This is a genomic window from Neotabrizicola sp. VNH66 (assembly GCF_049445895.1).
Classification (GTDB): Bacteria; Pseudomonadota; Alphaproteobacteria; order Rhodobacterales; family Rhodobacteraceae; genus Pseudogemmobacter.
The window spans coordinates 1-55,140 of record NZ_JBMSDW010000013.1 but is presented as its reverse complement, the minus strand read 5'-3'; the positions used below and the strand labels follow the sequence as shown (position 1 = coordinate 55,140).

Below are 55,140 nucleotides of genomic sequence, written 5' to 3'. Positions count from 1 at the left end.
CGTGACCGGAACCTTGGCCTTGCGGACGTGGTTAAGAAACGCGTCCTGCAGGTTTTGCTTTTCGCCAGCCATTGTTGTTTTGCCTTGCACTTTCCAGCCGCGTTGGCCGCGGCCTTGTGAATATCGTGGTCAATGCGTCTTCAGTTCCCTCGCCCCCGGCCAAAGACCGCAGGGCCATCGGAATATTATTCGGGACGGAGGGAGTTACCAGACCCTAATTCACCGCCGCGACAACAAGTTGCGCGAATGGCGGCATCCGGGCATCATCTTTTCCACTGCCGCCAGCTTTCCGGAACGATCAGGGCCACCAGCGCCAGCACCTCCAACCGCCCCACCACCATGGCCACGCCCAGAATCAGTTTCACCGCTGTGGACTGCGCACCGTAGGAGACCGGCTCTGCCACGGCCACCTGCGCCAGATTGCCGGTGGTGGTCAGCGCGGCCACGCCAAGGACCAGCGCCGGCTCGAACGCAAGGCCCGCAAGGTTCAGCGCCACGGTCACAAGGGCCAGCGACATGGCGAAAAGCATGAAGAACACCCAGGCCATATAGGCCCCCTCACGCGCTAGGCGGCGGCGGAACGCGCCCTTGCCGCCCACGGAATTGGGGTGGACGATCCGCTCCAGCTCTCGCTGCCCCTGCAGGAACAGGGCATAGACCCGGAGGAGTTTCACGCCCCCCGCCGTGGTGGCGACGCCGCCGCCCAGAATGGCCAGCCCCAGAAGCACCATTCCCGGCGCCCCGAGCCCGGCCCAGGCCCGGGCGGAGGACCACCACGCGCTTTCGTATCCCGTCGTCGTCAGGAACGAGACGGTGGTGAAGGTGGCCCCCCAGAAGGCACGGATCAGCCCGCCAAGCGTCTCGTTCTCCTGCGCCTGCGCCTCGCTCATCAGATGGCGCAGCAGCAGGGCCGCAACCACCAGCGCCACCACGACAAAGGCCAGCCGCAGTTCGGGGTCGCGCCACAGCGGTTCTTCCATGTGGGCGCGGCCCGGCATCGGCATCAGGGGGCGGCTCAGGGCCAGGCAAAGGAACAGGAAGACCAGCACCTCTCCCGGCAGGCCGCTGCCGGTGACCGACATGCCGATCCCGGCCGAGATGCCGCTGGTGGACAGGGTTCCCATGGCATGGGTCAGCGCCAGAAGCCCGTCTTCCCCCGCGATGAGAAGAAGAAGCCACAAGGCCAGCGTCAGCGCGGCATAGACCGGCAGCAGATCAAGCGCCTGCCGTTGCAGCCGCAGCCCCGCCTCGGCCGGGCGCTGGCTTTGGCCCGGCATGCCCGGACCGCGCCCCGGCACATGGCCGGACCAGACCTCGGCCCCGCCAAGGTTCAGCGGCGCAAGGATCGACCATGCCACCAGCAGGATGAAGAAGCCGCCGAACCAGCCTGTCAGCGCCCGCCACAGATGCACCGAGGGCGGCAGCCGTCCCGGCTCATAGACCGAGGCGCCGGTGGTCGAGAAGGTCGACAGCATCTCGAACCAGGCATTCACCCAGGTGGTGTCCGGCACCGCCACCCGCAAGGGCAGCGCCATGGCCAAAGGCAGGATCAGATAGGCGCCCGCCACGCTGGCCAGCTGCGCCTGCGCGGGATGGCGCAGGATGCGGTGATGGGTGGCAAGGCCCAGCATCACCGTCAGGACCAACAGGATCAGCCCGCCGTAAAAGAACGCCTGCGCCGTGGGGGCATCGCGCAGAATGGTGGCATGGGCCGCGGGCAGCCATGCCGACAGCGCCACCGCGCCCAAAAGCACGACCAGCAGCGGAAGTTCGGCCAGCTGGCGGCCCACGCCCCCGGCCATGTCAGAAGAAGTCGATCGAGACCTGCAGAAGGCGCTCGACCTCCGGCACGTCTTTGGCCATGGCGAAAAGTGCGATCACATCGCTCGCCTCGACCCGCATCTCGGCCGTGGGCTTCATCACCTTGTCGCCGCGCATGACGGCGCCGACCAAGACGCCTTCGGGAAAGTCGATGTCGCGGATCAGCTTGCCCGAGATGGGCGAGGTGGACAGGACCTGCGCCTCGATCAGCTCGGCCTCGGCATCGCCGATGGAATAGACCCCGCGCACCCGGCCATGGCGGATGTGCCGCAGGATCGACGACACCGTGGTCGCCCGGGGGTTGATATAGGCGTCGATGTCCAGGGGCGCCATCAGCGGCGCCAGCGTGGGGTCGTTCACCAGCGCGATGGCCAGGGGACAGCCCGCCTGCTTCGCCCGGACCGAGACAAGGATGTTTGTCTTGTCATCATCGGTCACGGCCAGCACGGCATCGGCCCGGTCCACCGCCGCCTCGGCCAGAAGGTCCATGTCCATGCCGTCGCCGTTCAGCACGATGGTGCGCTGCAGGCTGTCAGCGGCGCGTTCGGCGATGCTGCGGCTTTTCTCGATGATCTTGGCGCGCATCCGGCCCGACCGCGCCTCCAGCGCCTGTGCCACCGTCAGGCCCACATTGCCGCCGCCGATGATGACAATGCGTTCCTGCTTCTGGTTCTTCTTGCCGAAAACCTCCAGACAGCGGTTCACATCCTCGGAATGGGTGAAGACATAAATCTGATCCTCGGCCAGAAGCTGGTCGTCGGGATCGGGGGCAAATAGCCGGTCACCGCGCCGCAGCCCCACGACAATGGCGCGCAGCGTGGGGAACAGGTCGTTCAGCTGCCGCAGGGGCGTGTTCAGCACCGGGCAATCCTCGGTCAGCTGGATACCCAGAAGCTGTGCCCGCCCGCCCATGAACACCTCGGTGTCAAAGGTCGCGGGCGCCGCCAGCCGCTGCAGCGCGGCCTCGGCCACCTCACGCTCGGGCGAGATGATCACGTCGATGGCCAGCCGGTCCAGCGTGTAAAGGTCGGAATAGCCGGTCTCCAGATAGCTCTGGTCGCGGATGCGGGCGATCTTGCGGGTGACGTTGAAGGCGGCCTGCGCGATCTGGCAGCAGACCATGTTCACCTCGTCCGAATGGGTGGCGGCGATGATCATATCGGCATCGCGGGCGCCCGCGCTGGCCAGAACGTCCGGATGGCTGGCAAACCCCACCACGCCCTGCACGTCCAGCGTCTCGGTCGCGCGGCGCACCAGCTCGGCATTGGTGTCAACCACGGTGACATCGTTCTTCTCGCCCGCCAGATGGCGCGCGATCTGCCAGCCGACCTGCCCCGCACCGCAGATGATGACTTTCATGGCAACCCTCTCGCCGCGTGCCCGGCCTGTTTGTCAGATCGGACCCAGAGGGTCAATTCAGAGGGTCCATTCCGGCGTCCATTCCGCCCCGGATGCGCCAGAGATCACGCGCCGCCTTCCTCATCATCATCTTCGTCATCCAGATGGGCGGCGCGCCCGCCCGCCTTGGCCGTCGTCACCACGCCCAGGGATTTCAGCTTGCGGTGCAGCGCGCTGCGCTCCATCCCGACAAAGTTCGCGGTGCGGCTGATGTTGCCGCCGAACCGGTTGATCTGGGTCAGCAGATATTCCCGCTCGAACAACTCGCGCGCCTCGCGCAGCGGCAGGGTCGCCACCGCACTGCCCAGAACCATGCCCTCGCTGCCATCGCCCACCGGACCGGCAGAGCCGGGAAGCTCGCGCGATTCAATCGCACCGCTGGCTTCGCCCAGGATCAGCACCCGTTCGATGATGTTGCGCAGCTGGCGGATGTTGCCGGGCCATTGCATGGTCTGCAGCATCGCCTCGGCCTCGGGGGCAAGGTTGCGCAGCGGCAGGCCCTGGGTCCGGTGGAACCATGCCACGAAATGCCGGGCAAGCTCTGGGATATCGTCGCGCCGTTCCGCCAGCGAAGGCACCGGGATCGGCACCACGTTCAGCCGGTCGAACAATTCCTGCCGGAACCGGCCCGCGCGGATTTCCGCAGGCAGGTCGCGTGCGGTCGAGGAGATGACACGCAGGTCCACCCGCACCTTGTCGGTCCCGCCCGCGCGGGTGAACTGCTGTTCGGTCAGGACGCGCAGGATCTTCGACTGGGTGCCAAGCGGCATGTCACCCACCTCGTCGAAATAGACCACGCCGCCATGTGCCTGCTCCAGCAGACCCGGCTCCACCCCGCGACCGGGGGTTTCGCGGCCGAAGAGCACCTCTTCCATCCGTTCCGGCTCCACCGAGGCGGAAGAGACGGAGACGAAGGGCGCCGCCGCCCGGTTGGAATTCTGGTGGATGTAGCGTGCGGCCAGTTCCTTGCCCGAGCCTGACAGGCCCGTCAGCATCACCCGGCCGTTCGATTTCGTCACCTTGTCCAGCTGCGATTTCAGCGCCCGGAACGCGGCCGAAGATCCCACCATCTCGGACGAGGTCACGTCGCGGCGGCGCAGTTCCTGATTCTCGCGGCGCAGGCGGCTGGTTTCCATCGCGCGCGCCACAACGACCGTCAGCTGGTCGATGTTGAACGGCTTTTCGATGAAGTCATAAGCACCCTGCTTGATCGCGGCCACAGCGATTTCGACATTGCCATGACCCGAGATGATGATGACCGGAATATCCGGATTGTCGCGTTTCACCGTCTTCAGAATGTCGATCCCGTCCATCCGGCTGTCCTTCAGCCAGATGTCCAGAATCATCAGCGCCGGCGGCTCGGCGTTGATCTCGGCCATGCAGTCGTCGGAATTTCCGGCCAGACGGACCGAATAGCCCTCATCCTTGAGGATGTCGCCGATCAGTTCGCGAATGTCCTTTTCGTCGTCGACGATCAGAATGCTCATGCCTCAGCCTCCCTGCCCCTGCGGGCTATTGTTCGTCTGGCCCTGCGGGCCGATGTTGCGTCCCATGCGGCGCCGGGCCAGCCGCGGCAGGCGGATCTCGGCCATGGCGCCCGAATGGGCGTTTCCGTCAAAGACCGGCGCATCCAGCAGGGCCAGACTGCCGCCGTGTTCCTCGATGATCTTCTTCACGATGGGCAGGCCAAGGCCGGTGCCCTTCTCGCGCGTGGTCACATAGGGTTCGAACAGCCGCGCGCGGTCTTCGGGCAGGCCGATGCCATTGTCCATGATGCGCAGCAGGTTTTCGCTGTCACCCGCGGTCAGCTCCACCCGGATCTCGGGGACATAGCCTGCGGGCGCCCCTTTTTCCACAAGGCTTTCCGTGGCTTCACCCGCGTTCTTGATCAGGTTCGTCAGCGCCTGCATGATCATGGTGGCATCCAGATCCATCATCACCGGCCCTTCGGGCAGCGTCGCGGCAAAGCGCACCCCGGGCTGGCCCGCCTTCTGCAGGGTCAGCGCATCCTTCACCAGCTGCAGCAGATCATTCTCGCGCCGGTCGGGTTCGGGCATCCGCGCGAATTTGGAAAACTCATCCACGATCCGCCGCAGATCATTGGTCTGCCGCACGATGACATCCGTCAGCCCCTCCAGATCCTCGACATCGCGGACCTGCGTGCGGAACTTGCGCTTCAGCCGCTCGGCCGAGAGCGCAATCGGCGTCAGCGGGTTCTTGATCTCATGCGCGATGCGGCGGGCCACATCGCCCCAGGCCGCCATCCGCTGGGCCGAGACCAGATCGGTCACATCGTCGAAGGCCACCACATAGCCCTCCAGCGCGCCCTCGGCGCCGCGCCGCTCGCTCATCCGCACCAGCAGGGATTCCAGCTTGCCGCGGCGGGTCAGGCGCAGCTCTTCCTGCGCGACGCTGCGGCTGTCTTCACGCAGGCTGTCGTAAAGCGGCAGGAACTCGGGCACGGTTTCGGCGATCGGCAGGTCGTGGAAGGCGCCGCTCAGATCCAGCAGCCGGGTCGCCGCGCGGTTGACGAATTCCACCCGTCCGCCCGCATCCAGCCCCATGACCCCGGCCGTGACGTTGGACAGAACGGAATCGAACAGCCGCCGTTGCTCCTCGGTGCGGGCATGGCTTTCCATCAGCGCCACCCGCTGGCCTTTCAGCTGCCGGGTCATCTGGTTGAACAGCCGCCCCAGCATGGCGATTTCATCGTCGCCCTCTTCCTCGGTCACGCGCACGTCCAGATCGCCCGCGCCCACCCGCTGCGCCGCCCCCGCCAGCCGCCCCACCGGACGCGACAGACGTTCGGCGAACCACAGGCCCAGCCAGATCGCGGCCAGGATCAGGATCAGCGCAATACCCAGATAGATCAACGCAAAGTTGAGGAGAAGCCGCCCGCGATCACCTTCCAGCTGATTGTAGATCTTCACCGTCTCCTGCGTGTCATCCAGCAGGGACAGCAGGCGGCCGTCCACCTCGCGGCTGACATAAAGGTAACGGTCCGGAAAGGCGGCCAGATGGACCAGCGCACGATATTCGTTGCTGGGCCAGTCCGCGATCAGCACCACCTGTCCGGACCGGGCCTTGGCAAGGTCGTCCTCGCTCACCGTCTCGAACCCGAAAAGATAGGACCGGTCGCCCCGCGATTTCAGCGCCCCGGTGCCGTCGATCAGATAGGCCTCTTTCAGTCCGCGCTGCACCAGATCCTGCCCCTGGCTCAGAAGCGGACGCAGCTGATCGTCGCGCAGAACCACCGCCTGCTGGCGGGCGCGGTTCAGGTAATTGGCCAGCGCCACCGCATCCTGCGCCAGATCGCCGCCCTGTTCGGCTTCATAGGCCTGTGCCGCAGTCAACGAGGCGCCGACCACCGAACGGACCCGGTCCGAAAACCAGCCCTCAAGCCCCAGATTGACCGAGACGACGGCGAAGACCGCGACCAGCACGGTCGGCACCAGCGCCACCCCGGCAAAGACACCGGACAGCCGTAGGTGCAGGCGCGATCCCGCCGATCTGCTGCGCCGGTCGGCAATCATCCGCGCAACACGCGCCATGACCAGCGCGGCAATCAGCAGGACATAGACGAAATCGGCCAGCAGGATCAGCCGCAGCACAGGCGACAGGCCGCCCTGATTCATCGGCCCGAGCAGCAGGACCGAGGCCACCACAAGGACCGGCCCAAGGAACACCAGCCCCAGCGTCACGGCCGTCTGCACCCGGCGCTGCCGCCGCAGCGACGCCATTCTGGTCCAGACATCTCTGCGAATGACGCGCTGCAATTCCGACATAACCCGGCAACATCTTGTGGCGGCCCGGGGCTGAAACCCCGGCGACACGCTTGATGTTGCGGTTTTACATCAGCTTGCGGCGCCGTGTCACGCGGATATCGAGGTCGGTGATCTTCTTGCGCAGGGTATTACGGTTGATGCCAAGAAGGTCGGCGCATTTCGCCTGATTGCCGCCGGTCGCATCCAGCGCAATCTCGATCAGTGGCATTTCCACTTCCTTCAGGATCCGCTGATAGACCCCCGCCGGAGGCAGCTGGCCGCCGTGCAGATCGAAGTAGCGCTTCAGGTGCCGCGCCACGCTGGCCGACAGCTTTTCGCTTTCAACCGCGCCCTTCAGCGGCTCGGCCGCAGGCTGCTGGCCCAGAATGGCCGAGACCTCGGCCTTGGAAATCTCGGCATCGGCCGAGGTGACCAGCAAGCGGCGGATGCTGTTTTCCAGCTGCCGCACATTGCCCGGCCAGCCATGGGCGCGGATCAGATCGCGCGCATCGGCCGACAGGCGGCGGACCGCGCCGAAATCCCGCTCTCCCTTGGCCAGAAAATGCTCGGCCAGAAGGGGGATGTCCTCCACCCTTTCCCGCAGCGACGGGACGTGCAGCGTCACGCCGCCCAGCCGGAAATACAGGTCCTGCCGGAAGGCGCCCGCTTCCATCCGCGCGCCAAGGTCCACCTGGCTGGTGGCCATGACCCGCGGCGCCTTGTCGCCCAGCATGTCCAGAAGCCGCACCACGCGGGCCTGGGTATCCTCATCAAAATCGGCCACCTCGTCAAAGACGACAGAGCCGCCCTTGGCCCGCGCGATCAGGCTGGCCGGACCTTCCACGCCCTGCAGATCCGACGCCTGCGCCACCACGAAGGGCAGCGTGCGGCGGTCCGAGAAATCGTGGATCGCACGGGCCAGAAGGCTTTTGCCGGTACCCGACTCGCCGGTGATCAGCACCGGAATGTCGGTGTTCATCACCTTGGCCACCAGACGATACAGCGCCTGCATCGCGGGGGTGCGGCCCACCAGCGGCAGATCCTCCACCGCTTCGCGCACGGGCTGCGTCACCTTGGGCGCGCGGCGCTTCTGTTCCAGCGCGCGGGCGCTGCGCTTCATCAGATCGGGCAGGTCAAAGGGTTTCGGCAGATAGTCGAAGGCTTCGGCCTCGGCCGCCTGAATGGCGGTCATGATGGTGTTCTGCGCCGAAATCACGATGACCGGCAGACCGGGCCGCATCTTGGCGATCCGCGGCAGCGCATCCAGCCCGTTTCCGTCCGGCATGATCACATCCGAGATGACCAGATCGCCCTTGCCCTCTTCGACCCACCGCATCAGCGTCATCAGGCTGGAGGTCGCATGCACCTTGCAACCCGCGCGTGTCAGCGCCTGCGTCAGCACCGTGCGGATCGTGCGGTCGTCATCGGCGACCAGAATCGTGCCATCCATGTCAGATGTCCTTCTGCTTGTCCTTGGGCGCCAGCGGCAGCGAGATCCGGAACGAGGTGCGCCCCGGCACCGAATCGACCGAAATCCACCCCTCGTGGTCCGCCACGATCTTTGACACCAGTGCCAGCCCCAGCCCGGTGCCGTTCTCGCGCCCCGAAACGAAGGGTTCAAAGATTTCCCCGGCAATCTCGGGCGGCAGGCCCGGGCCGTCATCGGTGATCTCGATGTTCAGCGGCAGCGTGCTGTGGATGCCGTCCCGCCGCCGCACCCGAAGCGAGCGGTCATAGAAGGTGCGCAACCGGATGGTGCCGCCCGCCGCGCCCGCCGCCTCGGCCGCGTTCTTGATCAGGTTCAGGAACACCTGCATCAGCTGATCCGGATCGGCCCATGTCGGGGGCAGCGAAGGGTCGTAATCCTCAAGGATCGTCATATGCGCGGCAAAGCCCACAAGGGCGGACCGCCGCGCGCGGTCCAGCGCATCGTGGATGTTCACCGGACGGCGGTCGGGCGGACGGACATTGCCGAACTGCTCGACCTGTTCCAGCAGCTTCACGATCCGCCGGGTTTCCTCGACGATCAGATCGGTCAGTTCGCGGTCTTCCTGCGTCAGGCTCATCGACAGCAGCTGCGCGGCCCCCGCAATCCCGGCGAGCGGGTTCTTGATCTCATGCGCCAGCATCTCGGCCATGCCGATGGCCGATTTTGCCGCCGTCTTGGCCCCCATCGACCGCCCGAGCCTGTCCGCAATCTCGCGCGGGGACAGGATCAGCAGGATCATCTCGGGGTTGTCATGCATCGGCGCCAGATGCAGCGTGCATTGCACCGGCGCCCGCTCGCCCGAGGTCACGTCCACATCGTTGACATTCAGGCCGGACTGGTTGCGCCGGGCCCGGGCAAAGGCCTCTTCCATCGGGGCGTCGATGGCCAGCCGGTCCAGCACGGGTTGCCCCGACAGCGCCTTGGCCGAAGCGTTCAGGAACACTTCCGCCGCCGGATTGGCCTCGGCGATCAGGCCCTTTGAATCGACCAGCAGCGAGGGCAAGGGCAGCGAGGCCCAGATCACCCCGGGCACGGGATAGGGAGAGCGATAAGGTGTCACGCGGCCTCCTCCATCTCGGAAAATGTATCTTCGATGCGGCGGCAGACCTCTGCGGGGTCTACCGAAGTCAGGATGCCGTCGCGGGCATGGTCCAGCCCGGCCGCCTCCAGATACCAGCCCAGATGCTTGCGCGCGCAGCGCAGGCCCAGATCGCGGCCGTAGAAGGACAGCATGTCCTGATAGTGGCCCAGGATCAGCGCGCCCAGATCGCGGCCTTCGGGAATTTTCGGCGCGGGCGTGCCGTAAAGGTCATGCGCGATCTCTGCCAGCCGCCACGGCTTGCCCTGCGCGCCACGGCCCACCATGACGCCATCGGCGCCGCTCTGGTCCAGCGCGGCTCGGGCGGTGTCGCCATCGACGATATCGCCGTTCGCCACCACCGGGATCGTGACCGCCTCCTTGACGCGGCGGATCGCGGCCCAGTCGGCATGGCCCTTGTAGAACTGGCAGCGCGTGCGGCCATGGATCACCACCATCCGCACGCCAGCCCCTTCGGCCCGGCGTGCCAGATCGGGCGCATTCAGCAGATTGTCATCCCAGCCCAGCCGGGTTTTCAGCGTGACCGGCACCTTGACCGCCGCCACCACCGCCTCCACCAGCTCCAGCGCCAGATCCAGATCGCGCAGCAGGGCCGAGCCGCAGAGGCCCGTGGTCACCCGCTTCGACGGGCAGCCCATGTTGATGTCGATGACGCGGGCACCCTGCCCTTCGCACCATTTCGCGGCCTCAGCCATCAGCGCGGGGTCACGGCCCGCCAGCTGCACCGAGGTCGCCACCTCTTCGAACCCCAGCTCCGCCCGCGCCCGCGCTTCGGGCCGGTTGCGCAGCACTTCGTCGCTGGCGACCATCTCGCTGACCACCAGCCCCGCACCGAATTGCCCCACCAGCCGGCGGAACGGCAGGTCGGTGATCCCCGCCAGCGGAGCCAGCAGGACGGGCGGGTCGGCGGTCACGGGACCGAGTGTCAAAGGCTGGACGTTCAGGGGCAAAGGCCTTTTCCTTGTGCGGTTGGTCAACAGCTAGCGCATAGCGGCGCGGGGGCAACGGGCGACGGGATCAATTCTGCCACCAAATAAGGCAATGCGCAAATTTTGTGCAAAAATGCCTGTTCCTGCGCCAGATTGTCAGGCCTGCCCGCTTCCCCTAGAGAGGCAGCACAGCCGACAGGACCCCAACCATGCCCCTGCCCCCCGCCTCACCCGACTCCCGCAGCGATACGCTTGTCATCATCGTGGCCGCGGGCCGTGGCGCCCGCGCCGGGGGTGGGCTGCCCAAACAATGGCGCAACCTCAGCGGGAAACCCGTGATCGCCCATACGGTTGCCGCCTTCGGCCTGCTGCCGGTTCTGGTGGTGATCCACCCCGATGACCATGCACGGGCCAAGGCCGCCCTGCCCGGCGTGACGCTGATCGAGGGCGGCGACAGCCGCGCCGCTTCGGTGCGCAACGCGCTGGAGGCTGTGGCGGACAAGGGCTATGCCCGCGTCCTGATCCATGATGGTGCCCGTCCTCTCGTCTCGGCCGCGCTGATCGGCCGCATGCGGGCGGCGCTGGACCGCTCTCCCGCCGCGGCGCCCGCGCTGGCAGTCACCGATGCGCTTTGGCGGGGCGACGGAGATCGCGTGACCGGCACGCAATCGCGCGACGGGCTTTACCGCGCCCAGACCCCGCAGGCCTTTCACTTCACCGCCATCCTGGCCGCGCACCGCAGCCATGGCGCGGAGGCCGCCGATGATGTCGAGGTCGCCCGCGCCGCTGGTCTTGACGTGACCATCGTCGAGGGCGAGGAGGACAATCTGAAGCTGACCTTCCCGGGTGATTTCGCCCGGGCCGAGGCGATCCTGAAAGGGCGCGACATGAATATCCGCATGGGCAACGGCTATGACGTGCATGCCTTCACCGAAGGCGACCATGTCTGGCTTTGCGGGGTGAAAGTGCCGCATGGCCGCGCGCTTCTGGGCCATTCCGATGCCGATGTCGGCATGCATGCCCTGACCGATGCGATCTATGGCGCGCTGGCGCAGGGCGACATCGGCCGCCATTTTCCGCCGTCCGACCCGCAATGGAAGGGCGCGGCCAGCCATATCTTCCTGACCCATGCCATCGGCCTGGCGCGCTCTCAGGGGTATGAGTTGATGAACTGCGACATCACGCTCGTCTGCGAACGGCCGAAGATCGGTCCCTATGCCCTTGACATGCAGGCGGAACTTGCCCGCATCATGGGGGTGGATGCCACCCGCGTCAGCGTGAAGGCCACCACCTCCGAACGTCTGGGCTTCACCGGGCGCGAAGAGGGGATCGCCGCGTTGGCCACCGCCGTTCTGGGAAGATCATGAGCACTGCCATCGCCACCGTCCTCGGCCTCGGCCATCTGCGCCCGGCCTCCGGCACATGGGCCTCTGCCGCGGCGGTGGTGCTGGCCGTGGCCGCCTATCAGGCGGGCGGCGCGCTTCTGGTGCCCGTGGCCTTCGTGCTGGCCACCATGCTCGGATTCTGGGCGGTGCCGCGCTATCTGGCAGGCCGCAGCGACACCGACCCGTCCGAGGTGGTGATCGACGAGGTCGCGGGCCAGCTTCTCGCCCTGTGTTTCACCGTGATCCCGCTCTGGCGCCACGGGGTGCCGGACCTTCTCCTTGCCGCATGGCCGGGCTGGGTCGTGCCCTTCCTCCTGTTCCGCCTCTTCGACATCTGGAAGCCCTGGCTCGTCGGCCGGGCCGACCGCCGCCACGATGCCGCGGGCGTCATGCTGGATGACCTCTGGGCCGGGCTTTTCGCGGGCCTTGGCTCCACCGCGCTGGCGGGCCTCTATCATGGTCTGGTGCAGCCATGGCTGGGCTGAGCCTGCCGGAACAGGTGCTGCAGGCCGCGCGCTTCTGGGGCCTTCGTCTCGCCACGGCAGAAAGCTGCACCGGCGGGATGGTCGCGGCCGCGCTGACCGACATTCCCGGCTCTTCGGATGTGTTCGACCGCGGTTTCGTCACCTATTCCAACGCCGCCAAGACCGACATGCTGGGCGTCGCGCCCCGTACCCTTGCCGACCATGGCGCCGTCAGCGAAGAGGTGGCGGTGCAGATGGCGCAGGGCGCGCTGGACCATTCGCTGGCCGATGTGGCGGTCTCGATCACCGGCATCGCCGGCCCCGGCGGCAGCGAGCACAAGCCCGAAGGCCGCGTCTGCTTCGCCATCGCCCGCCACGGACAGCCCACCCGGTCCGAGACGGTGGAATTCGGCGCCCTTGGCCGGGCGCAGGTCCGCATCGCCGCCCGCGACCATGCGCTGCGCCTGATCCTCACCGCGCTGGACTGACCGGCCGTACAGCAAACTTCCGGTATTCTGGCAGCTCCCGGCCCTCAGGCCCCGCACGGACCGAACCACCTGCGGAAAGCCATCACCGCCCCCGCGCCAGACCTGATCGCCGCAAGCCTCCTTCCCCCTTCATCTTGGTAAAAATATCCTGCGGGGAGGCCCGGAGGGGTGCAAACCCCCTCCTGGCGCGCGGCGGGGCGGCTCAGCCCTTGGCCTCGCGCGCCGCAACCGGATGGCCGGCGGCCTTCCAGCCCGAAAACCCGCCCCGCAGCGAGGCGCAGGTCAGGCCCATCTGCTGCGCCACCTCGGCCGCCAGAAGCGATCTCCAACCTGAGGCACAGTAGAACACATAGCGCTTGCCTTCGGCGAACCACAGCTTGTGATAGGGGCTTTCGGGGTCGATCCAGAATTCCAGCATACCGCGGGGGGCGTGGCGGGCGCCGGGGATCATGCCCTCCCGCTCCAGCTCGCGCGGGTCGCGGATATCGACGAAAACGGTATCCGGGTCGGCATGCGCCAAAGTTGCCGCATCGGCCTCGACCGAGGCAACGGTTGCATCCGCCCGTGCGAGCAGGTCCTTGTATCCCAGTGCCATCTTCGCCCCTCCTTGCGAGTCGCACGCCATTCTGCGACGCCCTCGCCGCCGCCGCCAGCCGGGACTGCCGATGACCCACGCCCCCGTTCCCCGCCTTGCCGTTCTGGCCGTCTGTCTGCAGGGCGACCGGGTGCTTCTGGTCCGCCGCCGCAATCCGCCGGACGCGGGCCTCTGGGGCTATCCCGGCGGCCATGTCGAATGGGGGGAAACGCTGGCGCAGGCCGCTGCCCGTGAACTGGCCGAAGAAACCGGCGTCACCGCCACGCCCCTTTGCCCCATCGACGCGCTGGAGCTGATCCTGCGCGACGACACTGGCCGGATCAGCCATCATTTCCATCTGGTGGCCATCCTTTGCCGCTATATCGACGGCACGCCGGTGGCGCAGGATGATGCGCTGGAGGCCGGGTTCCTGCCCGTAGCCGAGGTTCTGGCCGCCTCCCGGCCGCAAAGCGCCGATGTCGACCGGGTGCTGCGCCGCGCGCTGGACCTTGCGGCGGCAACCGGCGGTGATGCAGACTTGCCCCCGCTGCCGCCGGACCCCGGTCCGGCAGGGAAAGGACCGACACCATGACCGCACCGGAACCGAGAACCGTCTATCTGGCCGATTACCGCCCGTTCAGCCACCTGATCGACCGGGTGGAGCTGACCTTCCGGCTGGCGCCGCAGGCCACCCGCGTGGCGGCCCGGCTGCATCTGCGCCCGAACCCCGATTGCCGCGGCCATCATGTGCTGCGGCTGGATGGCGAGGATCTGCGGCTGATCTCGGCCCGGATCGACGGCCATGCCGTGGATGTGACGCCGGACGACACCGGGCTGACGATACCCGCGGCGCTTCTGCCCGATGCGCCTTTCGTGCTGGAAACCGAGGTCGAGATCGCGCCCGAGGGCAATACCGCGCTGGAAGGCCTGTATATGTCCCGCGGCATGTATTGCACCCAATGCGAGGCCGAGGGCTTCCGCAAGATCACCTTCTACCCCGACCGCCCCGATGTCATGGCGCGCTTTCACGTCCGCATCGAAAGCGATCTGCCGGTTCTCCTGTCCAACGGCAACCCCGTGGCCCATGGCCCCGGCTGGGCCGAATGGGACGATCCCTGGCCGAAGCCCGCCTATCTTTTCGCACTGGTCGCGGGCGATCTGGTGGCGCACCGCGACAGCTTCACCACCGCCTCGGGGCGCAAGGTCGATCTGGCGATCTGGGTGCGCCCCGGCGATCTGGACCGCTGCGCCTATGCGATGGACAGCCTGATCCGGTCGATGCGGTGGGACGAACAGGTCTATGGCCGCGAATACGATCTGGACGTGTTCAACATCGTTGCCGTCGATGATTTCAACATGGGCGCGATGGAGAACAAGGGGCTGAACATCTTCAACTCCAAACTGGTGCTGGCCAGCCCGGAGACCGCGACAGATGACGATTACGCCCGGATCGAGGCGGTGATCGCGCATGAATATTTTCACAACTGGACCGGCAACCGCATCACCTGCCGCGACTGGTTCCAGCTGTGCCTGAAGGAAGGGCTGACCGTCTACCGCGACCAGCAGTTTTCCGGCGACATGCGGTCCCATGCGGTGAAGCGGATCGAGGATGTGCTGGCGCTGCGCGCGCGCCAGTTCCGCGAGGATCAGGGGCCGCTGGCCCACCCCGTCCGCCCCGAAAGCTTTATCGAGATCAACAACTTCTACACGGCCACCGTCTATGAAAAGGGCGCCGAGATCATCGGCATGCTGAAGACGCTGGTGGGCGATGACGGCTACCGCAAATCACTGGACCTGTATTTCGACCGCCACGATGGCGAGGCGGCCACGATCGAGGACTGGCTGAAGGTGTTCGAAGACGCCACCGGCCGCGATCTGGCGCAGTTCAAACGCTGGTATTCCGAGGCAGGCACCCCGCGGCTCTCGGTTTCGGACGACTGGCAGGACGGCACCTATACGCTGACCTTCACCCAGACAAACCCGCCCACCCCCGGCCAACCGGAGAAGGCGCCGAAGGTGCTGCCGATTGCCGTGGGTCTTCTGAACCCCAATGGCGATGAGGTGGTGCCCACGACCGTTCTGGAGATGACCGAAACGACGCAGAGCTTCCGGTTTGAGGGGCTTGCGGCAAAGCCGGTGCCGTCGATCCTGCGCGGCTTCTCGACCCCGGTGGTGCTGGACCGCGCCTCCTCTCCCGCCGAACGGGCGTTCCTGCTCGCCCATGACACCGACCCGTTCAACCGCTGGGAAGCGGGGCGCGCGCTGGCCAAGGACATGCTGTCGGCCATGGTGACCGATGGCGCGCCGCCCGCCGCCGACTGGCTGGAGGCACTGGCCCGGCTGGCCTTTGATGACACTCTGGACCCCGCCTTCCGCGCGCTGGCGCTGCGGCTGCCATCCGAAGATGACATGGCGCAGACGCTGCATGCGGCGGGCCACGTGCCGGACCCCGATGCCATCCATGCCGCACGGCGCGCCGCGGGCGATGCGCTGGCCGCGCGACTGGCGCCGCGCCTGCCCGGGCTGATTGCCGCGCTGACCGATGCGGGCCCTTTCCACGCCGATGCCGCCGCGGCGGGCCGCCGGGCGTTGCGCGGCGCGGCGCTGCATCTGATCACCCGCACCGATGGCGGCGCGGCGGCGCGCGCGGCCTTTGCCGCGGCGGGCAACATGACGGAGACGACCGCCGCCCTGTCCGCCCTTCTGGACATCGGGCAGGGAGAGGCGGAACTAGCCGCCTTCGAGACGAAGTGGCGCCATGACCGGCTGGTCATGGACAAGTGGTTCATGCTGCAGACCCTGCTGGCCGCGCCCGACCGCACCGCCGCCACGGTGGAGCGGCTGACCCGCCACCCCGATTTCGACTGGAAGAACCCCAACCGCTTTCGCGCGGTGATCGGCGCGCTGTCGGCCAATCACGCCGGGTTCCACCACGCCTCGGGCGCGGGCTACCGGCTTCTTGCGGACTGGCTTCTGACGCTGGACCCCAAGAACCCGCAGACCGCGGCGCGCATGTCCACCGCGTTCGAGACCTGGCCCCGCTATGACGGCATCCGGCAGGCGCTGGTCCGGGTGGAGCTGGACCGCATCCTTTCCACCCCGGGCCTCAGCCGCGATCTGACGGAAATGGCCGGGCGTATGCTGGCGGCAGGTGGCTGAATGCAAAAGGGCGGGACCCAAGGTCCCGCCCTGTCATTCGATGCCACGAAGAGATCAGGCCTTCTGGCAATAGGGCTGGGACGAGGTCCATTCCGCCATCTGCGCCCGCGCCTTCGACTTGCGGAACGGGCCCCAGTCGCGGCCAAGGCCTTTCTTGCCATTGCCCGCGACCATGCCGTCGGCGGCCACCTTTTCGGCGAAAATCTCCACCGCGCAGGACAGGTTCTCGCCCCCGTCCTTCAGCGCCGAGACCGAGGTGGCATCGCAGCCATGACCCTTTGCCGTGATGGGCGAGATCTGCATCAGCCCGATATAGCGCCCGCCGCCGCCAGTCACTTCCGGCGTGAAACGGCTTTCGTGATAGGAGACCGCGCTCATCAGCCCGACCCAGAAGGCCCGGCGTTCCGAGATGGAGGCATCGGCATAGCCGGGGCACCAGGTGGCAATGTCGGACGGCACAACATCGGCCAGGACATCATCCTTGGCGGCCACCGCCTCCATCGCCTCGACCGTCCATTCGGCCCCTTCCGCACGTTCGGCCCAGCCCATCGGAGCACCGGCCAGCAGGCTTTCCATATCCGTCTTCCCCCCTTCCGAGGCCACGCAGGCCGAAAGCGACAAAGCGGCCACAAGCGCCGCAGCGGCGGGGCGAAGGGCGGTGTGAATGGTCATGCCAAAGTTCCAGCGTTGTTTCCCGCACCCGCTCTGCCAGTGGCCAGAGGCTTGGGCGCAAAGCGGCCCCTACACGCAGATTCGCCGGTCTGACTACTGCGGCACGGCGCGGCGGGCGGGAATCCGCCCATTGCAACACCAGAAAAACACCGGTTTTCCGCCGATTCAGACCGGTTTTCCGACCGGAGGCTGTAAAATGCAGACGCCATCCCGGCGGAGCGCCCGGACCTGCGGCACCGGGATTGGCCCCTTGCCCCGTGGCCGCGGGCGGCCTAAACGAAACCAGACCTCTCTTTATACAGGCCCGCCATGCTTGACCTGACCTTCACGCCACCCGTCCCCAAAACCATTGCCGGGGCCAAGCATGACTGGGAACTGGTCATCGGGATGGAGATCCACGCGCAGGTTTCGTCCAACGCGAAACTGTTCTCGGGCGCCTCCACCGCCGTGGGGGCAGAGCCGAACACCAATGTCTCCTTCGTGGATTGCGCGATGCCCGGCATGCTGCCCGTCATCAACGAATTCTGCGTGGAACAGGCGGTCCGCACCGGGCTTGGCCTGAAGGCGGGGATCAACCTCCGCTCGGCCTTCGACCGCAAGAACTATTTCTACCCGGACCTGCCGCAGGGCTATCAGATCAGCCAGCTGTATCACCCGATCGTGGGTGAGGGCGAGGTGATCGTGGAACTGTCGCCCGGCGTCGCGCGCCGGGTGCGGATCGAACGCATCCATCTGGAACAGGATGCGGGCAAGTCGATCCATGACATTGACCCGAACCTCAGCTTCGTGGATTTCAACCGCACCGGCGTGGCGCTGATGGAGATTGTCAGCCGCCCCGACATCCGCGGCCCGGAAGAGGCCGCCGCCTATGTGGTGAAGCTGCGCCAGATCCTGCGCTATCTGGGCACCTGCGACGGCAATATGCAGAACGGCAACCTGCGCGCCGATGTGAACGTGTCGATCTGCCGCCCCGGCCAATATGAGAAATTCATCGAGACCGGCGATTTCAGCCACCTCGGCACCCGTTGCGAGATCAAGAACATGAACTCGATGCGGTTCATTCAGGCCGCCATCGACTATGAGGCGCGCCGCCAGATCGCCATTGTCGAAGACGGCGGTTCGGTGGTGCAGGAAACCCGCCTCTACGATCCCGACAAGAACGAGACGCGCTCCATGCGGTCCAAGGAAGAGGCGCATGATTACCGCTACTTCCCCGATCCCGACCTTCTGCCGCTGGAGATTGAGCAGGCCTGGGTCGATGACATCGCCGCCGGAATGCCGGAACTGCCCGATGCCAAGAAGGCCCGGTTCATGGGTGATTACGGGTTGTCGGACTACGATGCCTCGGTCCTGACGGCGGAACTGGAGAATGCCAGCTATTTCGACGCCGTGGCCAAGGGCCGCGACGGCAAGCTGGCCGCGAACTGGGTGATCAATGAACTCTTCGGCCGGCTGAAAAAGGAAGGCACTGAGATTGCCGACAGCCCGGTTTCCGCCGCGCAGCTGGGCGGAATCGTGGATCTGATCTCGGCCCAGACCATCTCGGGCAAGATCGCCAAGGACCTGTTCGAAATCCTCTGGACCGAAGGCGGCGACCCGGCCGAAATCGTCGAATCCCGCGGCATGAAGCAGGTGACCGACACAGGCGCGATCGAGGCGGCGGTGGATCAGATCATCGCGGACAACCCCGCGCAGGTGGAAAAGGCCAAGGCCAATCCGAAACTGGCGGGCTGGTTCGTGGGCCAAGTGATGAAGGCCACCGGCGGCAAGGCCAATCCGGCGGCCGTCAACGATCTGGTGGCCAAGAAGCTGGGCCTGTAGCCGCCCCCTCCGCGCGTCGCAGTCGCAGACCGCGGGCCTGTCCTCGGCCCGCGGCTTTCGGCCCTTTGTGCTAAAGCGTGGCGGCCAGCGTACCAAGCTGGTCGGCCACGGTGCCCCATCCGTCCTGGAACCCCATTTCCTGATGCCGGGCCGCGCCTTCGGCCGTGCGGTGGATTGCGCGGGCGCGGTAGCGTGTCCCCTCGCCCTCGGCCGCAATGCTGGTGAAGGCGGTGAAGCCAAAGATCGCAGCCACCGGGCGGAATCCTTCGGACATCAGATCGGTCCAGATGATCTGCCGCCCCGGATCAACATCAAGGATGCAGAAATCCATCACCTGCGGCGGCTGGTCGGGGATGACAAAGACCATGCGGAAGGCCCCGCCCGGGTGCAGGCCGATCTCGGCCCGCGTCGTTGTCACCGGCGCGGGCGTCCACCAGCGGCAGACAAGATCAGGCTCGGTCAGGCAACGCCAGACCTTGGCGGGCGGCGCCGCAAACAGCCGGCTGACCTCCAATGCGGCCGTCACAGCGTGAGCGCCAGCGCGTCAAGCTGGGCCGCGGCGGTGCCCCAACCGTCATGGAACCCCATCTGTTCATGTGCCACGCGCTTTTCGGCATTGGGATGCAGCGCCACCGCCCGGTAAAGCGTACCCGTCCCCTCCGGCTCCATGAAGACATAAGAGGTGAAGCCGAAGCTTTCCCCCGCCGGGCGCCAGTCGCCCTGCAACAGATCCGTGGTCACAAGGCGGCGTTCATGTTCCAGATCCAGAATGCAGCCATGGCCCGACATGCTGCCGTGGTCGGGAACGTCCATCGTATAGATGAAACTGCCGCCGCGGCGCAGGTCGATGCTGACATCGCGCGTCACCACCGGCTTCGGCGCGAACCATTGCTCCAGCAGCGCCGGTTCCGTCCAGCAGCGCCAGACCTTGGCGGGCGGCGCCTTCGGATGGCGGATCAGCTCCAGATCGGTATCAGGGTTCAGTTGCATCGCCGTCCTCCATGGTTTCCAGAAAAGCCTCCAGCCGGTCCAGCCGCGCCTCCCACTCGGTGCGGCGCTCGGCCAGCCAGGCCTCGGCTATGGTCATGACGCGCGGGACCGCCCGGCAGATCCGGGTGCGCCCGGTCTTTTCGCTCTCGATCAGCCCGGCCTCTTCCAGCACGGAAAGGTGGCGCATCACCGTGGGCAGGCGCAACCCGGTGGGACGGGCCAGTTCGCTGACCGGCGCAGGCCCTGCCGACAGACGCTGCACCATGCCGCGCCGCGTCGGATCGGCCAAAGCCGCGAAGACCAGCGAAAGATCGGGATCATGCTTAGCCATATGGCTATCTATCATGCGGGCGGCTTGGGCGGCAATATGGAACTTTGCCAACCGGCTAAGTTTTCCGCCCCCGAACGCCCAAAGCCAGTTTCCCGCCCGCCGCGGGTTGATTGCCGCCCGCTGCCGCCCCTATCCTGCCCCCGACCAGAGAGCAGAAAGCCGGAGTGATCCCATGACCGACCGCATTGAAAAGGCAGGGCTGTCCGTTGCCGCGGAACTTGCCGTCTTTGTCGAGACGCAGGCCCTGCCCGGCACCGGCGTCCCGGCCGAGACGTTCTGGGCGGGGCTGGCGGCCGCGGCAGATACCCTTGGCCCGAAGAACCGGGCGCTTCTGGCCCGCCGGGACGAGATCCAGACCCAGATCGACGACTGGCATAGGGCCCGCGGTGGCCAGCCCTTCGATGCCGAAGCCTATGAGGCTTTCCTGCGCGAGATCGGCTATATCGTGCCGGAAGGGCCGGATTTCCGCATCGACACCGCTAATGTGGACCCCGAAATCGCCAATGTTCCCGGCCCGCAGCTGGTGGTGCCGGTGATGAACGCCCGCTATGCGCTGAACGCCGCCAATGCCCGCTGGGGCAGCCTTTATGATGCGCTCTATGGCACCGATGCGCTTGGCAGCGCGCCCTCGGGCAAGGGCTATGACCCGGCGCGCGGCGCCAAGGTCATCGACTGGGCGCGCGGCTTTCTGGACAGCGCGGTGCCGCTGGTGGGCGCATCGTGGCGCGATGCACTGTCGGTCACGGTGCGCGACGGGCAGCTTTCGGTGCGGCTTGCCGCAGGGCCTTCGGGGCTGGCGCAGCCGGAAAAGCTGATCGGATGGCGGGGTGAACCCGGCGCACCACAGGCGGTACTTCTGTGCAACAACGGGCTTCATATCGAAATCGTGATCGACCGGGCGTCACAGATCGGCGCATTGGACGAGGCCAGGATCGCCGATGTGCGGCTGGAATCCGCCATGTCCGCCATCATGGATTGCGAGGATTCGGTGGCGGCCGTCGATGCCCCCGACAAGGTGCTGGCCTATGGCAACTGGCTGGGCCTGATGCAGGGCACGCTGAGCGAGGATGTCGCCAAGGGCGGCACCACCTTTACCCGCCGCCTGAACCCCGACCTGACCTTCACCGGCCCGAAGGGCGAGGTGACGGTGAAGGGCCGCGCGCTGATGCTGGTGCGCAACGTGGGCCATCTGATGACCAACCCCGCCATTCTTGATGCCGAAGGGCGTGAGGTGCCCGAGGGAATCATGGACGCCTTCGTCACCACGCTCTGCGCGATGCATGACCTGCAAAAGACCGGTGGCGCGCGGAATTCGGCCACAGGCTCGGTCTATGTGGTGAAACCCAAGATGCACGGGCCAGAAGAGGTGGCCTTCGCGGGTGAGATTTTCGACGCGGTTGAAGCCACGCTGGGCCTGCCCGCCAACACCGTGAAGCTGGGCATCATGGATGAGGAGCGCCGCACCTCGGTGAACCTCAAGGAATGCATCCGCGCGGCGAAATCGCGGGTGGCCTTCATCAACACGGGCTTTCTTGACCGCACGGGGGATGAGATCCACACCTCGATGGAAGCCGGGCCGATGGTCCGCAAGGGCGAGATGAAAAACGCCGCCTGGATCGCCGCTTATGAGGACCGCAACGTCGATATCGGTCTTGCCTGCGGCTTGCAGGGACGCGCCCAGATCGGCAAGGGCATGTGGGCCGCGCCCGATCTGATGGCCGCCATGCTGGAGCAGAAGATCGCCCATCCCAAGGCCGGCGCGAATTGCGCCTGGGTCCCCTCACCCACGGCGGCAACGTTGCATGCAACGCATTACCACCGGGTGGACGTGCTGGCCCGGCAGGAAGAGATCAAGGCAGGCGGCGCCCGCGGCACGTTGCGCGATCTGATCACCCTGCCCCTGGCCGAAGGTGCCAACTGGTCGCCCGACGAGGTTCAGGCCGAGGTGGAAAACCATGCACAGGGCATTCTGGGCTATGTGGTCCGCTGGGTGGATCAGGGCATCGGCTGTTCCAAAGTGCCGGACATTCACGATGTCGGCCTGATGGAAGACCGCGCCACCTGCCGGATTTCCTCGCAAGCTTTGGCCAACTGGCTGCACCATGGGGTGATTTCCGAAGATCAGGTGATGGCCGCGCTGAAGAAGATGGCCGCGGTGGTGGACCGCCAGAACGCGGGCGATCCGCTTTATCACCCGATGGCGCCGGGGTTCGACGGCTATGCCTTTGCCGCCGCGCGCGATCTGGTGCTGAAGGGGCGCGAACAGCCCTCGGGCTATACCGAACCCTTGCTGCATGCCTATCGCCTGAAGCTGAAGGCGGCAGGCTGACGTTCTCAAACGGTATGCGGCCCTGCAAAAGCGCAGGGCCGCCGCCCTCTGAAGGCGAGATCAGCGGGCGCGGGCCATAGGCGCCGCCCGCGGCGGCTCCTGTCCCAGAACGCCGGTGCGCTGCGCCTTGTCGGGCCGCAGCCACGCCCAGTTGGCCAGCCCGGCGGGGATGCCCACAAGAAGGCCGATGATCCCGGCCAGGAAGAAGGTCGTCCAGCTGTATTGCCCCAGCACGAGGCCGGCTATCACGACGGCTCCGGCAAGGCAGGCCACCCAGAGCGACACCAGAAGGGTGCGAAGCGGAGGAAGCATGTCCTTATCCTTTCGGTTGGGTCACGCAGAACCAACCGCCCCCGCCCGCCCCGGTTCCCCCGGCCCCTAGCCCAGATCCAGCGCAAGCGCGTGAACCCGCCGGGTGATATCCCCCAAGGCCCGGTTCACCGCCCGGTGCCGCTCCAGCCGCGACAGGGGCGCCAGAGCGGCGGAGCGCAGGCGGATGGCAAAGTGGCTTTCCCCGGTGCCGTCATCGCCCGCATGGCCCGCGTGACGGTTGCTTTCGTTTACCACCTCCAGCAGCTCGGGCGTAAAAGCGGCGGTCAGCCGGGCCTCGATTTCGTCTTTCACGGGCATCTGCGCCGCCTTCCCTTATTCTGCAGCCGTCGTATCCAATTCCCGGATCACGCGAAATCCCAGAAAGGCACGCCGCAAATCCTCTGTCGGGCGGTAGCGCGATGCGAGACGGAGGCCATCCATGGCTGTATGGAATGCCCGCCCTTTGCGACCCGGCGGCAGGACGGACGCGAGAGCGCATCCGACAGATACGCGCTTTCATGGGAAAGCCCTAGATGTTCGTCAGATCAGCAGGACAGGGTCAGTTCGGACACGTTCCCCGACATGTGGCGCAGGCCCCAGCCATTGGCCGCGTCCAGGTCATCGACAGGAACCGGGGCATATCTGTCCGCAAGCTCCGGTAAATTCACCCCCGCGCACGGCTGAGAACATTCTCTGTCGCCCTGCGCGAGCAATTCGCCTGATCCTTCGTCAGCACGTCGCCCTGTGCAAAGGGCGTCTCTGTCCCGGCCCGGGCCGCATACTCCCATTCCGCCTCGGTTGGCAGGCGATAGACGTTTTCGCCGACACGGCGATTCAGCCAGTCCACAAAGCCCAGTGCATCGTTGCAAGAGACATTGACCACCGGATGGTGCGGCCCAAGCTCACGGTAGCCATTGGGAGTCATGACGCGATGATTGGGCACATGGTTGCATCCGCCCTCAGCCACGCAGACCATCCAATCGGCATGGGTCACCTCGTTCCGGGCCATCGCAAAGGAAATGTCCATCTCCACCGGGTGCCGCGGATGCTCGCTTGGGATGATGTTGATCTCACCCGGCTCACGGGTGCGAGGTTTGAAATCCTTGGCATCAACCGGGCCATAAATGTCGAACGGATTGCGGGATTCCCCCGCGATCGCGCCCATCATGAAGCGGCCGGGCGGAATGACGATCATCTCGGGGCAGTCCGCGCAGTCGTGGAAGACCGTCAGCGGCGCGAGCGCAGGCGGACCCTCGGCCCCCTGCGGCTGATCGGCAGAAGCGACACCTGTCCACAGAAGCACCGTACAGACGGACAACAACGCCGGAGACGTGTTCAAAGATCACCCTCACCTGACCCGATGCCGACCGGCAGCATTGTCTTGCAGCAAAGGCGGATGGCAAATTCATGACGCCTCGCGCCCCTCCTGTGGTGCAAAAGCCGGGCGGCACGCGCCTCTATCACGGGCATTTTCACCGCCCGCCCCTTCACCTTGCCGCCAGAATCCCTAAACTGGGCCGCCCGAGTCGGAAAGCCAGCGGAAAGGCCCCCTTCTACATGGTCAGCAAGAACCCGTTCGATTTCGACATCCGCGTTAGCTCGGATAAGAAACGCAAAACCGCCGGCCGCCGTGGCCCCGCCGCGCCCGAGACCACGGGCCGCGGCTGCGATTACCCTGGCTGCACCCTGCCCGGCCAGTTCCGCGCACCGAAGTCGCGCGACCAGCTGGATGACTGGTTCTGGTTCTGCAAGGACCACATCCGGGAATACAATCTGAAGTGGAACTTCTTCGACGGCACCTCGGATGAGGAATTCAAGAAGATCCTCGACAAGGACCGGCTGTGGGAGCGGGAGACGAAGCCGTTTTCCCGCAAGGATGACGGCAACGCCTGGGCCCGGATGGGCGTGAACGACCCGATGGAGATTCTGGGCGAAAAGGCCACGCTGAACCGCGGCCCGGCGCCCGCAGGCGGCGCGACCCGCAAGCTGCCGCCGACCGAACGCAAGGCGCTGGAAATCCTGGACGCCCGCGACACGATGACCAAGCCCGAGATCCGCAAGCAATACAAGGCGCTGATCAAGGTGCTGCACCCCGACATGAACGGCGGCGACCGCAGCCAGGAACAGATGCTGCAAGAGGTGGTCTGGGCCTGGGACCAGATCAAGGACAGCCGGTATTTCAGGGATTAGGTCCAATGCTGCGGGCGTGGGATGATCTGCTGACCCTGCGCCCCGATGTGGTGCTGTGCTGGCTGGCGACGGCAGATGCCGAATGGGGGGCCAGCACCTCGCCCAAGGAAATCTGGGCGCTGCCAAGGCCCGGGCAGATCGTGATCGCCGATATCGCCTCGGGCCATTCGGTCGCGAATATCCGGCGCGATCCCCGGGTCTGTGTCAGCCTGCTCGACATCCTGCGTCAACGCGGCTTCAAGCTTTATGGCACGACCACGCTCATCGCGCCGGAGGATCCCGCATTCGCGGAAACGGCTTCCCCGCTGCTCGCCATGACCGGCAGCCTCTATCCGCTGCGCCATGCCATCGTGGTCGATGTGGTCAGGCTGGCACCGATCCTTGCTCCCAGCTATTCCCTTTTCCCCGACAGGACCGTCGAGGAACGGATTGCCGAGGCCCGCGCGGCCTATGGGTTGAACATCGCGCCCCCGCAGGGTTGAGCAGATCGGGGCGGTTTTCCCTGCCTCCCCTTGCACCCCTCCGCGGAATGTTCCATGAACCATGGGTCATCTTGCAAGCCCGGATACCGCACATGCTCGACTCTGCCGTGAAACCCACCGAGGAAATCTCTGTCCGCGAGGTCTTCGGCATCGACACCGAGATGAAGGTCAAGGCGTTCGAAGAGCGGACAGACCGGGTGCCGGACATCGACCCGACCTACAAGTTCGACCCTGACACCACCCTGGCGATCCTTGCGGGCTTTGCATACAACCGCCGCGTGATGATCCAAGGCTATCATGGCACCGGAAAATCCACCCATATCGAACAGGTGGCGGCGCGGCTGAACTGGCCCTGCGTGCGGGTGAACCTCGACAGCCACATCAGCCGGATCGACCTGATCGGCAAGGATGCGATCAAGCTGGAAGACGGCAAGCAGGTCACCAAGTTCCACGAGGGCATCCTGCCCTGGGCGCTGAGGAACCCCGTTGCCATCGTCTTCGACGAATATGACGCGGGCCGCGCGGATGTGATGTTCGTGATCCAGCGCGTGCTGGAGCATGACGGCAAGCTGACGCTTCTCGACCAGAACGAGATCATCACCCCCCACCCGTCCTTCCGCCTGTTCGCCACCGCGAACACCGTGGGCCTGGGTGACACGACCGGGCTTTACCACGGTGTGCAGCAGATCAACCAGGCGCAGATGGACCGCTGGTCGCTGGTGGCCACGCTGAACTATCTGTCCCATGATGCCGAGGCCGCCATCGTTCTGGCGAAGAACCCCCATTACAACACGGCGGACGGCCGCAAGATCATCAACCAGATGGTCACCGTGGCCGATCTGACCCGGACCGCCTTCATGAACGGCGATCTGTCGACCGTGATGTCGCCGCGCACCGTGCTGAACTGGGCCGAGAATGCGCGGATCTTCCGCAATGTGGGCTATGCCTTCCGGCTGTCCTTCCTGAACAAATGCGACGAGCTGGAGCGCCAGACCGTCGCCGAATTCTACCAGCGCTGCTTCAACGAAGAACTGCCGGAATCGGCGGTCAGCAAGGCGATGAAGTAAGCGGCCCCTGCGGGTGCCTAAGGACCGGAGGGGGTGCGCCGCAGCGTGCCCCTTTTTCATTTCAGCCCATTTCGTTTCAAAGAGAGGTTTTCATGCATATCGGATTGATCGGCGGCATCGGAGCGGCGGCGACGGTGGTCTATTACCAGCGGCTCTGCGCCGCCATGGCCGCCCGGAAAGAGCGGTTGGAGCTGACAATCGTTCAGGCCGACATACATGAGCTGATCCGGAACAACCTTGCCGACCGGCGAGAGGAACAGGCCAAAGTCTATGCCGCCCTGATCGAGCGGCTGGCCCGGGCGGGCTGCGATTGTGCGGCCATCACCTCGCTGGGCGGGCATTTCTGCTTTGATGAAACGGTGGCCCGCTCTGCCCTGCCGCTCGTCTCGGCGGTGCGCCCGCTGGATGAGGCCTTTGCCGCAAAGGGAATCGGCACCGTAGGCCTGCTGGGCACCCGGGTGGTGATGCGGACCCGGCTTTACGGGCAGCTGCGGAAAACCCGCGCTGTCGCCCTGGATGACGAGATCGAGCGGTTGGGACAGATCTATCAGGATGTGGCCGTGGCCGGCGTCTGCGATGCGGATGCGCGCGCGGCGTTCTTTGCGGCAGGTGCCGAAATGGTCCGCGATCATGGCGCCGAGGCGATCGTGCTGGCCGGGACGGACCTGAACCTTGCCTTCGACGGACACGACCCGGGCTATCCTGTGATCGACGCATTGGATGTGCATGTGGCCGTTCTGGCCGATCTGGCAGGGGATTGCGTGGCTTTGGCCGAAGTGGCGGGCTGAACGCGAAAGGGCGGTCCCAAGGACCGCCCTTCGTCACTCTGCCGTGGCGGTTCAGCCGCGGGCGGCCTTGGTCGCCTTGGCCCACCAGGTCACGTCATCCAGAAGCGCCTTGGCCGAGGGCCCGATCGAGCCTTCGATGTCGGCCAGATTGCCCGAACCGCCAAAGCCCGGATGCACCTTGAAGAAATCGCCGCCGCCGATATGCACGGCCGACCGGGTGGGAACCATCTGCAGTTCCACCGCGATGTTGCGCAGGTGTTCCGCCGCGCGGGCACCACCCACCGAACCATAGGCCACGATGCCCGCAACCTTGTGGCCCCATTCGACATAGGCCTGATCCAGCGCATTCTTCAGCACGCCGGTGATCGAGCGGTTGTATTCCGCGACCACGAAAATATAGCCGTCGAATTCCGCCAGCTTGGCCTGCCACTTCTTGGCCACTTCATTCACGCTGGGCACCCAGGCGTTCGAGGCGACTTCGTCGAAGAAGGGCAGCGGATAGTCGCGCAGGTCGACGACTTCCACGTCAAGCTCGCCATGTTCCTTGGCCTTGGCTTCGATCCACTTCGTCGGGATGTCGGCAAAGCGGGTCGGACGGGTCGAGCCGGTGATGATGGCGATTTTCGGTTTGGACATTTCTTTCACTTCCTCTGTTCGGGCGGCGCTGAGGCCGGTCATGCGATGCGATAAACATCGCTCTTCCTACCAACGCACTCAATTCCGCAAGGTTGCCTTTGCTCTGTGCAGCGCCGCACCGAACTTGGGCTTTGCTCTCTGTGCGCCGGCTGCCGACAGGGGCCTTATCCTCCCTTGAACCCGCCTGCGCGCGGTGCGAAAGTCTGCTCATGTCAAAGCCCGCCGACAACCCCGCCGATCCGTTCAAGAAGGCCCTGGCCGAGGCCACCAAGGTCATGGCCGATGACCCGGAGATGACCGTCACCTATTCGGTCGATCCGCCGGGGATGAACAAGGAAGGCGTGCGCCTGCCGCAGGTCAGCCGGCGGCTGACCCGGGATGAAGTCTTGCTGGCGCGCGGCACCGCCGATGCCTTTGCCCTGCGGCGCAAGTTCCATGACGATGGCGTCTCGGCCCGTTATGCGCCCACGGGGCAGCTGGCCCGCGACATCTATGATGCGATGGAAACCGCCCGGTGCGAGGCGATGGGTGCGCGGGTGATGCCGGGCACCGCGACCAACATCGACGCGAAGATCGCTCAGGACGCCGACCGCAAGGGCTATGGCCAGATCACCAACAATGCCGATGCGCCCTTGCCGGTCGCGGCGGGCTATCTCGTGCGGTCGCTGGCCACCGGGCGCGACCTCCCGAAATCGGCGCAGAACGTGCTGGACCTGTGGCGCGGCTTCATGGAGGAACAGGCCGGCGGCACGCTGGAGACGCTGGACGATGTGCTGGCCGATCAGGCCGCTTTTGCCAAGCTCGCCCGCCGGGTGATCTCGGACCTCGGCTATGCCGATCAGCTGGGCGACGACCCTGACCAGCCCGATTCCGAGGATATGGGCGAGGACGCCGAAGAGGATCAGGACAACCCCGAAAGCGCGGGTGAGGATCAGGAGGGCGAAGAGGCCGAGGCCAGCCCCGAGCGGAGCCAGGACGAGCAGCAGGATCAGTCCGAGGCGCAGGTCCAGATGGAGGACAGCGCCGAAGTCGAGATGGGCGACGAGACGGAGATGCCCGAGGGCGAGGCCCCGCTGGAGCCGCCGCCCCCCGCGCCCTATTCCGAGGCGGATCCGAATTACACCGTCTACACCACCGATTTCGACGAAGAGATCAAGGCCGAGGATCTGGCCGAACCGGCCGAGCTGGAGCGGCTGCGCGCCTATCTGGACCAGCAGCTGGAGCCGCTGAAAGGTGCCGTGGGCCGTCTGGCGAACAAGCTGCAACGGCGGTTGCAGGCGCAGCAGAACCGCAGTTGGCTGTTCGATCTGGAAGAAGGCGTGCTGGATGCGGGCCGTCTGGCCCGCGTGGTGGCCAACCCGACGACGCCCCTGTCCTTCAAATGGGAAAAGGACACCGAATTCCGCGACACCTGCGTGACGCTGCTTCTGGACAATTCCGGATCCATGCGGGGGCGGCCGATCTCCATCGCAGCGATCTGCGCCGATGTGCTGGCGCGCACGCTGGAACGCTGCAATGTGAAGGTGGAGATTCTGGGTTTTACCACCCGCGCGTGGAAGGGCGGGCAAAGCCGCGAACGCTGGCTGGCGCAGGGCCGCCCGCAGCAGCCCGGCCGCCTGAACGACCTGCGCCACATCATCTATAAATCCGCAGATGCGCCGTGGCGCCGGGTGCGGCCCAATCTGGGGCTGATGATGAAAGAGGGCCTGCTGAAGGAAAACATCGACGGCGAGGCGCTGGAATGGGCACACCGCCGGATGCTGGCCCGGCCCGAGGCGCGCAAGATCCTGATGGTGATTTCCGACGGCGCGCCGGTCGACGATTCGACCCTGTCGGTGAACCCGGCCAGTTTCCTTGAGAAACACCTGCGCGATGTGATCGCCCTGGTCGAAAAGCGCCGCGCGGTGGAGCTGATCGCCATCGGCATCGGCCATGACGTGACCCGCTACTACCAGCGCGCCGTGACGATCACCGATGTGGAGCAGCTGGCCGGCGCGATGACCGAACAGCTGGCAAGCCTGTTCGACAAGGACCCGCGCAGCCAGAAGCGCGGTGCCTGGCGCAAGGCGGGCTAGAGGGGGCGCTGCCCCCGTCTCTGCCTGCGGCAGAGCCTCCCCCGGGATATTTTCAGACAGAAAATGAGGCTGCCCGATGTTCCAGACCTTTGAAAGCCATGCCTCGCCGGAACAGGGACCCGGGCGGCTGGCGGCGCTGCGGGCGGAACTGGCGCGGCGCGGTTTGGCGGGGTTTCTGGTGCCGCGGGCCGATGCGCATCAGGGCGAATATGTCGCCGCCCGGGATGAGCGGTTGCAGTGGCTGACCGGCTTCACCGGATCGGCGGGCTTTTGCATCGTGTTGCCGGATCTGGCGGGTGTGTTCATCGACGGGCGCTATCGCACGCAGGTGAAGGCGCAGGTGGACCTTGGCCATTTCACCCCAGTGCCCTGGCCCGAGGTCAAGGCGGGCGACTGGCTCCGCGATCATCTGGCAACGGGCGTTGTGGGCTTTGACCCGTGGCTGCACACCGCGGATGAGATCGCCCGTATCCGCGCCGCGCTGGAGGGCACAGCGGTCACACTGGCGGCGGTGGAGAATGTGGTCGATGCGATCTGGCCCGACCAGCCCGCGCCACCCGCAGGCCGGGTCTTCGTGCATCCCGACAGCCTTGCCGGCGACAGCCATGCGGCCAAGCGCAGCCGGTTGGCGGCAGAGCTGCGCGCGGCCGGGGAGCGGGCGGCGGTGCTGACGCTGCCGGATTCGCTGTGCTGGCTGCTGAACATCCGCGGCGCCGATGTGCCGCGCAATCCGGTGGTGCATGGCTTTGCCATTCTGGCCGACGACGGCACGGTGGCGCTGTTCTCTGACCCGGCAAAATTCGACGACGCCGTGCGGGCGCATCTGGGGCCGGAGGTCACGCTGGCGGGCCCCGAGGCATTCCTGCCCGCGCTGCTGGCGCTGATCGGGCCGGTGCGGGTGGACAAGACCACGGCGCCGCTGGCGGTGTCGGAAGAGCTGCGCGGCCGCGGGATAGAGGTTCGGTGGGGCGACGACCCCTGCCGCCTGCCGAAAGCGAAGAAGACCGCGGCTGAGATCGCGGGCATGCGCGCGGCCCATCTGCGCGACGGGGCGGCGGTGGTGGAGTTCCTGTGCTGGCTGGACCGAGAGGCGCCCGGCACCCTGACCGAGACACAGGTGGTGCGCGCGCTGGAAGGCTTTCGCCGGGCCACGAATGCGCTGCATGACATCAGTTTCGACACGATCTGCGGATCGGGGCCGAATGGCGCGATCATGCATTACCGGGTTACCGATCAGACCGACCGGGCCTTGCAGACCGATGAGCTGCTGCTGGTGGATTCCGGCGCGCAGTTTGCCGATGGCACCACCGACATCACCCGCACCGTGGCGCTTGGCGATCCGGGGGCAGAGGCGCGCGAGTGCTTTACCCGCGTGTTGCGCGGGATGATCGCGATTTCGCGCGCCCGCTGGCCGGTGGGCCTGTCGGGCCGCGATCTGGACCCCCTCGCCCGCTATCCGCTCTGGGTGACCGGGCGCGATTTCGACCATGGCACCGGCCACGGCGTCGGCGCCTTCCTGTCGGTGCATGAGGGGCCGCAGCGGATTTCCCGGCTGAGCGAGGTGCCGCTGGAGCCGGGGATGATCCTGTCGAACGAGCCCGGCTATTATCGCGAGGGCGCCTTCGGCATCCGGCTGGAAAACCTGATCGTGGTGCAGGAGGCCGCGCCCTTGGGTGACAACCGGCGGCAGCTGTCGTTCGAGACGCTGACCTTCGTGCCGTTCGACCGGCGGCTGATCCTTGTGGAGCAGTTGTCCGCGGAGGAACGTTCGTGGCTGGATGACTATCACGCCGAAGTTCTGGCCACGATTGGCCCGCGCGTCTCGGGCGCGGTTGCGGACTGGCTGACCGCCGCCTGCGCGCCGCTTTAGCGCGTTTTCAATCCGCCGGTCCGATGCCTCGGTGACGGGCTGAAAGGACCAGCCTTGCCAGTGGTTTGCCTGCCATCCGATGCAGAATGCAGACGAACGGCCCCAGCTGCTGAATTCGGCATAGCGGCTGAAGACGATGTCATAGCTGGCGCCCGGGGTCGGGTTGCCCACCAGATCGGTCAGCGGCGCGTCTTCGGACAGCCACATGCCCGCGCCCAGCCCGGTGGCACCCTGCAGCACCGCCAGCACCTGCCCGTCCGCGCCGGTGACGATGGTATTGCCATCCGTCTCGGTCAGGATGACCTGCCCGGTCCGCGCGGGCGCGGCCGATTTCATCGCGTCGAAGCTGTCATGGACGATCATCAGCCGGTCTTCGTCCGGGTTGAAATCGGTGATGGTGGTGGGGTCCAGCCCGGTGCCCGCATCAAGAAACAGCCGCACCCCATCGTCCCGGGTGCCCGTGGTGACGAGATCGCCGTGTGAGGCCGAGATGGCGTCGTTGCCCGCCCCGCCATCCAGTGTATCGGCATCGGTGCTGGTATAATAGGCCAGCCGGTCGGTGGCCGACGGGGAGCATGCGCCTTCCGACACGGTTCCGATCAGCACGTCATTGCCCGCGCGCGCCCGAGACGGAGGAAGCGCCGCCGATGCCGATGACCGTGTCATCGCCCACGCCCATATCCACCGGGCCGGAGAAGGCATTCACCACCGCCTCATCCGCGGCAGAGCCCTGATATTGCGCCGTTTCCGTCAAATGGACATGAACCGATTCCCCGCCGGTACCGCCCACGAACCTATCCGACGCCCCCCGGTGACCGAGGTGTTCTGCGCGTCGCCCAGCTCAATCCGGTCCGCGCCCTCGCCCCCGGTGACGGCATAGCCGTTGCCCGACAGCAGCAGCGTGTCATCGCCCGCGCCGCCCGTTACATCCAGCGGGGGGTGGTGTCTTCAGTGTCCCATCAGCTCGGTCGGGGATTGGATGGTCACGGTCACACCGGTCTCGGCCTCGACGGTGATCGTATCATCGCCCGCAGGCCCCGTCGAACATGCCGGTGGCATCGTCGGCCACGGTCAGCCGGTCATCGGCATCGGTCGCGCCATCCTATTCGTCCTTATCGCCCCCGGGGAAATCGGGGCCGTGGGATGTTTCCTCGTCAGGCCGGGAAAAGGTCTCAAGAATGGCCGCCCCGAACAGCAGCACCCCCATCACCAGCGGAAACAACATTTCCATAACAGCACCGATCCAATAAAATATTGTTCAATTTCAATATATCACAGGTCGAATTTCAAACAATCCGTGGGTTCGTGCACAATCCCGGCCGGCGCTGCGGAATCGTTTCCCGCCCCTCAGCGCATTGTGGCGGCGGTGTGGCGGATGCGGTCCACCATGGCGCGCAGCCCGTTCGACCGCTGCGCCGACAGATGGTCGTTCAGCCCCAGCCGCCCCAGTTCGGCCGCGGCATCGATTCTGCCCACCTCGGCCACCGGAACCCCGGCATAAAGCGCGTGCAGAATGGCGATCAGGCCGCGCACGATCATGGCATCACTGTCACCCTGAAAATCGAACCGCCCCTGCGCCACCTGCGGCCGCAGCCAGACCTGACTGGCACAGCCTTCGACCTTGTAGGCAGGCACCTTGAAACTGTCGTCCAGCGGCGGCATGGCGCGGCCCAGTTCGATCACATGGCGGTAGCGGTCTTCCCAATCGTCCAGAAACTCCAGCGTCTCGGCGATGTCCTCGAAAGCTTGGGTGGCCATGGCGGTCTCCTTTGGGCCTTGGGTAATCCCGCAGCGCCCGAAGGTCCAGAGCGGGAAACGGGCGCTTTTCAAAGCCTGCCCTTTGGGCTAGCCAAGAGGGGACAATGGAGTGCCCGATGATCCGCCAGATTGCCACCCTTGCCCTGATCGCGGCCCTTGCCGGTTGCGGCGCCGTCCGTGACAGCAAGCTGAACCCGTTCAACTGGTTCGGCGCGTCCGCCCCCGCCGAAAAGGTGGTGCTGCCGGAAAAGCCTGCCGATCCGCGCGGGCTGGTGCAACAGGTGGTCACGCTGGTGATCGAACCCATCCCCTCGGGCGCGATCGTGCGCGCGACGGGCCTGCCGCCGACCCAGGGCTACTGGAATGCCGAGCTGGTCGAGGCGCCTGCGGATGGCTCGGGTCGTCTGGTGCTGGAATTCCGCATCTTCCCGCCGGTGGGCAGCGCCGATGTGAACACGCCGCAATCGCGCGAGGTGACGGCGGCGATCCATCTCTCCAACGTCAAGCTGCGCGATGTGCGCGAGATCGTGGTGCAGGGCGAGCTGAACGCGCGGGCGGTGCGGCGGTAGGGGCGGCGATAAACGCCTAAGCATCCCGAGAATTGGTGTCCGGGTCGGCAAACATGGCATCCATCAATGGCCGGTCATGGTCGAGAAGCCAGGAATTGAACTTTTCGTAGCTGGGGCGAAGCAGCTCCGGCTCGACAGCCGCAGCATCCATTCCCCTGTCGTCATAGACAACGAGCATGACGCCGTTCGTCAGATCCATGATGTAGCTACCGGCAAGAACGGGGAAGCGCGGCGAAATGGGCATCTCATTGGCAACCGAGGCCCAGAGAAACGGCAGAATCTGGCTGTCATCATTCCGGATGTCGAACGTCCAGATGAAGCGGTACCAGCCTTCGGCCGCGTTTTCCAGATCGTTTGAATCTCTCGGGGGAGGACGAAAAGATTGGGCGTCTGCGATCTGAACTTCGGTGTCACCGAGTGCTTGCCTTAGTTTCGCTGGGATTGCCGGGGTCAGACGTCGCCCCATGTAGCTGGTTGCGACTGTCAAACGATCAGCCTTGGCAAACAGGGCAGAGGCGACAGCCCGTGCGCGATCCATTGCTTGAAGAAAACGCCGCGGTCCCATTGGCAGTTCGCCACCGAGTTCAAACCTCAGCGCAAACTCAGCCTCGTAGAACAGTGGGCGGGGAAAATCGACCCATCCGAAGACTTGCGTGAGCCGCTGCAATGCCCCCCCCTACAGCCGCACCACCCGGACTTCCGTCCCTTTGGCCGACAGCGCGATTTCGCCTTTGCACAGTTTCAGCGCGTCTTCGCCAAAGGCTTCGCGGCGCCAGCCTTTCAGCGCCTCGCCCTCACGCCCGCCTGCGGCGATGGTGTCCAGTTCCGCGGACGAGGCGATCAGACGGGGCGCGACGCCCAGCTGTTCGGACTTCGCCTTCAGGAGCACCCGCAGCAGATCGGCCAGCGCGCCATTCACCTGCGGGGCGTCCTGCGGGTGGTCGACCTTGGGCATATCCTCGGGCTTCATCTCCTGCCCGGCCTTGACCGCAGCCAGAATGCCCTCGGCGATCTCGGGCTTGCGGCCTTCGCGCAGAAGAAGGCGCGACCGCCCGAGCTCTTCCATATTCGAAGGCCGGGTGGAGGCCAGCTCCAACAGCGCGTCGTCCTTCATCACCCGCGACCGCGGCACGTTCTGCGCCTGGGCATAGGTCTCGCGGAATTTGGCCAGTTCCTTCACCACGGCCAGAAACCGGCCCGAGGTGGTGCGGGTCTTGATCCGGAGCCAGGCCTCATCGGGATGGACGGTATAGGTCGCCGGATCGGTCAGGATCGCCAGCTCTTCCTCGACCCAGGGGCCGCGGCCGTTCTTCTTCAGCTGCGCGGCCAGCCATTCGTAGATCACCCGCAGATGGGTGACATCGGCCAGCGCGTAATCCTTCTGCGCCTCGCTCAGCGGGCGGCGTGACCAGTCGGTGAAGCGGCTGGTCTTGTCGAGATTGGCCTTGGCGATCCGCCGCACCAGCGTTTCATACCCGGCCTGCTCGCCAAAGCCGCAGACCATGGCGGCGACCTGCGTGTCGAACAGGGGCTTCGGAAAGACACCGCCTTCGACGAAGAAAATCTCCAGATCCTGCCGGGCGGCGTGGAACACCTTGACCGTGCCTTCGTGGCGGAAGAGGTCATAGAGCGGTTCCAGCGACAGGTCCTCGCCCTCGATCGGGTCGACCAGCACCGCCTCGCCGTCCTTGCCCGGCAGCGCCATCTGGATCAGGCAGAGCTTTGACCAATAGGTGCGTTCGCGGAGGAATTCGGTGTCGAGCGTGACGTAGGGGGCGGCCTTCGCGGCCGCACAAAAGGCGGCCAGGTCTTCGGTCGTGGTGATCGTGCGCATCGGCGTCTTTCGCTGGCCTCAACAGGCATCACGGGGGTATCCCGCCTCACCGTTCTACGGGTGGTGAAGCGGGATGGAAACCCTTTGCCCTGTGCAGTCCCGCCGATTCAGGGGAAAAAACCGCGATTCAGACCAGTTCGGCCAGGTCGGCAGCATTGAAACCCGCCAGCGGGGCGCCGGTCTGCACCTTCTGCACCCAGGCGGGATCGCTGATCAGGGCGCGGCCCACGGCAATCAGGTCGAACTCCTCGCGTTCCATCCGGCGGATCAGATTGTCCAGCGGCATGGCCTGCGACCCCTGCCCCGCGAAGGCCGCGAAGAATTCGCCGTCCAGCCCGACCGAGCCCACACTGATCGTCGGCTTGCCGGTGATCTTCTTGGCCCAGCCCGCGAAGTTCAGCCCCTCTTCACCATCAAGCTCCGGATATTCCGCCACCCAGAACCGCCGCTGCGAGCAGTGGAAGACATCCACCCCGGCCTCGGACAGCGGCAGAAGCCAGTCCTCCATCTCGGCGGGCGTGGCGGCCAGCTTCACCTTGTAATCCTGCTGCTTCCATTGCGACAGCCGCAGGATCAGCGGGAAATCCGGCCCGATGGCGGCACGCACCGCCTTCACCACTTCGACGGCAAAGCGCGAACGGTCGCGGATCGTCGGCCCACCCCAGCGGTCGCTGCGCTGGTTGGTACCGGACCAGAAGAACTGGTCGATCAGATAGCCATGGGCACCATGCAGTTCGGCCACGTCAAAGCCCAGCCGTTTGGCATCCGCCGCGGCGCGGGCAAAGGCGGCGATCGTGTCGGCGATATCCTCTTCGGTCATTTCCTTGCCGCGGGGATCCCCCGGACCCACAAGGCCCGAGGGGCTTTCGACCGGCTGCTCCGGCTCCCATCCCGCGCGGGTGGACCCGGTGTGCCAGATCTGCGGCCCCATCCGGCCGCCTTCGGCATGGACGGCATCGATCACCTGCTTCCATCCGTCCAGCGCGGCGCCGTGGAAGAACGGAATGCCGGGCAGGTTGCGCGACACCGGCCGGTCGATCACCGTACCTTCGGACAGGATCAGCCCCACGCCGCCTTCGGCGCGGCGGCGGTAATAGTCCACCTGCGCCGCACCGGGCAGACCGCCTTCGGCCTTGGCGCGGGTCATGGGCGCCATGACAATGCGGTTGGGCAGGGTCAGCCCCTTGATCGTCAGCGGGCGGAACAGCACATCGGTGGCAGAGGTCATCGGTTACTCCTTTTCTGCGTTGCGGAATAGGTATAACTTAGAGACCTGGTGTCAATGAGGCACCTGAACAGCACCAGGTCACCCGGAGGTAACCGCATGAATGTGAGAGAGATGCCGTCGCTTCATGCCTCGGTCTGGGATCAGAGCTGCAATGCGCATTTCCACGCCGAATGCCCGACGCGGGAACTGTTCGACCAGATCGTCGACAAATGGTCGGTCATGGTTCTGGCCGTGCTGGAGCGGGAGCCGCAGAGGTTCAACGCCATCAAACGCGGGCTGGAGGGCGTATCGCAGAAATCGCTGACCCAGACCCTGCGCCGGCTGGAGCGGAACGGGCTGGTCATCCGGCGTGTGCTGGCCACCTCGCCCGTGGCGGTGGAATATGCGCTCAGCGATCTGGGCCAGACGCTGCTGCCGCCGTTCCGCAGCCTGTATCATTGGGCCAAATCCGCGATCCCCTCCGTTCAGGCCGCCCGCCAGCAATTCGACGCGCGGGATCTCTGACATGCGTCAGCCGGTGATCCGGGCCTTGTGGCTCATGGCGGGGCTTCTGGCGCTGGCGCTTGGCATACTGGGGGCGTTCCTGCCGCTCTTGCCGACGACACCCTTCGTCATTCTGGCCGCCGCCTGCTTTGCCCGCTCGTCCGAGCGGTTGCATGGCTGGTTGCTGTCGCATTCGGTCTTTGGCCCGGCGATCCGCGACTGGCAGCAACACCGGGCGATTTCGCGCCGGGGAAAACGGGCAGCACTGATCGCCATGGCCGCGGTCTTTGTGCTGAGCTTTGTCCTGGGGGTGCGGGGCTGGATTCTGGCCGCGCAGGGCGCCGTCCTGCTGGTCACCGGCAGCTGGATCGCCACCCGCCCCGACGCGCCACGCGGCTAAAGGACAACCGGCGTCCGGTCTCCGGCCGCGTAACGGCGCAGCACCGCAGGATACAACCGGTGCTCCTGCACCAGAACGCGGGCGGCCAGCGTGTCTGCGGTGTCCCCCGGCAGAACCGGCACCCGCGCCTGCCCCAGAAGCGGGCCATCATCCAGCACGGCCGTCACCTCATGCACGGTGCACCCGGCCTGCGTATCGCCCGCGTCCAGCGCGCGCTGATGGGTGTGCAGGCCCGGATATTTCGGCAAAAGCGAGGGGTGGATGTTCAGCATCCGCCCTTCGAACCGCGACACGAAACCCGGCGTCAGCACCCGCATGAAGCCTGCAAGGCACAGGATATCCGGCTCGGCCGCTTCGATATGCTGCAAAAGCGCAGCCTCGAACGCGCCGCGATCCTTGCCAAAGGGCTTGTGGTCCACCGCCGCAGTGGCAATGCCCATCTCGGCGGCCTTGGCCAGCCCGCCCGCCTTAGGATCGTTGGATGCCACCAGCACGGCCCGCGCCGGATGGTCGCCGGTCATCGACCGGACCAGCGCCACCATGTTCGACCCGCCCCCGGAAATCAGGAGGGCGACACGCTTCACAGCAGGCGGCCCTTGTAGATCACGGTCGTGCCCTCGGCGGTGGCGGGGACGATGCGGCCAAGCCGTGCGACGGTTTCACCCGCCGCGGCCAGCAGCTTTTCGATCTCATCGGCGCGGTTCGGTTCCACCGCCAGCATCATGCCGATGCCGCAGTTGAAGGTCTTCAGCAGTTCCGGCTCGGACATATTGGCGGTCTCGGCCAGCCAGCGGAACACCGGCGGCAGGGTCCATGCGCCAAGGTCGATCTCGCAGGCCAGCCCCTCGGGCAGGATGCGCGGCGGGTTTTCGGTGATGCCGCCGCCGGTGATATGGGCAAGGCCATGCACGCCACCCGCCCGCACCGCCGCCAAGGCCTGCTTCACATAAAGCCGGGTCGGCGCCAACAGCGCCTCTCCCAAAGTTCCTTCGGAGAAGGGCGAGGGCGAATCCCAGCCCAGCCCCGACAGTTCCACGACCTTGCGGACAAAGGAATAGCCGTTGGAATGCACCCCGTTCGAGGCAAGGCCCAGAAGCACGTCGCCCTCGGCCACATCCTTCGGCAGATCGGCCCCGCGTTCCATCGCGCCCACGGCGAAACCGGCAAGGTCGAAATCGCCCTTGTGATACATGCCCGGCATCTCGGCCGTCTCGCCGCCGATCAGGGCACAGCCCGAGGCGGCACAGCCCGCGGCGATGCCTTCGATGATGCGGGTGGCCTGATCGACCTCCAGCTTGCCGGTGGCGAAATAATCCAGGAAGAACAACGGCTCAGCGCCCTGGCAGACCAGATCGTTCACGCACATGGCCACAAGATCGACGCCGATCGTGTCCACATTGCCGGTGTCGATGGCGATGCGCAGCTTGGTGCCCACGCCGTCGGTGGCGGCCACAAGGATCGGGTCATTGTAGCCCGCGGCCTTCAGGTCAAAGAGCGCGCCGAAACCGCCCAACCCGCCCATCACGCCGCTGCGGCCCGTGGCCTTGGCCGCCGGTTTGATGCGGTCCACAAGGCGGTTGCCCGCGTCGATGTCCACGCCCGCCTCGGCATAGGTCAGCCCGTTGTGACCCGTCACCTGACCCTTGCTCATCGCCCGCCTCGCCCTGACTGCTGGTGTCGCCGGTCCCATAGACGCTTTGCTTGGGCTTAGCAACAAAGCCGGGAACCGGGCGGGCCGCTTTTGCGTTTGGCCCCCGGACCCAACGGAACGGATCATGCCCGACACGCCCATTTGCGTCATCGCCAACGCCGGTTCGGGCAAGAAGGGCGCCGCGCGCATTCATGCGCTGGTCGAACCCCTGCGCGCCGCCGGGCTGAACCCCGAGGTGCGGCTGATCCGCCATGGCGCCCGGCTGACGGCAGAGGCGGAACGCGCCCGGAACGAGGGCTTTGCCACGATTGTGGCCGCAGGCGGCGACGGCACGGTTTGCGCCGTGGCACAGGCGCTGGCCGGCAGCGAGGCGGTGCTCGGGATCATCCCTCTGGGCACGTTCAACTTCTTTGCCCGCAGCCTTGGCCTGCCGGAAACCGCCGAAGCGGCGGTTGAGGCCCTGATTCATGGCCAGGTCGAAAGCGTCGCCGCGGCCGAGGTGAACGGGCGGCTGTTTCTGAACAACGCCAGTCTGGGCCTTTACCCCGCGCTTCTGGAAAAGCGCGAAAAGGTCTATGCGAAATACGGAAGGTCCCGCTGGGCGGCCTATTGGTCGGCGTTGCGCACATTGACCACCTATGACCGCCCCTCGCGCCTGCGGATCATCACCGATGGCCGTGCCACCCATCTGCGCAGCCCGATGGTCTTTGTGGCCCAGAATGCCTATCAGCTTGAGCAATACGGGCTGCAGGACGGGGTGGATCTGATCCGGCAGGGCAAGCTGGCCGTCTATGTCGCGCCCGAACTGCGGCGCTGGCAGGTTCTGGGCTTTTCGATCCGCATGTTCCTGCGCGTGGCACGGCCCTACCGCGACTTCACGCTGGAAGGCGCAACCGAGGTGGAGATCGAGACCCGTGCGCCCCGCCGCACCATCGCCCGCGATGGCGAGCGCGAGAAGATGCAGGCGCCCTTCCGCTTCCGCGCCCTGCCCGCTGCCCTGCGGGTGATCGTTCCCTCCGGCACGGGGGCCGCATGACCGGACGCATCGTCCATCTGTCCGACCTGCATTTCGGCACCGAACGCCCGGGCCTGGACCGCGCCCTGGCGGCCGAGGTCACCCGGCTGCGCCCGGATATCACCGTGATCTCGGGCGATCTGACGCAGCGGGCGCTGGCGGGACAATATCGTCAGGTGCGGGGCTTTCTGGCCGCCCTGCCCGGCCCGGTCCTGTGTATTCCGGGCAATCATGACATGCCACTCTACAATCTCGCGGCGCGGATCTTCTGCCCCTTCCGGGCCTTTCGCCGGTCGGTCGCACGTGATCTGGAGCCGATGCTGGAAACCCCGCGGTTGCGGGTGATCGGCATGAATACCGCCGACCCTTGGGTCTGGCAGCGTGGTCTGGTGCGCGAAGCCTCGCTCGATCTGGCCTGCACCCGGCTGTCGCAGGCGCTGCCCGGGCAATTGCGCGTGGTGGCGATGCACCATCCGCTGCACCAGCCGCCCGAGACCGGCAAGGCGCCGATGGCCGGCGCCGCGCTGGCCGCACAGGCGCTGGCCGAGGCGGGGGCGGATGTCATCCTCTGCGGCCACCTGCACCAATGGGCCGCGGCGCCCTATGCCCTGCGTGAGGGCGGACGCACCATGCTGGCCGTGCAGGCAGGCACCGCCCTGTCCACCCGGCTGCGCGGAGAGGAGAACGACTTCAATCTCATCGACTTCGACGGTGGACGGGTCACCGTCACCCGCTTCACCAGCCCGGGGCAATCGCCCGGTTTCGCCGCGGCTGGCACCACGGTATTTTCCCAGCCCGACCTTGCCCGCGGCTGGCGCGCCCATTTGCCGCCGGAGTGAACCCGGGAACCCGTGGATGCGGTCCGCATAGGGTGCCGTTGACGCGAACCGGCGAATATGGACCCGTGCTGTGCCCCTCGGTCCGGTCTTCCGCTTCCGCACACGAACCGGAGCCTTGACCGTCCTGTCCCCTGTGCTAATCCCGTTCCCGCAGGGCGCGCGCCTGGCGGGCCTGTAGCTCAATGGTCAGAGCAGGGCGCTCATAACGCCTTGGTTGGGGGTTCAAGTCCCTCCGGGCCTACCACGGCGCGCCCTGCCTTTGCCGATCAGAAGCTGTTCAGGCGTCGTCTTCCGGCAGGCTCGGCTCTTCCACGTCGCTGACCGCGCGTTCGCGCCGTGCAGGTGCCGTATGCGGCGCGTGGACCTGCGATATGTCCAGTTTCTGCCCGGCCTGTTTCTGGGTCTTGCGTTTGGTTTCAAGATCGGTCGGCGGCTTCGGATCACGGGGCATATCGGGCATGTTCACCTCCACACAGGTTTGCCAATTTGCCAAGACAAACGCGGGCCGCGCGGAGTTTGTTCCGCCCGCCCCGCGCCGCGGGGTGCCTCAGGCACCCTGCCCGTTCCGCCTTCTCCTCAGCTGCAGCCTGTGGTGCCGCCGCAGGTGTTGCACTTCAGACAGGTGCCGTTGCGGACCAGCGTGTAGTTGCCGCATTCGCCGCAGGGGTCGCCGGTGTAGCCCTGCATCTTGGCCTTGACCCTTGCATCCGCGGTGGCCACGCCCAGCGTGAAGCTGGAGGCTGTTTCGGCAAAGCCCGCAACCCGCGCCTCGCCACCATGCCCGCTCAGCCCCGCAGGATTGCCCTGAAACGCCATCAGTTCCTGCGGCATCCGTTTGCGCAGATAGCCGGTGGAGCTGATGGATTTCAGCAGTTCTACCGACTTGGTGGCCGCGGTGTCGCTGACGTCGCCGATGTTGCGCTTGCCCTCGGCATCGCCGCGGCCAAGGTCGTCAAAGGCGGTGCCGGTCGGTGCCACATGGGCCAGATCGGTGCGGTCCAGATAGCTGATCGCCAGTTCGCGGAAGATATAGTCCAGGATCGAGGTGGCGTTCTTGATGCTGTCGTTGCCCTGCACCATCCCAGCGGGTTCGAACCGGGTGAAGGTGAAGGCTTCGACGAATTCCTCAAGCGGAACACCGTATTGCAGGCCGACGCTCACCGCGATGGCGAAGTTGTTCATCATGGCACGGAAGCCCGCGCCTTCCTTGTGCATGTCGATGAAGATTTCGCCCAAGGAGCCGTCGGCATATTCGCCGGTGCGCAGATAGACCTTGTGGCCGCCGACAATCGCCTTCTGGGTATAGCCCTTGCGGCGTTCGGGCAGCTTCTCGCGGTGGCTGCGGACGATTTCGCGGACGATCACCTTTTCCACGATCTTCTCGGCGATGACCTGCGCCTTTTCCTGCGGAGTCCCGGAGGCGAGAATCTCTTCCGCCTCCTCATCCTCTTCCACAAGGGCCGAGGCGAGCGGCTGGCTCAGCTTCGATCCGTCGCGGTAGATCGCATTGGCCTTGATGCCCAGCGAATGCGACAGCTCATAGGCGGCCAGAACCTCGGGGATCGTCGCCGCATTGGGCATGTTGATCGTCTTGGAAATCGCGCCCGAGATAAAGCTTTGCGCCGCGGCCATCATGTGGATATGCGCCTCGACCGACAGGAACCGCGTCCCCTTCTTGCCGCAGGGGTTGGCGCAGTCGAACACCGCCAGATGCGCGGGCTTCAGCCAGGGCGCGCCCTCCAGCGTCATCGTCCCGCAGACATGGTCATTCGCCGCATCGACCTGCGCCTTGGTGAATCCCAGATGGCGCAGCAGGTCGAAGGTCGGGTCCGACAGTTTTTCCGCCGGGATGCCTAGGGTCTGCTGGCAGAAATCCTCTCCCAGCGTCCATTGGTTGAAGACGAAGCGGATGTCGAAGGCCGAAGGCAGCGCGGCCTCGATCTTCTCGATCTCGCGCGGGCCGAAACCATGGCCCAGAAGGGCGGTGTGGTTCACCCCCGGCGCCTGCGCCAAGGACCCGTGGCCCACGGCATAGGCCACGATCTCGGCCACCTGATGGCCGGGATAGCCCAAGGTCTCCAGCGCGGCGGGCACCGACTGGTTGATGATCTTGAAATAGCCGCCGCCCGCCAGTTTCTTGAACTTCACCAGCGCGAAATCCGGCTCGATCCCGGTGGTGTCGCAATCCATCACCAGCCCGATCGTCCCGGTGGGCGCGATGACTGAGACCTGCGCATTGCGGAACCCGTGGCGTTCGCCCAGGGTCAGCGCCTCGTCCCAGGCCGATTTCGCAAGGCTGACCAGCACCGGATCGGGGCAGTTCGCCTGATCCAGCGGCACCGGGGCGACGTTCAGCCCCTCATAACCGCTGTGGCCCCATGCGGCGGCACGGTGGTTGCGGATCACCCGCAGCATCTGATCGCGGTTGCGGGCATAACCGGCGAACGCACCCAGTTCGCCCGCCATCTCGGCCGATGTGGCATAGGAGATGCCGGTCATGATCGCCGTCAGCGCGCCGCAAAGGGCGCGGCCCTCGGTCGAATCGTAGCCCAGCCCCATGTTCATCAACAGGCCGCCGATATTGGCATAGCCCAGCCCAAGGGTGCGGAAGTCATAAGAGCGTTGCGCAATCTCCTTGGACGGGAACTGCGCCATCATCACGCTGATCTCCAGCGTGACGGTCCAGAGCCGGGTCGCGTGGATATAGCCCTCGGCATCGAAGCGGCCTTCGCGGAAGAAGGTCAGCAGGTTCATCGAGGCCAGATTGCAGGCGGTATCGTCCAGGAACATATATTCCGAACAGGGGTTCGATCCGCGGATCGGCCCGTCCTCGGGACAGGTGTGCCAGCTGTTCACCGTGTCATGGAACTGGATGCCGGGGTCCGCACAGGCCCATGCGGCATGGCCCACATCGGCCCAAAGGTCGCGGGCCGAAACCGTCTTGGCCACCTTTCCATCGGTGCGGCGGATCAGTTCCCACGGCAGGTCTTCGCGGACGGCGCGCAGGAAGGCATCGGTCACCCGCACCGAATTGTTCGAATTCTGGCCCGAGACGGTCATATAGGCCTCGGAATCCCAGTCCGTGTCATAGGTCGGAAATTCGATCGAGGTGAAACCCTGCCGCGCATATTGCAGCACACGGTTCACGTAAGTGTCCGGGATCATCGCCTTTTTCGCATCGCGCAGGCTGCGCTTCAGCGCGGGGTTCTTGGCCGGGTCCACCGCATCTTCGGACGAACCGTCCCAGGCGCGGATCGCGGCGAAGACCTCGTTCAGCCGCAGCTCGTGCATCTTGGAGCCGGCCACCAGCGAGGCGACCTTCTGTTCCTCGATCACCTTCCAGTTCACGAAGGCCTCGATATCGGGGTGATCCATGTCCACGATCACCATCTTCGCGGCCCGCCGCGTGGTGCCGCCGGATTTGATCGCCCCCGCCGCCCGGTCGCCGATCTTCAGGAACCCCATCAGGCCGCTGGATTTGCCGCCGCCCGACAGCCGTTCATTTTCGGCCCGCAGCGAGGAGAAATTGGTGCCGGTGCCCGAACCGTATTTGAACAGCCGCGCCTCGCGCACCCAAAGGTCCATGATCCCGCCTTCGTTCACCAGATCGTCGGCGACGGACTGGATGAAGCAGGCATGCGGCTGCGGATGTTCATAGGCCGACTGCGATTGCACCAGACGGCCAGAGGCATGGTCCACGTAGAAATGCCCCTGCCCCGGCCCGTCGATTCCGTAAGCCCAGTGCAGGCCAGTGTTGAACCATTGCGGGCTGTTCGGCGCGGCCATCTGCCGGGCCAGCATGAAGCGCATCTCGTCGAAATAGGCGCGGGCATCGGATTCGGCGGTGAAATAGCCGCCCTTCCAGCCCCAATAGGTCCAGGCGCCGGCCAGCCGGTCGAACACCTGCTTCGCACTGGTTTCCCCGCCAAAGCGCGCCTCGGGCGGCAGCTTTGCAAGGGCATCCTCATCGGGGACCGAGCGCCACAGGAACTCCGGCACGCCCTTCTCGCGCAGCTTCTTCAGCACCGCCGGCACGCCCGCCTTGCGGAAATACTTTTGCGCCAGCACGTCCGAGGCGACCTGGCTCCAGCCTTCGGGGATTTCCACCGCCTCATTGCGGAAGACGACCTTGCCGTCGGGATTGCGGATTTCCGACGCAGTGGTCGCAAAGGCCATGGACCCGTAGGCGCCAGCGGCCTCGGTGGTGAACTTCCGTTCGATCTTCATCTGCCTCAACCCCGTTTGTTTGCCCGGCCTCTGCCCCTGCGGGTGGTCCGGCTTCCTGTCCCCGGCGCCTGCCCGGCCGCACAGGCGACAATGCCCCGTTGCCCTGCCGCATCAAAAGGCAGGACCGTCAAAGCCTGTGATGGCTGCGGATCGGAGCATTTCTGCGCTGCGCGACACCATATATGGTGGGCATTCACGTCACGGTGACAAACTGTCGGATCATCCCCGGTGCCGCAACAGGATTCTTCCAATCATCCACAGTTTCATTCGCACTCCTGAATGCCGCCCGCAGTGGACAATCCTGTGGACAACCGCTGAAGCAGTTTGTGAACAACGCATGATTTGCCCGGCATCGCCGCCCCTTGGACGCAGCCGCTCAGGCTTTGGTCAAAGCAAGGCGGCGCCGTGGGCCGCGTGAATCGGCCGCATGCTCCGCCACAGGGGATGGCACAAAGGACACGGGATCAATGCTCCGCTACGGGCACAGCCCTCGGCTCATGCCCTCTCTCGCCCCCAGAGTGAGTCGCCGCCCGCCCCGCCTTGCCGCCCGGGGGCCAATCCGCTAGGCCTCTAAGGCCCGGTCCCGATGGTCCGCGCCCCGGGGGGAAGCCAGAATGACCGACCGCAGCGAAAACACCCGCGCCGCCCTGTGGATGGTCGGCTCGATGGCCGCCTTCGCGGTCGAGGACCTGTTCCTGAAGCGCGCGGCGGCCGACATGCCGCCCGGTCAGGTTCTGGTGATCAACGGGCTGATCGGCGGCACGATCTTTGCCCTGCTGGCGCTGCGCCGGGGGGAACAGCCGTTCTCGCTGGCGGCCTTTCGCGGCCATGCCCTTGCCCGCAATCTGGCTGAGGCGGTGGCGGCACTGCTGTACATCCTTGTGCTTGCGCTGGCGCCTTTGTCCTTTGCCGCCGCCCTTTTGCAGGCGTTGCCGCTGATGGTGACTGCGGGGGCCGCACTGTTCCTTGGCGAAACCGTGGGCTGGCGGCGCTGGACCTCGATCCTTGTGGGGCTGGTCGGCGTGATGATCATCCTGCAGCCGTGGAACAGCGGCTTTGACGCCATCGGCCTTGCCATGCTGGCCAGCGTGGCCGCGGTGGCGGTGCGCGACCTTGTGACACGGCGGATGCCCGCCACCACCGGCTCGATGAGCCTGTCGTGCTGGGGCGTCTATGCCTGCGTGCCGGGCGGCGTGGTCCTGATGATCGCCCGGGACGAGGCGCTGATCCTGCCCGGCGGGGGCGCCTCGGCCGGGCTGGCCGCGGCCATCGTCTTCGGCTGCATCGGATATTACATGGTCGTGGCCGCCATGCGGTTGGGCGAGGTGTCTGTCGTGGCCCCCTTCCGCTACACCCGTCTGGTATTCTCGGTCCTTCTGGCCGTGGTCTTCCTGGGCGAACGTCCCACGGCGGCGGTGATGCTGGGCGCGGCCATCGTGACCGCCTCGGGTCTTTATGTCCTGTCGCGCGAACGAAAGCGCAAGGCCGGGCTTCCCCAATCCGGCGCGGGCGGCTAAAGGGGGCGCGGGACAGGCCCTTCCCGCGACAGACCCCATAACGTCAGCACCCGGAGCCCCAGATGAGCACCATCATCGACATTCACGCCCGCGAGATTCTCGACAGCCGCGGAAACCCCACCGTCGAAGTCGACGTGGTTCTGGAAAGCGGGGCCATGGGCCGCGCGGCCGTTCCCTCGGGCGCCTCGACCGGCGCGCATGAGGCGGTGGAAAAGCGCGACGGCGACAAGTCGCGTTACATGGGCAAGGGCGTGCTGGAGGCCGTCGCCGCCGTCAACGGCGAGCTGGCCGAAGAGCTGGTCGGCTATGACGCCACCGAACAGGTCGGCATCGACCGCACCATGATCGAGATGGACGGCACCCCGAACAAGTCGCGCCTTGGCGCCAACGCCATCCTCGGCGTCTCGCTGGCCGTGGCCAAGGCCGCCGCGGAATTCTCGAACCAGCCGCTTTACCGCTATGTCGGCGGCACCTCGGCCCGCGTCCTGCCGGTTCCGATGATGAACATCATCAACGGCGGCGAACATGCCGACAATCCGATCGACATTCAGGAATTCATGATCATGCCGGTCGGCGCGGAGAACATCCGTGACGCCGTCCGCATGGGCTCGGAAGTGTTCCACACGCTGAAGAAAGAGCTTTCGGCGGCGGGCCTCTCGACCGGCATCGGCGATGAGGGCGGCTTTGCCCCCAACCTGTCGTCCACCCGCGTGGCGCTGGATTTCATCCTGAAGGCCATCGAAAAGGCGGGCTATGCCCCGGGTGAGGACATCTTCCTTGCCCTCGACTGCGCGTCCACCGAATATTTCAAGGGCGGCAAGTATGAGATGAAGGGCGAAGGCCTGTCGCTGTCGTCGGAAGAAAACGCCGACTATCTGGCCAAGCTCTGCGGGGATTACCCGATCATCTCCATCGAAGACGGCATGGCCGAGGATGACTGGGCGGGCTGGAAGCTGCTGACCGACAAGCTGGGCGGCAAGGTTCAGCTGGTGGGCGATGACCTCTTCGTGACCAACCCCCGCCGTCTGGCCGAGGGGATCGAGAAGGGCGTGGCGAATTCGATGCTGGTGAAGGTCAACCAGATCGGCACCCTGACCGAGACGCTGCAGGCGGTGGAGATGGCGCATCGCGCCCGCTACACCAACGTCATGTCGCACCGCTCGGGTGAGACCGAGGACAGCACGATTGCCGATCTGGCGGTGGCGACCAACTGCGGCCAGATCAAGACCGGCTCTCTGGCCCGGTCGGACCGGCTGGCGAAATACAACCAGCTGATCCGGATCGAGGAAATGCTGGGCGAGACCGCCGAATTCGCGGGCCGCTCGATCCTGAAGTAAGCGTTTGCGGCGGCCCTGACCGGCCGCCGCTTTCCCCTGCGCAAGGGTGTGACCGATGACCGAAACCGCACGCCCGCCCGAGAACTGGGTCAATTACCTGACCGTGCTGGACGATCAGCCCGCCATGATCTCGGTCGATGCGGGCTGGATCGGCGCGCTTGGCCATGGCGATGCGGAAACGCTGCTGGTGCTGGAAGTCGCACAGAAGCACTCCGCCCGGGGCGAGATCGTCGCCCGTGCCGAACTGCCTGCCCTGCAGGAACTGGCCGAGGCGATCCGTGAGGCGCTGCCCGGGGATTACGCCCATCTGGTCGCCCGCAGCTACGGCGGCGGCAAGATGGCGCTGTACATCTACACCCCGCATCCCGACGATATTCTGGCCCTTGTGGACGAAGCGCTGGAGGACAGCGACTATGACCACGCCAGCCATGAGCGGCAGGACAGCGACTGGTCCTATTACCGCGATGTCCTTTATCCCGATGAGGTGGTCTGGCAGAACATCTCGAACGCGGACCTCTTGGAGAAGCTGCGGGCGCATGGCGACGACGGCACCACGCCGCGGCGGATCGACCACCGCGCGCTGTTTGCCGACCGGATGCTGGCCGGCGATTTCGCGGCCCGCATGGGCGAGATCGGCCATGAGATCGAGGCTTTCACTGATCATGACGACCCCGAACTGCCGGTCGCGGTGGAGTTCTGGCGCGAAGATGCACCGGCCGAGCTGAACCCGCTGACCGAGGCGGTGATCCGCATCACCGCCGAATATGGCGGGCGCTATGACGGCTGGGGCACCATGGTCGTGGCCTGAGGCCCGCGCTGCGCCTGCATCTACGACCATCGCGCGCGGGATGTTCCGGCCCCGTTCGCGCCCCGTTCACGGTCGTAGAGACCTTGGTGCGATTGTTCCGCCCGCTTTGTCAGGGAACCCTTCCCCCGCGCCACAAAGGCGTTTTCCGAAACGGGAGGGACACATGCACATCATCACCGCACTGGCGGTCTCCATCGGCGCGCTGGCCGCTGTCGCCACTTATCTGTGCCTTGGCACGCCGCTTGGCCTTCAGGTCTGGGCCCTGTTCATCGGCTGGGGCAGCTTCTACCACACCGGCGGCAAGGCCGAGGGGCTGACCAAATCCGTGATCAACCATGCCTGGGGCGTCGTGGTCGCCAGCGTCGCGTTGATCGTGGTGGGCACGGTCGCGGGTTCGGTCGCCGTCACCTCCGTCATCGTCGGCGTCTCGGTCGTGGTGCTGGTCATGGGGGCGCATCTGCCGCAGCTGGCGACGATTCCGGCAGCGGTCTATGGCTATGCCTCGACCGCGGCCTTCTGCCTGCTGACCGGCGTGGCCATCGGAGAGCCTGCGGCCACGCTGCGAGCCGCGGCGCTGGTCTTCGCCTCGCTTCTGGTGGGGAACCTCTTCGGGCTGGTGTCCGAAAAACTGGCCGGCGCCATGGCGCGTAAGGCGGCCAGCGCCTGACGGCGGCACGGGGCTATTCCCCGGCGGGCGCGGGCCTGCTAGACCCGCGCCATGCCGCGCACGATCCTTCTGAACAAACCCTATGACGTGCTGACCCAGTTCACCGACGATCAGGGCCGCCCGACGCTGGCCAATTTCGTCCCGGTCAAGGGCGTCTATCCCGCCGGGCGGCTGGACCGCGACAGCGAGGGGCTCTTGGTGCTGACCGATGACGGCCGGTTGCAGGCCCGGATTGCCGATCCGAAGCACAAGACCGAAAAGACCTATTTCGCGCAGGTTGAGGGCATCCCCGATGCCGCCGCCCTGTCCGCGCTGGAGCAGGGCGTCACGCTGAAGGATGGCCCCACCCTGCCCGCCCGTGCCCGCCTTGTGCCCGCGCCCGGCTGGCTTTGGCCCCGCGTGCCGCCGATCCGGGTGCGGCAGGCGATCCCCGACAGCTGGCTGGAACTGACGATCCGCGAGGGGCGCAACCGGCAGGTGCGCCGGATGACCGCCGCCGTGGGACACCCCACGCTGCGGCTGATCCGCTGGCGGGTGGGCGACTGGACGATTGCGGGGCTGAACCCCGGCGACTGGAGGGACGCATGACCGAAGCGCAACGCCTGATCGACAGGCTGGCCCTGCAGCCCCACCCCGAAGGCGGCTGGTATCGCCAGACCTTGAAGGGACCCGAGCGGGAGGGCCGCGCCTCGGGCACCGCGATCCTGTTCCTGTTGCAGGCGGGAGAGCGGAGCCACTGGCACCGCGTCGATGCCGATGAAATCTGGCTCTGGCATGCCGGGGCGCCCTTATGCCTGTCGATGGGTCTGGACCGCGCACAGGACCAGACCCTTGGCCCCGACGTGCTGGCCGGGCAAAGCCCGCAACTGGTGGTCCCCACCGGCTGGTGGCAGGCCGCCGAAAGCCTTGGCGCCTTCACGCTGGTGTCCTGCACCGTCAGCCCCGGCTTCCGGTTTGAAGGGTTCGAACTCGCCCCGCCCGGCTGGAGCCTGCCACCGGGCTGAGCCGCCCGCGTGCGCCGCCATGCAGCAACCGGGGTTTTCGCCGGAGATGCCGCGCTCATGCGCCAACTGGCGGTCCTGCATATGCGCGCCTGTTGCGCCCCGTGCATTGTGACGGGCACAACTTCGCCGTGGCGCCGCTTTTCCGGGCGGGCTAGGAACCGGGGATGACCCAGAACGCCCCCTCTGCCCCGTCCCCCACCCCGGCGGGTGACAGCCTGTCCGGATTCCTGTTCGCGCTGTCGGCCTATCTCCTCTGGGGGTTCCTGCCGCTGTATATGAAGCAGCTGGCAGCAATTTCTCCGGTCGAAGTGGTGGCCCATCGGGTGATCTGGTCAATCCCAGTGGCGCTGGCCGTGCTGGTCTGGCTGGGCCGCACCGCCGATCTGAAAACCGCGCTGACCACGCCGCGGATTCTGGCCATGGGGGTGGTGACGGCGGCGCTGATCTCGGTCAACTGGGGGATCTATGTCTGGGCCATCGGCGCGGGCCATGCGCTGGACGCGGCGCTTGGCTATTACATCAACCCGCTGTTTTCCGTCTTCCTTGGCGCCGTTCTGCTGCGCGAGCGGCTGCTGCCGCTGCAATGGGCGGCCATCGCGCTGGCGGTGGTGGGTGTGGGCCTACTGACATGGGAGGCGGGGCAACTGCCGGTGATCGCGCTGTCGCTGACGCTGACCTGGGGATTCTACGCCTATTTCAAGCGCAGCCTGCCCATCGGCCCCAATCAAGGCTTCGCGCTGGAGGTGCTGCTGTTGCTGCCGCCCGCCGTGGGTCTGTTCTTGTGGTTTGCGCTGACCGGGACCGGCCATTTGCTGACCGGCCCGGCGGCAGATACCTGGCTGCTGATGGGCTGCGGGATCGTCACCGCAGGGCCGCTGATGCTTTATGCCAATGGGGCCAAGCGGTTGCGGCTGTCCACCATCGCCATGATGCAGTATATCGCACCGACGCTGATCTTCCTGACCGCCGTCTTCGTCTTTGATGAGCCGTTCAGCATGGGCAAGCTGGTGGCCTTCGGCTTCATCTGGGCCGGGCTGGTGATCTTCACCCTGCCCGTCCTGCTCCGCCGGTGAGGCAGGCGGGGCCTAATGCCCCGCGGCCTTGCCCTTGCCCGTCACCGCCCGCCACAGCGGTGCGATGATCCGGGTGGCCACCGGGATCAGCGCCGTGCCGATGATCAGCCCCGCCACCCCGTCCAGCGCCGCGGTCACCGCCCAGGCCACAAAGCCCTGCGCCTGCCCGACCGCCGCCGCCACATTTTCCGCGATGTGATGGATCGTCTCATAGGGCCAGGCCCAGAGATGCGTCACCTCCAGCCCGTGCAGCACGATATTGCCGCCGACCCAGAGCATCGCCGCCGTGCCCACCACCGACAGCACCCGCAGCAGCACCGGCATCCCCTTCACCAGCCCGCGGCCAAGGCTGCGGGTCGCACCAAGCCGCCCCTCGGCCGCCAGATGCAGGCCGATGTCATCCATCTTCACGATCAGCGCCACCGCACCATAGACCGCAACGGTGATCGCAATCCCCACCACCGCCAGAACCGTGCCCTGCATCCAGATGTTCGGCTCTTCGATCACCGACAGCGCGATGGTCATGATCTCACCCGAAAGGATGAAATCGGTCTTGATGGCCCCGGCGATCTTTTCCTCTTCCAGCCGGGCCGGATCCTTCGGATCCATATCCGCGGTCACCTCGGCATCGGCATGGGGGAACAGGGCATGAAACACCTTCTCCGCCCCCTCAAAGCACAGATAGGCACCGCCCAGCATCAGCAAAGGCGTGATCGCCGCCGGCAGAAAGGTTTGCAACAGCAGCAGCGCCGGCAGCAGGATGATGATCTTGTTCCGGAGCGAGCCGAGCGAGATGCGCCAGATGATCGGCAGCTCCCGCTTGGGCGAAAAGCCTGTCACATATTTCGGCGTGACCGCGGCATCGTCGATCACCACGCCCGCGGCCTTGGCCCCCGCTTTGGCGGCCGCCGCCGCCACATCATCGACCGAGGCCGCCGCCACCTTGGCAATCGCTGCCACATCATCCAGAAGCGCCAGAAGTCCGCTCATCCCCGATCCTCAAACCGCCTGTCCGGCGACCATCATTGCCGGATTCCGCACCGCGGCGAAAGTGGTTAGCGCAAACATCTGAAGTTTGCGCTAACATCATGATATAGCGGGGTTTTCAGACTAGGCATACAAAGGCATACGGTTTATCCGCACCATGGGAATCAACGCGGAGGCCATCATGACCATCACCGTCGGTATCAACGGGTTCGGGCGCATCGGGCGCTGCACGCTGGCGCATATCGCCGAATCGAACCGGAACGACGTGCAGGTCGTGGCCATCAATGCGACGGGGCCGGTGGAAACCAATGCCCATCTCCTGAAATACGACTCGGTCCATGGCCGCTTTCCCGGCACGGTGAAGGTCACCGACGGCGGGCTGGATCTGGGCCGCGGCCCGATCCGCATGATGTCGACCTACAACCCGGCCGAACTGGACTGGGAAGGTGTCGATGTCGTGCTGGAATGCACCGGCAATTTCAACGAACGCGACAAGGCCGCCGTGCACCTCGGCCGCGGCGCCAAGCGGGTTCTGGTCTCGGCCCCGGCCAAGAATGCCGACAAGACCGTAGTTTACGGCGTGAACCACCGCAGCCTGACGCCCGAGCATCTGGTGGTGTCGAACGGATCCTGCACGACGAACTGCCTCGCTCCGCTGGCCAAGGTGCTGAACGATGCCGTGGGCATCGAATCCGGCATCATGACCACGATCCACAGCTACACCGGCGACCAGCCGACGCTGGACCGCCGCCACAAGGACCTGTACCGCGCCCGCGCCGCCGCCATGGCGATGATCCCCACCTCCACCGGCGCGGCGAAAGCCCTGGGCGAGGTGCTGCCGGAACTGAAGGGCAAGCTGGACGGTTCGGCCATCCGGGTGCCCACGCCCAATGTCTCGGCCGTGGACCTGACTTTCATCGCCGCGAAATCGGTGACGGCGGAAGAGGTGAACCAGATCGTGCGTGAGGCTTGCGCGGGCTATATGGGCATGGTCATGGCCTATGATCCGGAGCCGAAAGTCTCAATCGACTTCAACCACACGCCGCAATCCTCTATCTTCGCCCCGGACCAGACCAAGGTTGTGGGCCGTTCCGTTCGCGTTCTGGCGTGGTATGACAACGAATGGGGCTTCTCTTGCCGCATGGCCGATGTGGCCGGTGTCATGGGCCGCCTGCTGAACTGACGGGACCCCGGCGGGGCCCTGCCGCCTGCCGAAAGGGCCCCCGGTGACCAACCACGTCGCGCTGATCCTGCTCCTGCTTCTGGCCGCCGCCGGTGCGGCCGATTATTTTGCCAATGATGCGCAGGCCATGCTGTTCCTTGCGCGGCGCTTCCTCCACCTGATCGACTGGGTCGTATTCTGGCGATAGCTTTCTGGCGCTGAGCCTGCCAGACTGCTGTTGCAATTTGCGCGGCTTTGGCGTTGTTAGCGCTAGCACACGCGCAAGGACACCGCAGCACCGGAGGTAAGGGCATGGTCGTCAAGGTTGCCATCAACGGATTTGGCCGGATCGGGCGCAATGTATTGCGGGCGATCATCGAATCGGGGCGCACGGACATTGAGGTCGTGGCGCTGAACGATCTGGGCCCGGTCGAGACCAATGCGCATC

56 protein-coding genes and 1 tRNA gene (1 of these 57 only partly in view) are annotated in these 55,140 nt (G+C 66.0%); 30 read left to right on the top strand and 27 right to left on the bottom strand.

Going from position 1 to position 55,140, the window contains the following annotated elements; translation table 11 throughout:
- From hfq to dusB, 8 genes are all read right to left on the bottom strand, one after another.
- On the bottom strand, positions 1–72 hold the 5' end (the start) of the coding sequence (hfq, locus tag ACO2Q5_RS17010; protein WP_423293241.1) for an RNA chaperone Hfq. The gene continues 162 nt to the left of window position 1, outside the view; 72 of the gene's 234 nt are visible here — the first part of the coding sequence; the start codon lies at positions 70–72; the stop codon falls past the left edge of the window.
- A gap of 191 nt (positions 73–263) precedes the next feature.
- Positions 264–1,802, bottom strand: a complete 1,539-nt coding sequence (locus ACO2Q5_RS17005; protein ID WP_423293239.1) for a potassium transporter TrkG — start codon at positions 1,800–1,802, stop codon at positions 264–266.
- A gap of 1 nt (position 1,803) precedes the next feature.
- Positions 1,804–3,180: a Trk system potassium transporter TrkA gene (gene trkA, locus ACO2Q5_RS17000; protein ID WP_423293237.1), complete on the bottom strand. Its 1,377-nt coding sequence runs from the start codon at positions 3,178–3,180 to the stop codon at positions 1,804–1,806.
- Positions 3,181–3,284: 104 nt separating this feature from the next.
- The gene (locus tag ACO2Q5_RS16995) at positions 3,285–4,706 is read right to left on the bottom strand and encodes a sigma-54-dependent transcriptional regulator (protein WP_423293235.1); all 1,422 of its coding nucleotides are present in this window, start codon (positions 4,704–4,706) and stop codon (positions 3,285–3,287) included.
- A gap of 3 nt (positions 4,707–4,709) precedes the next feature.
- Positions 4,710–6,959: an ATP-binding protein gene (locus ACO2Q5_RS16990; protein ID WP_423293233.1), complete on the bottom strand. Its 2,250-nt coding sequence runs from the start codon at positions 6,957–6,959 to the stop codon at positions 4,710–4,712.
- Positions 6,960–7,068: 109 nt separating this feature from the next.
- Positions 7,069–8,433: a response regulator gene (locus ACO2Q5_RS16985; RefSeq protein ID WP_423293231.1), complete on the bottom strand. Its 1,365-nt coding sequence runs from the start codon at positions 8,431–8,433 to the stop codon at positions 7,069–7,071.
- A 1-nt stretch (position 8,434) separates the two neighbouring features.
- A complete protein-coding gene (locus ACO2Q5_RS16980; protein ID WP_423293229.1) occupies positions 8,435–9,532 on the bottom strand; it encodes a two-component system sensor histidine kinase NtrB in 1,098 nt (365 codons plus the stop codon).
- Entirely contained in the window at positions 9,529–10,521 is a 993-nt protein-coding gene (dusB, locus tag ACO2Q5_RS16975; protein ID WP_423293227.1) for a tRNA dihydrouridine synthase DusB, read from the bottom strand. Before dusB ends, ACO2Q5_RS16980 begins: the two co-directional genes overlap by 4 nt.
- 188 nt (positions 10,522–10,709) lie before the next feature.
- Between dusB and ACO2Q5_RS16970 the strand changes: the two genes are divergently transcribed.
- Genes ACO2Q5_RS16970 through ACO2Q5_RS16960 form a run of 3 tightly spaced genes read left to right on the top strand, consistent with a single transcriptional unit; the run spans position 10,710 to position 12,837 of the window.
- On the top strand, positions 10,710–11,867 hold the full coding sequence (locus ACO2Q5_RS16970; protein ID WP_423293225.1) for a bifunctional 2-C-methyl-D-erythritol 4-phosphate cytidylyltransferase/2-C-methyl-D-erythritol 2,4-cyclodiphosphate synthase: 1,158 nt from the start codon (positions 10,710–10,712) through the stop codon (positions 11,865–11,867).
- On the top strand, positions 11,864–12,370 hold the full coding sequence (locus tag ACO2Q5_RS16965; RefSeq protein WP_423293223.1) for a phosphatidylglycerophosphatase A: 507 nt from the start codon (positions 11,864–11,866) through the stop codon (positions 12,368–12,370). The genes ACO2Q5_RS16970 and ACO2Q5_RS16965 overlap by 4 nt, the downstream gene beginning before the upstream one ends.
- Complete coding sequence (locus ACO2Q5_RS16960; RefSeq protein WP_423293221.1) at positions 12,358–12,837, top strand: CinA family protein; 480 nt, start codon at positions 12,358–12,360, stop codon at positions 12,835–12,837. Before ACO2Q5_RS16965 ends, ACO2Q5_RS16960 begins: the two co-directional genes overlap by 13 nt.
- Positions 12,838–13,039: 202 nt before the next feature.
- Here the strand turns inward: ACO2Q5_RS16960 and ACO2Q5_RS16955 are convergent, their stop codons facing one another.
- Positions 13,040–13,432, bottom strand: a complete 393-nt coding sequence (locus ACO2Q5_RS16955) for a rhodanese-like domain-containing protein (protein ID WP_423293219.1) — start codon at positions 13,430–13,432, stop codon at positions 13,040–13,042.
- A 70-nt stretch (positions 13,433–13,502) separates the two neighbouring features.
- On the opposite strand from ACO2Q5_RS16955, the gene ACO2Q5_RS16950 reads away from it, so the two are divergent.
- Together ACO2Q5_RS16950 and pepN are read left to right on the top strand one after the other, a co-directional pair.
- Entirely contained in the window at positions 13,503–14,003 is a 501-nt protein-coding gene (locus tag ACO2Q5_RS16950; protein ID WP_423293217.1) for an NUDIX hydrolase, read from the top strand.
- Positions 14,000–16,570, top strand: a complete 2,571-nt coding sequence (gene pepN / locus ACO2Q5_RS16945; RefSeq protein WP_423293215.1) for an aminopeptidase N — start codon at positions 14,000–14,002, stop codon at positions 16,568–16,570. The genes ACO2Q5_RS16950 and pepN overlap by 4 nt, the downstream gene beginning before the upstream one ends.
- 54 nt (positions 16,571–16,624) lie before the next feature.
- On the opposite strand, the gene ACO2Q5_RS16940 is transcribed toward pepN, so the two are convergent.
- The gene (locus ACO2Q5_RS16940; RefSeq protein WP_423293213.1) at positions 16,625–17,242 is read right to left on the bottom strand and encodes a transglycosylase SLT domain-containing protein; all 618 of its coding nucleotides are present in this window, start codon (positions 17,240–17,242) and stop codon (positions 16,625–16,627) included.
- A gap of 309 nt (positions 17,243–17,551) precedes the next feature.
- Here ACO2Q5_RS16940 and gatB point away from each other — a divergent pair, with 309 nt between their 5' ends.
- Positions 17,552–19,063 carry an Asp-tRNA(Asn)/Glu-tRNA(Gln) amidotransferase subunit GatB gene (gene gatB, locus ACO2Q5_RS16935; RefSeq protein ID WP_423293211.1) on the top strand — a complete coding sequence of 504 codons (1,512 nt, stop codon included), beginning with the start codon at positions 17,552–17,554 and terminating at the stop codon, positions 19,061–19,063.
- A 70-nt stretch (positions 19,064–19,133) separates the two neighbouring features.
- Here the strand turns inward: gatB and ACO2Q5_RS16930 are convergent, their stop codons facing one another.
- From ACO2Q5_RS16930 to ACO2Q5_RS16920, 3 genes are read right to left on the bottom strand one after another with little or no spacing between them, the layout of a single operon-like run.
- On the bottom strand, positions 19,134–19,589 hold the full coding sequence (locus ACO2Q5_RS16930) for an SRPBCC domain-containing protein (protein WP_423293209.1): 456 nt from the start codon (positions 19,587–19,589) through the stop codon (positions 19,134–19,136).
- Positions 19,586–20,053, bottom strand: a complete 468-nt coding sequence (locus tag ACO2Q5_RS16925; protein ID WP_423293207.1) for an SRPBCC domain-containing protein — start codon at positions 20,051–20,053, stop codon at positions 19,586–19,588. Before ACO2Q5_RS16925 ends, ACO2Q5_RS16930 begins: the two co-directional genes overlap by 4 nt.
- On the bottom strand, positions 20,037–20,384 hold the full coding sequence (locus tag ACO2Q5_RS16920; RefSeq protein WP_423293205.1) for an ArsR/SmtB family transcription factor: 348 nt from the start codon (positions 20,382–20,384) through the stop codon (positions 20,037–20,039). The genes ACO2Q5_RS16925 and ACO2Q5_RS16920 overlap by 17 nt, the downstream gene beginning before the upstream one ends.
- Positions 20,385–20,556: 172 nt before the next feature.
- Between ACO2Q5_RS16920 and ACO2Q5_RS16915 the strand changes: the two genes are divergently transcribed.
- Positions 20,557–22,713: a malate synthase G gene (locus ACO2Q5_RS16915; RefSeq protein ID WP_423293203.1), complete on the top strand. Its 2,157-nt coding sequence runs from the start codon at positions 20,557–20,559 to the stop codon at positions 22,711–22,713.
- Positions 22,714–22,773: 60 nt separating this feature from the next.
- On the opposite strand, the gene ACO2Q5_RS16910 is transcribed toward ACO2Q5_RS16915, so the two are convergent.
- From ACO2Q5_RS16910 to ACO2Q5_RS16900, 3 genes are all read right to left on the bottom strand, one after another.
- Positions 22,774–23,025, bottom strand: coding sequence for a hypothetical protein (locus tag ACO2Q5_RS16910; protein WP_423293201.1), 252 nt, complete (start codon positions 23,023–23,025; stop codon positions 22,774–22,776).
- Positions 23,026–23,091: 66 nt separating this feature from the next.
- Positions 23,092–23,343: a BolA family protein gene (locus tag ACO2Q5_RS16905; RefSeq protein WP_423293199.1), complete on the bottom strand. Its 252-nt coding sequence runs from the start codon at positions 23,341–23,343 to the stop codon at positions 23,092–23,094.
- A gap of 346 nt (positions 23,344–23,689) precedes the next feature.
- Positions 23,690–24,364: a formylglycine-generating enzyme family protein gene (locus ACO2Q5_RS16900; protein WP_423293197.1), complete on the bottom strand. Its 675-nt coding sequence runs from the start codon at positions 24,362–24,364 to the stop codon at positions 23,690–23,692.
- Between the two features lie 218 nt (positions 24,365–24,582).
- On the opposite strand from ACO2Q5_RS16900, the gene ACO2Q5_RS16895 reads away from it, so the two are divergent.
- The 4 genes from ACO2Q5_RS16895 to ACO2Q5_RS16880 all read left to right on the top strand — a co-directional run bounded on the left by ACO2Q5_RS16895 (position 24,583) and on the right by ACO2Q5_RS16880 (position 27,552).
- Entirely contained in the window at positions 24,583–25,215 is a 633-nt protein-coding gene (locus ACO2Q5_RS16895; protein WP_423293195.1) for a J domain-containing protein, read from the top strand.
- Between the two features lie 5 nt (positions 25,216–25,220).
- Positions 25,221–25,697 (top strand): pyridoxamine 5'-phosphate oxidase family protein, encoded by a 477-nt coding sequence (locus ACO2Q5_RS16890; protein WP_423293193.1) that lies wholly within the window; start codon positions 25,221–25,223, stop codon positions 25,695–25,697.
- 92 nt (positions 25,698–25,789) lie between these two features.
- Positions 25,790–26,764 (top strand): cobaltochelatase subunit CobS, encoded by a 975-nt coding sequence (gene cobS, locus ACO2Q5_RS16885; protein ID WP_423293191.1) that lies wholly within the window; start codon positions 25,790–25,792, stop codon positions 26,762–26,764.
- Between the two features lie 92 nt (positions 26,765–26,856).
- Positions 26,857–27,552, top strand: coding sequence for an aspartate/glutamate racemase family protein (locus ACO2Q5_RS16880; protein WP_423293189.1), 696 nt, complete (start codon positions 26,857–26,859; stop codon positions 27,550–27,552).
- Between the two features lie 51 nt (positions 27,553–27,603).
- On the opposite strand, the gene ACO2Q5_RS16875 is transcribed toward ACO2Q5_RS16880, so the two are convergent.
- Positions 27,604–28,188 (bottom strand): NADPH-dependent FMN reductase, encoded by a 585-nt coding sequence (locus ACO2Q5_RS16875; protein ID WP_423293187.1) that lies wholly within the window; start codon positions 28,186–28,188, stop codon positions 27,604–27,606.
- A 209-nt stretch (positions 28,189–28,397) separates the two neighbouring features.
- Here ACO2Q5_RS16875 and cobT point away from each other — a divergent pair, with 209 nt between their 5' ends.
- The 3 genes from cobT (at position 28,398) to ACO2Q5_RS16860 (ending at position 32,616) form a co-directional block, all read left to right on the top strand.
- The gene (gene cobT, locus ACO2Q5_RS16870) at positions 28,398–30,263 is read left to right on the top strand and encodes a cobaltochelatase subunit CobT (protein WP_423293185.1); all 1,866 of its coding nucleotides are present in this window, start codon (positions 28,398–28,400) and stop codon (positions 30,261–30,263) included.
- 76 nt (positions 30,264–30,339) lie between these two features.
- Positions 30,340–32,133, top strand: a complete 1,794-nt coding sequence (locus tag ACO2Q5_RS16865) for an aminopeptidase P family protein (protein ID WP_423293183.1) — start codon at positions 30,340–30,342, stop codon at positions 32,131–32,133.
- A gap of 351 nt (positions 32,134–32,484) precedes the next feature.
- Positions 32,485–32,616 (top strand): hypothetical protein, encoded by a 132-nt coding sequence (locus tag ACO2Q5_RS16860; RefSeq protein ID WP_423293181.1) that lies wholly within the window; start codon positions 32,485–32,487, stop codon positions 32,614–32,616.
- A 124-nt stretch (positions 32,617–32,740) separates the two neighbouring features.
- Here the strand turns inward: ACO2Q5_RS16860 and ACO2Q5_RS16855 are convergent, their stop codons facing one another.
- Together ACO2Q5_RS16855 and ACO2Q5_RS16850 are read right to left on the bottom strand one after the other, a co-directional pair.
- Positions 32,741–32,923 (bottom strand): hypothetical protein, encoded by a 183-nt coding sequence (locus ACO2Q5_RS16855; RefSeq protein ID WP_423293179.1) that lies wholly within the window; start codon positions 32,921–32,923, stop codon positions 32,741–32,743.
- Between the two features lie 557 nt (positions 32,924–33,480).
- Positions 33,481–33,891, bottom strand: a complete 411-nt coding sequence (locus tag ACO2Q5_RS16850; protein WP_423293177.1) for a SufE family protein — start codon at positions 33,889–33,891, stop codon at positions 33,481–33,483.
- Positions 33,892–34,007: 116 nt separating this feature from the next.
- Here ACO2Q5_RS16850 and ACO2Q5_RS16845 point away from each other — a divergent pair, with 116 nt between their 5' ends.
- Positions 34,008–34,460: a hypothetical protein gene (locus ACO2Q5_RS16845; RefSeq protein WP_423293175.1), complete on the top strand. Its 453-nt coding sequence runs from the start codon at positions 34,008–34,010 to the stop codon at positions 34,458–34,460.
- Between the two features lie 16 nt (positions 34,461–34,476).
- On the opposite strand, the gene ACO2Q5_RS16840 is transcribed toward ACO2Q5_RS16845, so the two are convergent.
- The 3 genes from ACO2Q5_RS16840 to ACO2Q5_RS16830 all read right to left on the bottom strand — a co-directional run bounded on the left by ACO2Q5_RS16840 (position 34,477) and on the right by ACO2Q5_RS16830 (position 37,522).
- Positions 34,477–35,127: a DUF3885 domain-containing protein gene (locus ACO2Q5_RS16840; RefSeq protein ID WP_423293173.1), complete on the bottom strand. Its 651-nt coding sequence runs from the start codon at positions 35,125–35,127 to the stop codon at positions 34,477–34,479.
- A 9-nt stretch (positions 35,128–35,136) separates the two neighbouring features.
- Complete coding sequence (gene rnd / locus ACO2Q5_RS16835) at positions 35,137–36,294, bottom strand: ribonuclease D (protein WP_423293171.1); 1,158 nt, start codon at positions 36,292–36,294, stop codon at positions 35,137–35,139.
- A gap of 127 nt (positions 36,295–36,421) precedes the next feature.
- The gene (locus tag ACO2Q5_RS16830) at positions 36,422–37,522 is read right to left on the bottom strand and encodes an NADH:flavin oxidoreductase (RefSeq protein ID WP_423293169.1); all 1,101 of its coding nucleotides are present in this window, start codon (positions 37,520–37,522) and stop codon (positions 36,422–36,424) included.
- A 96-nt stretch (positions 37,523–37,618) separates the two neighbouring features.
- On the opposite strand from ACO2Q5_RS16830, the gene ACO2Q5_RS16825 reads away from it, so the two are divergent.
- On the top strand, positions 37,619–38,026 hold the full coding sequence (locus ACO2Q5_RS16825) for a winged helix-turn-helix transcriptional regulator (protein WP_423293167.1): 408 nt from the start codon (positions 37,619–37,621) through the stop codon (positions 38,024–38,026).
- 1 nt (position 38,027) lies between these two features.
- Positions 38,028–38,405: a YbaN family protein gene (locus ACO2Q5_RS16820; RefSeq protein ID WP_423293165.1), complete on the top strand. Its 378-nt coding sequence runs from the start codon at positions 38,028–38,030 to the stop codon at positions 38,403–38,405.
- On the opposite strand, the gene purN is transcribed toward ACO2Q5_RS16820, so the two are convergent.
- Positions 38,402–38,989, bottom strand: a complete 588-nt coding sequence (gene purN / locus ACO2Q5_RS16815; RefSeq protein ID WP_423293163.1) for a phosphoribosylglycinamide formyltransferase — start codon at positions 38,987–38,989, stop codon at positions 38,402–38,404. The genes ACO2Q5_RS16820 and purN overlap by 4 nt on opposite strands.
- Positions 38,986–40,056: a phosphoribosylformylglycinamidine cyclo-ligase gene (gene purM, locus ACO2Q5_RS16810; protein ID WP_423293161.1), complete on the bottom strand. Its 1,071-nt coding sequence runs from the start codon at positions 40,054–40,056 to the stop codon at positions 38,986–38,988. Before purM ends, purN begins: the two co-directional genes overlap by 4 nt.
- Before the next feature lie 124 nt (positions 40,057–40,180).
- Between purM and ACO2Q5_RS16805 the strand changes: the two genes are divergently transcribed.
- The 3 genes from ACO2Q5_RS16805 (at position 40,181) to ACO2Q5_RS16795 (ending at position 42,154) form a co-directional block, all read left to right on the top strand.
- Positions 40,181–41,092, top strand: a complete 912-nt coding sequence (locus ACO2Q5_RS16805) for a diacylglycerol/lipid kinase family protein (protein ID WP_423293159.1) — start codon at positions 40,181–40,183, stop codon at positions 41,090–41,092.
- Positions 41,089–41,910: a metallophosphoesterase family protein gene (locus ACO2Q5_RS16800; RefSeq protein ID WP_423293157.1), complete on the top strand. Its 822-nt coding sequence runs from the start codon at positions 41,089–41,091 to the stop codon at positions 41,908–41,910. Before ACO2Q5_RS16805 ends, ACO2Q5_RS16800 begins: the two co-directional genes overlap by 4 nt.
- 168 nt (positions 41,911–42,078) lie before the next feature.
- Positions 42,079–42,154 (top strand) — tRNA-Ile (locus tag ACO2Q5_RS16795).
- 33 nt (positions 42,155–42,187) lie between these two features.
- On the opposite strand, the gene ACO2Q5_RS16790 is transcribed toward ACO2Q5_RS16795, so the two are convergent.
- Together ACO2Q5_RS16790 and ACO2Q5_RS16785 are read right to left on the bottom strand one after the other, a co-directional pair.
- The gene (locus ACO2Q5_RS16790; RefSeq protein ID WP_423293155.1) at positions 42,188–42,370 is read right to left on the bottom strand and encodes a hypothetical protein; all 183 of its coding nucleotides are present in this window, start codon (positions 42,368–42,370) and stop codon (positions 42,188–42,190) included.
- 116 nt (positions 42,371–42,486) lie between these two features.
- Positions 42,487–46,137, bottom strand: a complete 3,651-nt coding sequence (locus ACO2Q5_RS16785; protein ID WP_423293153.1) for a vitamin B12-dependent ribonucleotide reductase — start codon at positions 46,135–46,137, stop codon at positions 42,487–42,489.
- A gap of 614 nt (positions 46,138–46,751) precedes the next feature.
- On the opposite strand from ACO2Q5_RS16785, the gene ACO2Q5_RS16780 reads away from it, so the two are divergent.
- From ACO2Q5_RS16780 to rarD, 7 genes are all read left to right on the top strand, one after another.
- Entirely contained in the window at positions 46,752–47,654 is a 903-nt protein-coding gene (locus ACO2Q5_RS16780) for a DMT family transporter (RefSeq protein ID WP_423293151.1), read from the top strand.
- A gap of 62 nt (positions 47,655–47,716) precedes the next feature.
- The gene (gene eno, locus ACO2Q5_RS16775; RefSeq protein WP_423293149.1) at positions 47,717–48,991 is read left to right on the top strand and encodes a phosphopyruvate hydratase; all 1,275 of its coding nucleotides are present in this window, start codon (positions 47,717–47,719) and stop codon (positions 48,989–48,991) included.
- Between the two features lie 55 nt (positions 48,992–49,046).
- On the top strand, positions 49,047–49,799 hold the full coding sequence (locus ACO2Q5_RS16770) for a DUF695 domain-containing protein (RefSeq protein ID WP_423293147.1): 753 nt from the start codon (positions 49,047–49,049) through the stop codon (positions 49,797–49,799).
- Between the two features lie 163 nt (positions 49,800–49,962).
- Positions 49,963–50,466 (top strand): DUF1097 domain-containing protein, encoded by a 504-nt coding sequence (locus tag ACO2Q5_RS16765; RefSeq protein WP_423293145.1) that lies wholly within the window; start codon positions 49,963–49,965, stop codon positions 50,464–50,466.
- Between the two features lie 51 nt (positions 50,467–50,517).
- On the top strand, positions 50,518–51,054 hold the full coding sequence (locus ACO2Q5_RS16760; RefSeq protein WP_423293143.1) for a pseudouridine synthase: 537 nt from the start codon (positions 50,518–50,520) through the stop codon (positions 51,052–51,054).
- Positions 51,051–51,470 carry a cupin domain-containing protein gene (locus ACO2Q5_RS16755; protein WP_423293141.1) on the top strand — a complete coding sequence of 140 codons (420 nt, stop codon included), beginning with the start codon at positions 51,051–51,053 and terminating at the stop codon, positions 51,468–51,470. The genes ACO2Q5_RS16760 and ACO2Q5_RS16755 overlap by 4 nt, the downstream gene beginning before the upstream one ends.
- Positions 51,471–51,634: 164 nt before the next feature.
- Complete coding sequence (gene rarD / locus ACO2Q5_RS16750) at positions 51,635–52,543, top strand: EamA family transporter RarD (protein ID WP_423293139.1); 909 nt, start codon at positions 51,635–51,637, stop codon at positions 52,541–52,543.
- Between the two features lie 12 nt (positions 52,544–52,555).
- Here the strand turns inward: rarD and ACO2Q5_RS16745 are convergent, their stop codons facing one another.
- A complete protein-coding gene (locus tag ACO2Q5_RS16745) occupies positions 52,556–53,533 on the bottom strand; it encodes a DUF808 domain-containing protein (protein WP_423293137.1) in 978 nt (325 codons plus the stop codon).
- A gap of 178 nt (positions 53,534–53,711) precedes the next feature.
- On the opposite strand from ACO2Q5_RS16745, the gene gap reads away from it, so the two are divergent.
- The 3 genes from gap to ACO2Q5_RS16730 all read left to right on the top strand — a co-directional run.
- Positions 53,712–54,713, top strand: a complete 1,002-nt coding sequence (gene gap / locus ACO2Q5_RS16740; protein WP_423293135.1) for a type I glyceraldehyde-3-phosphate dehydrogenase — start codon at positions 53,712–53,714, stop codon at positions 54,711–54,713.
- Between the two features lie 43 nt (positions 54,714–54,756).
- Positions 54,757–54,900 carry a hypothetical protein gene (locus ACO2Q5_RS16735; protein ID WP_423293133.1) on the top strand — a complete coding sequence of 48 codons (144 nt, stop codon included), beginning with the start codon at positions 54,757–54,759 and terminating at the stop codon, positions 54,898–54,900.
- A 104-nt stretch (positions 54,901–55,004) separates the two neighbouring features.
- On the top strand, positions 55,005–55,140 hold a 136-nt coding region (locus tag ACO2Q5_RS16730; protein WP_423293375.1), incomplete at its 3' end, for a glyceraldehyde 3-phosphate dehydrogenase NAD-binding domain-containing protein.

Bases quoted from the DNA above. Each gene is read 5' to 3' on its own strand.
- ACO2Q5_RS16830 (WP_423293169.1), bottom strand. From the start codon at position 37,522: ATGACCTCTGCCACCGATGTGCTGTTCCGCCCGCTGACGATCAAGGGG.
- ACO2Q5_RS16745 (WP_423293137.1), bottom strand. From the start codon at position 53,533: ATGAGCGGACTTCTGGCGCTTCTGGATGATGTGGCAGCGATTGCCAAG.
- eno (WP_423293149.1), top strand. From the start codon at position 47,717: ATGAGCACCATCATCGACATTCACGCCCGCGAGATTCTCGACAGCCGC.
- ACO2Q5_RS16890 (WP_423293193.1), top strand. From the start codon at position 25,221: ATGCTGCGGGCGTGGGATGATCTGCTGACCCTGCGCCCCGATGTGGTG.
- ACO2Q5_RS16950 (WP_423293217.1), top strand. From the start codon at position 13,503: ATGACCCACGCCCCCGTTCCCCGCCTTGCCGTTCTGGCCGTCTGTCTG.
- ACO2Q5_RS16990 (WP_423293233.1), bottom strand. From the start codon at position 6,959: ATGGCGTCGCTGCGGCGGCAGCGCCGGGTGCAGACGGCCGTGACGCTG.
- ACO2Q5_RS16920 (WP_423293205.1), bottom strand. From the start codon at position 20,384: ATGGCTAAGCATGATCCCGATCTTTCGCTGGTCTTCGCGGCTTTGGCC.
- ACO2Q5_RS16825 (WP_423293167.1), top strand. From the start codon at position 37,619: ATGAATGTGAGAGAGATGCCGTCGCTTCATGCCTCGGTCTGGGATCAG.
- rnd (WP_423293171.1), bottom strand. From the start codon at position 36,294: ATGCGCACGATCACCACGACCGAAGACCTGGCCGCCTTTTGTGCGGCC.
- ACO2Q5_RS16895 (WP_423293195.1), top strand. From the start codon at position 24,583: ATGGTCAGCAAGAACCCGTTCGATTTCGACATCCGCGTTAGCTCGGAT.
- rarD (WP_423293139.1), top strand. From the start codon at position 51,635: ATGACCCAGAACGCCCCCTCTGCCCCGTCCCCCACCCCGGCGGGTGAC.
- ACO2Q5_RS16780 (WP_423293151.1), top strand. From the start codon at position 46,752: ATGACCGACCGCAGCGAAAACACCCGCGCCGCCCTGTGGATGGTCGGC.
- ACO2Q5_RS16785 (WP_423293153.1), bottom strand. From the start codon at position 46,137: ATGAAGATCGAACGGAAGTTCACCACCGAGGCCGCTGGCGCCTACGGG.
- gatB (WP_423293211.1), top strand. From the start codon at position 17,552: ATGCTTGACCTGACCTTCACGCCACCCGTCCCCAAAACCATTGCCGGG.
- cobS (WP_423293191.1), top strand. From the start codon at position 25,790: ATGCTCGACTCTGCCGTGAAACCCACCGAGGAAATCTCTGTCCGCGAG.
- ACO2Q5_RS16850 (WP_423293177.1), bottom strand. From the start codon at position 33,891: ATGGCCACCCAAGCTTTCGAGGACATCGCCGAGACGCTGGAGTTTCTG.
- ACO2Q5_RS16960 (WP_423293221.1), top strand. From the start codon at position 12,358: ATGGCTGGGCTGAGCCTGCCGGAACAGGTGCTGCAGGCCGCGCGCTTC.
- ACO2Q5_RS16760 (WP_423293143.1), top strand. From the start codon at position 50,518: ATGCCGCGCACGATCCTTCTGAACAAACCCTATGACGTGCTGACCCAG.
- ACO2Q5_RS16820 (WP_423293165.1), top strand. From the start codon at position 38,028: ATGCGTCAGCCGGTGATCCGGGCCTTGTGGCTCATGGCGGGGCTTCTG.
- ACO2Q5_RS16995 (WP_423293235.1), bottom strand. From the start codon at position 4,706: ATGAGCATTCTGATCGTCGACGACGAAAAGGACATTCGCGAACTGATC.
- ACO2Q5_RS16970 (WP_423293225.1), top strand. From the start codon at position 10,710: ATGCCCCTGCCCCCCGCCTCACCCGACTCCCGCAGCGATACGCTTGTC.
- ACO2Q5_RS16905 (WP_423293199.1), bottom strand. From the start codon at position 23,343: ATGCCCGTGAAAGACGAAATCGAGGCCCGGCTGACCGCCGCTTTTACG.
- ACO2Q5_RS16915 (WP_423293203.1), top strand. From the start codon at position 20,557: ATGACCGACCGCATTGAAAAGGCAGGGCTGTCCGTTGCCGCGGAACTT.
- ACO2Q5_RS16865 (WP_423293183.1), top strand. From the start codon at position 30,340: ATGTTCCAGACCTTTGAAAGCCATGCCTCGCCGGAACAGGGACCCGGG.
- ACO2Q5_RS16910 (WP_423293201.1), bottom strand. From the start codon at position 23,025: ATGCTTCCTCCGCTTCGCACCCTTCTGGTGTCGCTCTGGGTGGCCTGC.
- ACO2Q5_RS16800 (WP_423293157.1), top strand. From the start codon at position 41,089: ATGACCGGACGCATCGTCCATCTGTCCGACCTGCATTTCGGCACCGAA.
- ACO2Q5_RS16940 (WP_423293213.1), bottom strand. From the start codon at position 17,242: ATGACCATTCACACCGCCCTTCGCCCCGCCGCTGCGGCGCTTGTGGCC.
- ACO2Q5_RS17005 (WP_423293239.1), bottom strand. From the start codon at position 1,802: ATGGCCGGGGGCGTGGGCCGCCAGCTGGCCGAACTTCCGCTGCTGGTC.
- ACO2Q5_RS16765 (WP_423293145.1), top strand. From the start codon at position 49,963: ATGCACATCATCACCGCACTGGCGGTCTCCATCGGCGCGCTGGCCGCT.
- ACO2Q5_RS16925 (WP_423293207.1), bottom strand. From the start codon at position 20,053: ATGCAACTGAACCCTGATACCGATCTGGAGCTGATCCGCCATCCGAAG.
- ACO2Q5_RS16845 (WP_423293175.1), top strand. From the start codon at position 34,008: ATGATCCGCCAGATTGCCACCCTTGCCCTGATCGCGGCCCTTGCCGGT.
- ACO2Q5_RS16985 (WP_423293231.1), bottom strand. From the start codon at position 8,433: ATGGATGGCACGATTCTGGTCGCCGATGACGACCGCACGATCCGCACG.
- trkA (WP_423293237.1), bottom strand. From the start codon at position 3,180: ATGAAAGTCATCATCTGCGGTGCGGGGCAGGTCGGCTGGCAGATCGCG.
- ACO2Q5_RS16875 (WP_423293187.1), bottom strand. From the start codon at position 28,188: ATGTCCAAACCGAAAATCGCCATCATCACCGGCTCGACCCGTCCGACC.
- cobT (WP_423293185.1), top strand. From the start codon at position 28,398: ATGTCAAAGCCCGCCGACAACCCCGCCGATCCGTTCAAGAAGGCCCTG.
- ACO2Q5_RS16955 (WP_423293219.1), bottom strand. From the start codon at position 13,432: ATGGCACTGGGATACAAGGACCTGCTCGCACGGGCGGATGCAACCGTT.
- ACO2Q5_RS16805 (WP_423293159.1), top strand. From the start codon at position 40,181: ATGCCCGACACGCCCATTTGCGTCATCGCCAACGCCGGTTCGGGCAAG.
- ACO2Q5_RS16965 (WP_423293223.1), top strand. From the start codon at position 11,864: ATGAGCACTGCCATCGCCACCGTCCTCGGCCTCGGCCATCTGCGCCCG.
- ACO2Q5_RS16770 (WP_423293147.1), top strand. From the start codon at position 49,047: ATGACCGAAACCGCACGCCCGCCCGAGAACTGGGTCAATTACCTGACC.
- ACO2Q5_RS16860 (WP_423293181.1), top strand. From the start codon at position 32,485: ATGGACGATCATCAGCCGGTCTTCGTCCGGGTTGAAATCGGTGATGGT.
- purM (WP_423293161.1), bottom strand. From the start codon at position 40,056: ATGAGCAAGGGTCAGGTGACGGGTCACAACGGGCTGACCTATGCCGAG.
- ACO2Q5_RS16790 (WP_423293155.1), bottom strand. From the start codon at position 42,370: ATGCCCGATATGCCCCGTGATCCGAAGCCGCCGACCGATCTTGAAACC.
- ACO2Q5_RS16755 (WP_423293141.1), top strand. From the start codon at position 51,051: ATGACCGAAGCGCAACGCCTGATCGACAGGCTGGCCCTGCAGCCCCAC.
- pepN (WP_423293215.1), top strand. From the start codon at position 14,000: ATGACCGCACCGGAACCGAGAACCGTCTATCTGGCCGATTACCGCCCG.
- ACO2Q5_RS16880 (WP_423293189.1), top strand. From the start codon at position 26,857: ATGCATATCGGATTGATCGGCGGCATCGGAGCGGCGGCGACGGTGGTC.
- gap (WP_423293135.1), top strand. From the start codon at position 53,712: ATGACCATCACCGTCGGTATCAACGGGTTCGGGCGCATCGGGCGCTGC.